The organism is Microcoleus sp. Pol12B5, assembly GCF_036701335.1.
Taxonomy (GTDB): Bacteria; Cyanobacteriota; Cyanobacteriia; order Cyanobacteriales; family Microcoleaceae; genus Microcoleus.
Genome location: NZ_JAUBQQ010000019.1, coordinates 1 through 57,671 on the forward strand (window position 1 = coordinate 1; position 57,671 = coordinate 57,671).

At 46.0% G+C, this 57,671-nt stretch carries 44 protein-coding genes (1 of these 44 running past the window's edge); 21 read left to right on the forward strand and 23 right to left on the reverse strand.

Going from position 1 to position 57,671, the window contains the following annotated elements; genetic code table 11:
• Positions 1-689: 689 nt before the first annotated feature.
• A complete protein-coding gene (egtD, locus tag QUA24_RS11720; protein WP_333229794.1) occupies positions 690-1,733 on the forward strand; it encodes an L-histidine N(alpha)-methyltransferase in 1,044 nt (347 codons plus the stop codon).
• Positions 1,734-1,909: 176 nt separating this feature from the next.
• On the opposite strand, the gene QUA24_RS11725 is transcribed toward egtD, so the two are convergent.
• Positions 1,910-2,521 carry a hypothetical protein gene (locus QUA24_RS11725; protein WP_333213090.1) on the reverse strand — a complete coding sequence of 204 codons (612 nt, stop codon included), beginning with the start codon at positions 2,519-2,521 and terminating at the stop codon, positions 1,910-1,912.
• Positions 2,522-2,936: 415 nt separating this feature from the next.
• Positions 2,937-3,248 carry an RNA-binding protein gene (locus QUA24_RS11730; RefSeq protein ID WP_333082386.1) on the reverse strand — a complete coding sequence of 104 codons (312 nt, stop codon included), beginning with the start codon at positions 3,246-3,248 and terminating at the stop codon, positions 2,937-2,939.
• Between the two features lie 942 nt (positions 3,249-4,190).
• Here QUA24_RS11730 and QUA24_RS11735 point away from each other — a divergent pair.
• Positions 4,191-5,000: an SDR family NAD(P)-dependent oxidoreductase gene (locus QUA24_RS11735; protein ID WP_333229796.1), complete on the forward strand. Its 810-nt coding sequence runs from the start codon at positions 4,191-4,193 to the stop codon at positions 4,998-5,000.
• A gap of 219 nt (positions 5,001-5,219) precedes the next feature.
• A complete protein-coding gene (locus QUA24_RS11740; RefSeq protein ID WP_333229798.1) occupies positions 5,220-6,056 on the forward strand; it encodes an MBL fold metallo-hydrolase in 837 nt (278 codons plus the stop codon).
• Positions 6,057-6,073: 17 nt separating this feature from the next.
• On the opposite strand, the gene QUA24_RS11745 is transcribed toward QUA24_RS11740, so the two are convergent.
• Positions 6,074-6,382, reverse strand: coding sequence for a DNA methyltransferase (locus QUA24_RS11745; RefSeq protein ID WP_333229800.1), 309 nt, complete (start codon positions 6,380-6,382; stop codon positions 6,074-6,076).
• 170 nt (positions 6,383-6,552) lie between these two features.
• On the opposite strand from QUA24_RS11745, the gene ribBA reads away from it, so the two are divergent.
• The 5 genes from ribBA to QUA24_RS11770 all read left to right on the forward strand — a co-directional run bounded on the left by ribBA (position 6,553) and on the right by QUA24_RS11770 (position 13,804).
• Positions 6,553-8,244: a bifunctional 3,4-dihydroxy-2-butanone-4-phosphate synthase/GTP cyclohydrolase II gene (gene ribBA / locus QUA24_RS11750; RefSeq protein ID WP_333229802.1), complete on the forward strand. Its 1,692-nt coding sequence runs from the start codon at positions 6,553-6,555 to the stop codon at positions 8,242-8,244.
• Between the two features lie 391 nt (positions 8,245-8,635).
• Complete coding sequence (locus QUA24_RS11755) at positions 8,636-9,091, forward strand: HAD domain-containing protein (RefSeq protein ID WP_333229804.1); 456 nt, start codon at positions 8,636-8,638, stop codon at positions 9,089-9,091.
• 129 nt (positions 9,092-9,220) lie between these two features.
• A complete protein-coding gene (locus tag QUA24_RS11760) occupies positions 9,221-10,489 on the forward strand; it encodes a transposase (protein ID WP_333229807.1) in 1,269 nt (422 codons plus the stop codon).
• Positions 10,490-10,532: 43 nt separating this feature from the next.
• Complete coding sequence (locus tag QUA24_RS11765) at positions 10,533-11,972, forward strand: pentapeptide repeat-containing protein (protein ID WP_445242609.1); 1,440 nt, start codon at positions 10,533-10,535, stop codon at positions 11,970-11,972.
• A 98-nt stretch (positions 11,973-12,070) separates the two neighbouring features.
• Positions 12,071-13,804: an ATP-binding protein gene (locus QUA24_RS11770; RefSeq protein WP_333229810.1), complete on the forward strand. Its 1,734-nt coding sequence runs from the start codon at positions 12,071-12,073 to the stop codon at positions 13,802-13,804.
• Positions 13,805-13,881: 77 nt separating this feature from the next.
• Here QUA24_RS11770 and QUA24_RS11775 read toward each other — a convergent pair whose 3' ends face one another.
• Both QUA24_RS11775 and QUA24_RS11780 read right to left on the reverse strand, forming a co-directional pair.
• Positions 13,882-14,562: an OmpA family protein gene (locus QUA24_RS11775; RefSeq protein ID WP_333229813.1), complete on the reverse strand. Its 681-nt coding sequence runs from the start codon at positions 14,560-14,562 to the stop codon at positions 13,882-13,884.
• 7 nt (positions 14,563-14,569) lie between these two features.
• On the reverse strand, positions 14,570-15,259 hold the full coding sequence (locus tag QUA24_RS11780; RefSeq protein WP_333229815.1) for a hypothetical protein: 690 nt from the start codon (positions 15,257-15,259) through the stop codon (positions 14,570-14,572).
• 906 nt (positions 15,260-16,165) lie between these two features.
• Here QUA24_RS11780 and QUA24_RS11785 point away from each other — a divergent pair.
• The 3 genes from QUA24_RS11785 to QUA24_RS11795 all read left to right on the forward strand — a co-directional run bounded on the left by QUA24_RS11785 (position 16,166) and on the right by QUA24_RS11795 (position 20,780).
• Complete coding sequence (locus QUA24_RS11785; RefSeq protein ID WP_333229817.1) at positions 16,166-17,170, forward strand: RNA polymerase sigma factor, RpoD/SigA family; 1,005 nt, start codon at positions 16,166-16,168, stop codon at positions 17,168-17,170.
• Positions 17,171-17,558: 388 nt separating this feature from the next.
• The gene (locus QUA24_RS11790; RefSeq protein ID WP_333229819.1) at positions 17,559-18,056 is read left to right on the forward strand and encodes a hypothetical protein; all 498 of its coding nucleotides are present in this window, start codon (positions 17,559-17,561) and stop codon (positions 18,054-18,056) included.
• A 186-nt stretch (positions 18,057-18,242) separates the two neighbouring features.
• On the forward strand, positions 18,243-20,780 hold the full coding sequence (locus QUA24_RS11795) for a CHASE4 domain-containing protein (RefSeq protein WP_333229821.1): 2,538 nt from the start codon (positions 18,243-18,245) through the stop codon (positions 20,778-20,780).
• 49 nt (positions 20,781-20,829) lie between these two features.
• On the opposite strand, the gene cobO is transcribed toward QUA24_RS11795, so the two are convergent.
• The 3 genes from cobO to QUA24_RS11810 all read right to left on the reverse strand — a co-directional run bounded on the left by cobO (position 20,830) and on the right by QUA24_RS11810 (position 22,886).
• Positions 20,830-21,465 (reverse strand): cob(I)yrinic acid a,c-diamide adenosyltransferase, encoded by a 636-nt coding sequence (gene cobO / locus QUA24_RS11800; RefSeq protein WP_333229823.1) that lies wholly within the window; start codon positions 21,463-21,465, stop codon positions 20,830-20,832.
• A gap of 59 nt (positions 21,466-21,524) precedes the next feature.
• Positions 21,525-22,103, reverse strand: coding sequence for a Uma2 family endonuclease (locus QUA24_RS11805; protein WP_333229825.1), 579 nt, complete (start codon positions 22,101-22,103; stop codon positions 21,525-21,527).
• A 165-nt stretch (positions 22,104-22,268) separates the two neighbouring features.
• The gene (locus QUA24_RS11810; RefSeq protein WP_333229827.1) at positions 22,269-22,886 is read right to left on the reverse strand and encodes a hypothetical protein; all 618 of its coding nucleotides are present in this window, start codon (positions 22,884-22,886) and stop codon (positions 22,269-22,271) included.
• A gap of 117 nt (positions 22,887-23,003) precedes the next feature.
• On the opposite strand from QUA24_RS11810, the gene QUA24_RS11815 reads away from it, so the two are divergent.
• The 3 genes from QUA24_RS11815 to rimM all read left to right on the forward strand — a co-directional run bounded on the left by QUA24_RS11815 (position 23,004) and on the right by rimM (position 25,818).
• Entirely contained in the window at positions 23,004-24,278 is a 1,275-nt protein-coding gene (locus QUA24_RS11815) for a molybdopterin-binding protein (RefSeq protein WP_333229829.1), read from the forward strand.
• 110 nt (positions 24,279-24,388) lie between these two features.
• On the forward strand, positions 24,389-25,021 hold the full coding sequence (locus QUA24_RS11820) for a response regulator transcription factor (RefSeq protein ID WP_333215726.1): 633 nt from the start codon (positions 24,389-24,391) through the stop codon (positions 25,019-25,021).
• Between the two features lie 155 nt (positions 25,022-25,176).
• Entirely contained in the window at positions 25,177-25,818 is a 642-nt protein-coding gene (rimM, locus tag QUA24_RS11825; protein ID WP_333229896.1) for a ribosome maturation factor RimM, read from the forward strand.
• 69 nt (positions 25,819-25,887) lie between these two features.
• Here the strand turns inward: rimM and QUA24_RS11830 are convergent, their stop codons facing one another.
• From QUA24_RS11830 to QUA24_RS11870, 8 genes are all read right to left on the reverse strand, one after another.
• Positions 25,888-26,346, reverse strand: a complete 459-nt coding sequence (locus tag QUA24_RS11830) for a phosphate-starvation-inducible PsiE family protein (RefSeq protein WP_333215728.1) — start codon at positions 26,344-26,346, stop codon at positions 25,888-25,890.
• A 361-nt stretch (positions 26,347-26,707) separates the two neighbouring features.
• The gene (locus QUA24_RS11835; RefSeq protein ID WP_333143949.1) at positions 26,708-27,022 is read right to left on the reverse strand and encodes an RNA-binding protein; all 315 of its coding nucleotides are present in this window, start codon (positions 27,020-27,022) and stop codon (positions 26,708-26,710) included.
• 618 nt (positions 27,023-27,640) lie between these two features.
• Positions 27,641-29,812: a nitrate reductase gene (locus QUA24_RS11840; protein WP_333229832.1), complete on the reverse strand. Its 2,172-nt coding sequence runs from the start codon at positions 29,810-29,812 to the stop codon at positions 27,641-27,643.
• 372 nt (positions 29,813-30,184) lie between these two features.
• Positions 30,185-31,777, reverse strand: coding sequence for a nitrate ABC transporter ATP-binding protein (locus tag QUA24_RS11845; RefSeq protein ID WP_333229834.1), 1,593 nt, complete (start codon positions 31,775-31,777; stop codon positions 30,185-30,187).
• 104 nt (positions 31,778-31,881) lie between these two features.
• The gene (locus QUA24_RS11850; protein ID WP_333229836.1) at positions 31,882-33,906 is read right to left on the reverse strand and encodes a nitrate ABC transporter ATP-binding protein; all 2,025 of its coding nucleotides are present in this window, start codon (positions 33,904-33,906) and stop codon (positions 31,882-31,884) included.
• Positions 33,907-34,066: 160 nt separating this feature from the next.
• On the reverse strand, positions 34,067-34,936 hold the full coding sequence (gene ntrB, locus QUA24_RS11855; protein ID WP_333229838.1) for a nitrate ABC transporter permease: 870 nt from the start codon (positions 34,934-34,936) through the stop codon (positions 34,067-34,069).
• 149 nt (positions 34,937-35,085) lie between these two features.
• The gene (locus QUA24_RS11860) at positions 35,086-36,408 is read right to left on the reverse strand and encodes a CmpA/NrtA family ABC transporter substrate-binding protein (protein ID WP_333229840.1); all 1,323 of its coding nucleotides are present in this window, start codon (positions 36,406-36,408) and stop codon (positions 35,086-35,088) included.
• Positions 36,409-36,499: 91 nt separating this feature from the next.
• Positions 36,500-38,383, reverse strand: a complete 1,884-nt coding sequence (locus QUA24_RS11870) for a ferredoxin--nitrite reductase (RefSeq protein ID WP_445242608.1) — start codon at positions 38,381-38,383, stop codon at positions 36,500-36,502.
• A 612-nt stretch (positions 38,384-38,995) separates the two neighbouring features.
• Between QUA24_RS11870 and QUA24_RS11875 the strand changes: the two genes are divergently transcribed.
• Both QUA24_RS11875 and QUA24_RS11880 read left to right on the forward strand, forming a co-directional pair.
• Positions 38,996-39,211: a hypothetical protein gene (locus QUA24_RS11875; RefSeq protein WP_333159210.1), complete on the forward strand. Its 216-nt coding sequence runs from the start codon at positions 38,996-38,998 to the stop codon at positions 39,209-39,211.
• Positions 39,212-40,148: 937 nt separating this feature from the next.
• Positions 40,149-41,051: a PEP-CTERM sorting domain-containing protein gene (locus QUA24_RS11880; RefSeq protein ID WP_333229842.1), complete on the forward strand. Its 903-nt coding sequence runs from the start codon at positions 40,149-40,151 to the stop codon at positions 41,049-41,051.
• Positions 41,052-41,149: 98 nt separating this feature from the next.
• Here the strand turns inward: QUA24_RS11880 and QUA24_RS11885 are convergent, their stop codons facing one another.
• The 3 genes from QUA24_RS11885 to QUA24_RS11895 all read right to left on the reverse strand — a co-directional run bounded on the left by QUA24_RS11885 (position 41,150) and on the right by QUA24_RS11895 (position 46,434).
• The gene (locus QUA24_RS11885; protein ID WP_333229844.1) at positions 41,150-43,804 is read right to left on the reverse strand and encodes a C39 family peptidase; all 2,655 of its coding nucleotides are present in this window, start codon (positions 43,802-43,804) and stop codon (positions 41,150-41,152) included.
• A gap of 445 nt (positions 43,805-44,249) precedes the next feature.
• Positions 44,250-44,690: a peroxiredoxin gene (locus QUA24_RS11890; RefSeq protein ID WP_333159204.1), complete on the reverse strand. Its 441-nt coding sequence runs from the start codon at positions 44,688-44,690 to the stop codon at positions 44,250-44,252.
• Between the two features lie 253 nt (positions 44,691-44,943).
• A complete protein-coding gene (locus QUA24_RS11895; RefSeq protein WP_333229846.1) occupies positions 44,944-46,434 on the reverse strand; it encodes a catalase in 1,491 nt (496 codons plus the stop codon).
• Positions 46,435-46,590: 156 nt separating this feature from the next.
• On the opposite strand from QUA24_RS11895, the gene QUA24_RS11900 reads away from it, so the two are divergent.
• Both QUA24_RS11900 and QUA24_RS11905 read left to right on the forward strand, forming a co-directional pair.
• Positions 46,591-46,857 carry a hypothetical protein gene (locus QUA24_RS11900; protein ID WP_333229848.1) on the forward strand — a complete coding sequence of 89 codons (267 nt, stop codon included), beginning with the start codon at positions 46,591-46,593 and terminating at the stop codon, positions 46,855-46,857.
• Entirely contained in the window at positions 46,850-47,089 is a 240-nt protein-coding gene (locus tag QUA24_RS11905) for a hypothetical protein (RefSeq protein WP_333229850.1), read from the forward strand. Before QUA24_RS11900 ends, QUA24_RS11905 begins: the two co-directional genes overlap by 8 nt.
• Before the next feature lie 23 nt (positions 47,090-47,112).
• On the opposite strand, the gene QUA24_RS11910 is transcribed toward QUA24_RS11905, so the two are convergent.
• On the reverse strand, positions 47,113-49,848 hold the full coding sequence (locus QUA24_RS11910) for a DNA methyltransferase (RefSeq protein ID WP_333229852.1): 2,736 nt from the start codon (positions 49,846-49,848) through the stop codon (positions 47,113-47,115).
• Positions 49,849-49,940: 92 nt separating this feature from the next.
• On the opposite strand from QUA24_RS11910, the gene QUA24_RS11915 reads away from it, so the two are divergent.
• The 3 genes from QUA24_RS11915 (at position 49,941) to ileS (ending at position 54,980) form a co-directional block, all read left to right on the forward strand.
• Positions 49,941-50,351, forward strand: a complete 411-nt coding sequence (locus QUA24_RS11915) for an Npun_F0494 family protein (protein ID WP_190732852.1) — start codon at positions 49,941-49,943, stop codon at positions 50,349-50,351.
• A 211-nt stretch (positions 50,352-50,562) separates the two neighbouring features.
• Positions 50,563-51,126, forward strand: a complete 564-nt coding sequence (locus tag QUA24_RS11920; protein ID WP_333229855.1) for a Uma2 family endonuclease — start codon at positions 50,563-50,565, stop codon at positions 51,124-51,126.
• A 263-nt stretch (positions 51,127-51,389) separates the two neighbouring features.
• Complete coding sequence (gene ileS, locus QUA24_RS11925; RefSeq protein WP_333229857.1) at positions 51,390-54,980, forward strand: isoleucine--tRNA ligase; 3,591 nt, start codon at positions 51,390-51,392, stop codon at positions 54,978-54,980.
• 84 nt (positions 54,981-55,064) lie between these two features.
• Here ileS and QUA24_RS11930 read toward each other — a convergent pair whose 3' ends face one another.
• From QUA24_RS11930 to QUA24_RS11940, 3 genes are all read right to left on the reverse strand, one after another.
• Positions 55,065-55,361: a hypothetical protein gene (locus QUA24_RS11930; RefSeq protein WP_333229859.1), complete on the reverse strand. Its 297-nt coding sequence runs from the start codon at positions 55,359-55,361 to the stop codon at positions 55,065-55,067.
• 85 nt (positions 55,362-55,446) lie between these two features.
• Complete coding sequence (locus QUA24_RS11935; protein ID WP_333229860.1) at positions 55,447-55,959, reverse strand: dihydrofolate reductase family protein; 513 nt, start codon at positions 55,957-55,959, stop codon at positions 55,447-55,449.
• A gap of 66 nt (positions 55,960-56,025) precedes the next feature.
• A protein-coding gene (locus QUA24_RS11940) for a leucine-rich repeat domain-containing protein (RefSeq protein WP_333229862.1) crosses the window boundary here: on the reverse strand, positions 56,026-57,671 show its 3' portion. The gene runs 1,591 nt beyond the window's last position; 1,646 of the gene's 3,237 nt are visible here — the last part of the coding sequence; its start codon lies off the right edge, out of view; the stop codon is at positions 56,026-56,028.

Below are 57,671 nucleotides of genomic sequence, written 5' to 3' on the forward strand. Positions count from 1 at the left end.
GGTTTAACTGCTTATCAATCCATTCAAAAAGCTCTCTCTATTGATGGCTCCCTTTTTTCCCCTAGTTGAGCAATTACCAAATAGGTTCGTAGTGAGGACTGTAGTTCTGGGCTTTTTCAGAGGAATTGCATTCCTCTGTGCAAAGTTATAACACTGATTTTACGAAATATAATACCACTTCTCCAAAATCTTGCAACAGTTATGAGTTTTTGGTTTGTTTCCTGAAAGACTGTAAGCTGTTGTGCATCTAATTTGACAGTCAATTTTTATACAATTATTGTGGAACGGGCATCCTGCCAGTCTCTGGATTCAATTTAAATGCGTAGCAGCTTATGCACCGGTGCGTCGCTGTGAGATAGTCGCTTTTTTTGATAATTTTTGATAGCGACGCACCCTACAGCTACTGTTGCAGGATTTTTTAGAATTAGTATAAATTGCGGCAGAGGGAATTTTGGACAAAATTTGTTTGCGAAATGCCCAACTTTTTTCCATGTAACAAGCTCAAAAAAAACAAGTTTCGTTAATTATTCAATAATTTTTGTGGATAAATTTTAAGTTTTAATTGTGGAAGCGAGATCCATCAGGTGAGACAATACAGAACGGAGAGAGGCATAAAAAATCTGACTTGAGCGCGATATTTGGCAACGCGACTGCGTGCTATACCGATATGTGCATCTAAAAAATACTCTATGAAATCCCCAAGACTGTCCGACACAACCAACTCAGCCTTAACGAAGGAAAACCGGCTGCACTTAGAGCGACTGGTGAGCGCTGCGGCACTGACACCCGCAGAAATCAATGCTGGCAGCGATGCAGTTAGCGGGTTGACTCAAACCCCCAAATCCCTGCCTCCAAAGTATTTCTACGACGATCGCGGCTCGAAGCTGTTTGAGTTGATTTGTCAGTTGCCGGAATACTACTTGACGCGCACTGAAACGTCTATTTTGCAGGGGTGCGCGGGGGCGATCGCCAATTTAACGGGCCCCTGCGAAATCGTCGAACTCGGCAGCGGCAGTTCCACAAAAACTCGGATTCTCCTCGATGCTTACAGTCAACTGGAATATCCCCTGCATTATTTGCCGATCGACATCAGTCCTACTATCCTAGAAAGCAGCGCTTGTCAACTGTTGGCCGATTATCCGTCGCTCCATATTCACGGACTTGTCAGCACATACGAATTAGCCTTAGCTAAAATTGCACCGTCGCCGTTGCCAACCCGAATAATTTGCTTTCTCGGCAGTACCCTCGGCAATCTCAACGCTCAAGAATGCGATTTGTTCTTCTCGCAAATTGTCGGTGCATTGCAGCAGGGAGAGTATTTTTTGCTGGGAATTGACTTGGACAAATCTAAGGATATTTTAGAGCCTGCCTACGATGACAGTCAAGGAGTAACGGCAGCATTTAACTTGAATATGCTGCGACATTTAAATCGAAAATATGAGGGAAATTTTGATTTAGCACAGTTCGAGCATTGGGCTTTTTACAATCAAGAGGAATGTCAAATAGAAATGCACTTGAAAAGTAAAAAAGCGCAAACAGTGCAGTTGCGTTCTCTCAATTTAACGGTTGAATTTGCACCGGGAGAAACTATCCGCAGCGAAATATCGCGCAAGTTTAATCTCAATACTGTAAAAAAAGAACTTTCGCAGCGTGGTTTAATTCCAGTGCAGGTTTGGACAGATCCAAATCAGTGGTTTGGCTTGATGCTTTGTCAGATGTCAGTTGACAGTTGACAGTTGACAGTTGGCAGTTGGCAGTTGGCAGTTGGCAGTTGGCAATTGCCAATTGTTATTTGTTATTTGTTTTGAATATCTCCCAATAATCAGTAACTGCTGACTACTGACTAATAACGTTCGCGAGCGGGGACAGCACTATGACTACTGACTACTGACTACTGACTACTGACTAATTAACAAATCGGCCGCTGTCCGGGTTTTACGGCGTGAATGTACTCACTGCCCGATGTCGGCCATCCCCTCTTATAATAAGCTTCCTCCGGCTTGCCCCAGCCCAACTGCAACAAAATTTCTAGAAAATCCAACTTTTCCCACTTCGAGAGACTGGCCCATTCTGTGCGCTGGGCTATAGCCTCTACATCAACCGACTCGATCGCTCGAAAATCCTTTCCGCTGTTAACACTTAAATACAAATCCATCCCGGCAGTTACCTGCTGCCAGAATTCCAACATAGCAATCTTAGCTGCCTTCAACGTAATCAAATCAACCGGTAGAGCTATTAATTCGTCATCCACTGCCGGATAGCGTAGAGTATTGCCTTTAACCGCAATTTCCCGCCAGACAATCCCAGAAACTTGATGTTCCCGCTGGTATTCGTGTACGGCTGCCTTAAAATTTTGATAAGCGGTGAACTTCTGTACGCCCTCAGATTTGAGAAAGCGGTCAATCACGGGGTTGCCTGTAGCAGGAGTTTCAGTCAAGTTGAGGCGCCGCCCATACAAGCAGGCTTGGCGCTCTTCTTCGAGGATTTTAATGAGTTCCGCCGTGCTGTAGACCTTGGACATCTTTATTCAGGCAAAATCAAGATATTGGCTGATATTCGGCTGGTTTTCTCGACTAATCTTCGGTAAAGATAGTTTTGCTGTTCTAGGCAATATTCAGTTTTGCCGTTATTCTAGCTTTTCTTGCTGCTTAATTCTAGTTTGATAGTTTACAGGCGTCGAGTCGCGAAATCCCGACAGCCTCTTAAAAAAAGCAGTTAAGAGGAAGAGGGTACTGAATCACGAACTAGAGTGGGAACTGCACCGCGGAGGTATCTCGCCGGATTTTTCGCCAAAAACAAAGCCCCCTCCAAGGAGGGGGCAAAACTGATTTAGAGGTTTGGGAGTTTTATTGGATGGGTCGATCGAACAACCCGAAAAAAAGGCAGCATTCGCACCTGCCGTTAACTACCAAAACTCAAATTTTCAGTCTCAAAGCTTAGTAGCGTCGAGAAGAGCGATCTTTGTCGCCCCAGCCGCCGCCGCCACCCGATGAGCGTTTGTTGTCTTCGCGAGGTTTGGCTTTGTTGACTTTCAAGTCACGGCCCATCCACTCAGCACCGTCTAAAGCTGCGATGGCTGCTGCTTCTTCTGCCTCGCTTGCCATTTCCACAAAAGCAAAACCCCGCATCCTGCCTGTTTCCCGGTCCATTGGCACTTGGACGCGGCTTACAGTACCGTACTCGGCAAATACTTCGTTGAGGTCATCTGATGTTACCTCATATGAAAGATTACCCACGTAAATCGACATAAAATCTCCAGAATCATTAGGGTGCAGAGACTTAGATTCGGAGAGACGCTTGTAAATAAACACCAACAAACTACGCAACCGAATTTAATTCTTGGAAAACCACTATAACATGAAGCCAGCAGAATCAGCAATTGGCTGTCATAATTTTCAATGTAGGGTGCCGAGCGGGCAATCGGCAACAGAAAGTATTCTTGATAAATGACATCTTACACTCTTGGCATCCTCCGCTTGGTTTCTTGCTGCGCGATCGACCTGATATCTGAGATTTTGCGTCGCTGTTACCAGGTTGATTGGGTCTGATTGAGACCAGTGCCTGAGATTCACTTATAACTAACATCACCCACTGTTATCCCTGGACAAGCCTCCTGCCCGTTCCACCAGAGATAAATGTTTTTAGCCCAGGATTAATCTTCCGAGTCAATCTCCCATCTTCCATCTCCCGTCTCTCATCGCATCCGATTTAGTGCCCGATAATGGCGGCTCCCCAATAATTATCAAAAGAGTTATTAGCCATATCTACGCGCGTTTCATACTTAGATAGAAATCCTCGCATCATTTGTGAATTTCTTACTCGCTCCCCTATCTCGCGGGGAGGGTTGGGGTGGGGTAAAATTTTTACGACTCCTGCAAGGATTGCTATCTAAGTATAATGATTTCTTTAAAATTTCCATTTTATTCATTTTTTAAGGCTTTATGTAGTTTCTCTATTTGCTCTTTCTCTAAGATGATTCTCGGCTGTGATTTTTACACTAATTGCATGAAGTTTGTTTTCGACTCTACCGTATTTAAATGCCTAAAAGCTTATGTCCTGGGAAAGATGCGATCGCACTCCTACCTTCCTAGCATTGTAAAAGTTGAACATCCACAGTCCACAAAGATTGTCTAGTACAGACAGAAGCAAGCCTAGACAAAAGAGCGTGGAGCAGTTACAGAGGATTTTAAATGGTTATAAACAGTTCGTTGACCCGGCCCTTGGCTGTTGTGACGGGTGCCTCTAACGGTATCGGCTACGAACTCGCCAAACAGTTCGCTCAAAACGGCTTCGATCTCCTAGTCACCGCCACCGGAGCGAGCATCAATGAAGCGGCTCAAGCCTTTGAGGGGCTCGGTGCCAAAGTCGAGACAGTGCAGGCAGACCTCGCTACCTACGACGGTGTTGAGACGCTCTACAACCAGATAAAAGCGACTAATCGGCCAGTCGATGCGATCGCAATTAATGCCGGTGTCGGCGTCGGTGGCGACTTTGCCCGCGAGACAGACTTGAAGGACGAACTAAATCTGATTAACCTCAACGTTGTCTCGTCTGTGCATTTGGCTAAACGGGTAGTCAAGGATATGGTCGATCGCGGCCAAGGACGGATTCTATTCACTTCCTCCATTGCCGCCCTAATGCCGGGGCCATTCGAGGCAGTCTATGCAGCATCCAAAGCCTTCATCCACTCGTTTTCCGAAGGACTCCGCAATGAGTTAAAAGATACAGGTGTAACTGTCACCTCGCTGATGCCCGGTCCCACTGATACTAACTTCTTCCACCGGGCGGGAATGGATGACACGAAGGCGGGCGCCGACAAGAAAGATGATCCAGCCGAGGTTGCCAAACAGGGATTTGAAGCCTTGATGGCTGGTAAAGACAACATCATTGCAGGTTCGCTCAAGACAAAGATTCTAGCCAGCGCAAGCAAAGTTTTACCTGATACCGTTAATGCCGAAATGCACCGCCAGCTTACTGAACCGAATTCTGCTAACCAATAATTTCCGCCCGTCTTACTATTCTTATGTGCAGATTTAAAGAAAGTAAACATCGCAGATAGTGGCAAGATTGCAGCCAATAAAAGCGTGTTTACTTCTCCCAGTAGTGACGATTTAGCGAATTTTTCTCAGGCGTTCATCGATGGCATTATGCAGCATCGGCCTTGGATGCGAACTGAGTAATAAATGGTTCCCGCCTAAGTAATTTAGTACACCACATTTATGCAAATTCATCATCTCAATTGTGGCTGTATGTGTCCCATTGGAGGGGCGCTTTTCGATGGCTTTAGTAGCGGTTTGACGGCTAACCTCGCCTGCCACTGTCTGCTTGTTGAAACGAATCAGGGACTGGTTCTGATTGATACCGGCTTCGGATTGCGGGATATGGAATCCCCTTACTCCCGGCTCAGTCCGTTTTTCGTTTATTTTAATAACATCCAGTTCGATCGCAAGTACACGGCAATCCATCAAATTGAACAGCTCGGATTTTCACCAAGCGATGTGCGCCATATTGTACTCACCCACCTCGACTTCGATCATGCCGGTGGTCTAGAGGATTTCCCTGAAGCAACCGTACACGTCATGCAGGCTGAAATCGATGCCGCACACGATCGGCACGGTTTCATCACAAAAAGGCGCTATCGTCCGGGGCAGTGGGATGAAGTCAAACGGTGGAAATACTATTCGGCGGGTGGCGAACCTTGGTTCGGTTTTGAAGCAGTCCGCGACCTCGACGGGTTGCCGCCGGAAATTTTGCTAATCCCGTTGGTGGGGCACACGCGCGGTCATGCTGGCATTGCCATTGATACACCCGATGGCTGGCTTCTGCACGCCGGCGATGCCTATTTCTACCGACACGAGATGGATGCAGCTAACCGACGCTGCACGCCCGGTCTGCGCGCCTACCAATGGATGATGGAGGTCGATCGCAAGGCTCGGTTGCTCAATCAAGGTCGGCTGCACGCATTATCGGTGCAGCATAGTAAAGATGTGCGCCTGTTTTGCAGTCACGATGCTATTGAGTTAAAAGCCTTCGTTGACGACTCAAGGAACTCTTAAAACTAGAAATTTCATCATTAGTTGGGAATTGCTTTTGCCCGATCGCGAATTGACAAATAACCTAAATTCAGCCCAAATGCTCCTCGATCGCTCGTTACCCGGTCAACCTCCGCTATCCACTGCTCGCACCAGTTTAAATACTCATCTAACACCAAGGATTTTTCGTACTCTTTGCCGATGTTATAAGGCGGGCTGGTAACGGTTAAATCTACAATTTGATAGGGTAGCAGCTTCAATGCTTCCAAGCAATCCATGTTATAAATTAAGCAATTAGGAGCTTGAAAGTACGGTTTACCTAAAATCTTCGCGATCTCAGTCAAGCTCATGAAATATTGGGGAGATATTTTGTTGACAAAGTGTAAAATTTATAGTAAGTGAGTTGAGAAATATTGTCAAACTCATCTGGACTGGGGAATCGCCCTGCCGGAAACAAAAGGTTACAATCACAAATACATTCTATTTCCATAACATTACTGTTTATAGCTTGAACTCCTCAGTGCCAAATAACAACTCCTCAACTCAATCCTTTCAATTTGACTCAATTGACAGCGCCCTCGCAGACCTCAAAGCAGGTCGCCCCCTGGTAGTAGTCGATGACGAAAATCGCGAAAACGAAGGCGATGTGATTTGTGCCGCCCAATTCGCCACCCCCGACAACATCAATTTCATGGCCGTGAACGCGCGGGGTTTGATTTGTCTGGCATTGAGTGGCGAAAGGCTCGATCGCCTGGAACTGCCCCTCATGGTCAGCAAGAACACCGACAACAACCAAACTGCCTTCACTGTCAGCATTGATGCAGTCAACGGCGTCAGTACCGGTATCTCGGCCGAAGACCGCGCCCGCACCATCCAAGTAGCCATTCACCCGGACACCAAACCTCAAGACTTGCGCCGTCCCGGTCACATTTTCCCCCTGCGGGCGATCGACGGTGGCGTCCTCAAACGCGCCGGTCACACCGAGGCCTCGGTTGACCTCGCCAGACTCGCGGGTCTGTATCCCAGCGGCGTCATCTGCGAAATTCAAAACCCCGACGGTTCGATGGCGAGGTTGCCGGAATTAATCGAGTACGCCAAACTCCACAACCTCAAAATAATCAGTATTGCCGACTTAATTAGCTACCGACTCAAGCACGATCGATTCGTCCGCCGGGAAACCGTCGCCAAATTGCCCACTCAATTCGGCGAGTTTATGATTTACGCCTACCGCGACACCCAAGACAATTCAGAACACGTTGCTATTGTCAAGGGCGATCCGGCAGAATTTAAAGACAAACCCGTGATGGTGCGGGTGCATTCCGAATGCCTGACCGGCGATGCTTTGGGTTCCCTGCGCTGCGACTGCCGGATGCAACTGCAAGCGGCACTGAAAATGATCGAAAATGTCGGTTCTGGCGTCATCGTTTACTTGCGCCAAGAAGGTCGGGGTATTGGATTGGTAAATAAACTAAAAGCTTACTCGCTGCAAGATTTGGGATTCGATACTGTAGAAGCCAACGAACGGTTGGGATTTCCCGCCGACTTGCGGAACTACGGCGTCGGAGCACAAATGCTCAACGATTTGGGAGTTAAAAAAATTCGGTTGATTACCAACAACCCGCGCAAAATTGCGGGTTTAAAAGGTTACGGGATTGAAGTAGCCGATCGCGTCCCCTTACTAATTGAAGCCACAGATTACAACTCGATCTATCTGGCAACAAAAGCCGAAAAACTCGGTCATATGCTACTGCAAACTTATTTAGTAACAGTGGCGATTCAGTGGAACGAAAAAGGAGAAGGAAAAGAGGAAGATTCTGCCATTCAAAATCGGTACGAACACCTCGAAAAACTGCGGCATTTGGCGGCTAACCAGCACTTGCTGCTGCAAGAAGAAGCGCGGCCGGTGGGCATAGCCCTTTTCGGAGAAGGCTCCCTCATCGTTCACCTGGGCTTCGATCAAGCCGGACTCGCAGCCCCCGACTGGTACTCGGATCTAAACCATCCTTACGTCAGAGCGATCGGCCAAATTTTGGATGAAATCAGCACTGAGCCGAATTTGCAAACATTAGAATTCATGGTTTCCTCCGGTGGGGATCCGCTCAAAACCCTGCAAGTCCAGCTCGATCGCGAGACATTCCTATTGTCGGAATTAACCGGAATTTGCGATCGGCTCGAACCTCAAAAAATCTACAGTTTTGCTCCTCTTGCCTGAAGGCAGAACGTAGAAGCTAACCCCCCCTACCCCAGCAGGGGGGAAGGCAGCAGCCCAGAAAAACAGTGAATTTTAGAACAATACTTGTTGATACCAGCATCTTCCTTTCGTCAGAAAACAGCCACCAATAACAACAGTGAATAACAATGTGGATTGCCGTCTAATATTATGTCCGGTCGATTAGAAATCAGGTAGGGGCGGGTTCACCAACAATATTTGCCAATAATTGACAATCTCAAAAACTCGCCCGGTCGACGAGATATTATGGTCAATCCATCGGACATGATATAACAAGTCGATATAGCGACACTTGATAGAGAACCGTCGATGCACATTTATATTATTAAGCAGTATTAATAGTCATTAAATCATTCAAGAGGCTTTTTAATTAATGTTAATTTTTTTAGACATTGATGGTGTACTTATTCCTGACAGAAGACATGAAACATCGAGCTTGCCAACAGATATAATGAAATTTAATTCGGCTTGCCTTAATCACTTTGAGAATGTCCTTCGTTTCTATCCTAATGCGCGAGTAGTAATTTCATCATCCTGGCGTGAAATATTCCCCTTCGAGGTAATACCGCCATTATTTTCACCAGATATCGCTATCCGTATTATCGGATACACCCCTTTTCTCAACCCCAAAAATATTCATCAACACAAATATTTACGACACCAGGAAGTTCTTGAGTATCTTCGACAAAATCAAGCAGAAAACTCACCTTGGGTAGCCATTGACGATATTCCCGAACACTATCCGCCAGATGCGCCAGTTGTGGCTATTGATGATTACAATGGTTTTGACCAGAACTCAGCAAAGGTACTTTCAGAATATCTAACTTGATTTCAAAGGTTAGGAAAAAAGTATTGTAAAACTTCATGGACTTTATAAGCAATTATAAACAATAATGGTATTATATTGTTTTGAGTGTTGAACAAGGAATACGCATAGCCCAAAGAACGGAAGTCTCAAATGCAACTAACAGAGAGGCACATCATTAAATCAACGGAACACCGTTTCGCCCAAATTGACGAACTAGCTTTCAAGTCCAAAAACCTCTACAATGCAGCCAATTACGTCATTCGTCAGAGCTTTATTTATGGATGGGGTTATGTCACTTATAACGAAATGAACCGATTGATGAAGTCTCATGAAGCCTACAAGGCTTTGCCTGCTAAAGTAAGCCAGCAAATCTTGATGGTGTTAGACAAGAATTGGAAATCGTTTTTTGAAGCAGTTAAAGCTTACAAGGCTAATTCTTCAAAATTCACTGGTCGCCCGAAATTGCCAAAGTACAAAGAGAAAACCAAAGGGCGAAACCTTCTAGTTTACACGATGCAAGCGATTAGTAGTCAACAGTTGAAGAAAGGAATCATTAAACTTTCGGGTACTGAACTTTTAATCAAAACCAAAGTCGCTCCCGATCGGATTTGCCAAGTTAGGCTGGTTCCGAAATGTGATTCCTATGTAATTGAGGTAATTTATGATGAACCGGAGTCCACCCTTGGCAACGCTAATTCTGTAGCTAGTATTGATTTAGGACTGGATAATTTAGTGGCGTTAGCTTCAACTCAACCGGGATTTATCCCTTTGTTGATTAACGGGCGACCATTGAAATCGATTAACCAGTTCTACAACAAACGCTCTTCACGATTACAATCCCAGTTAAAAGGGAACCGCAAAACTTCACCCCGGATTCAGCGCTTAACTCGTTGTCGCAATCAAAAAGTTAATAATTACTTGCATCATGCTAGTCGCCTGATTGTTGCCATTTTAAATACAAAACAAATGGGGATGCTAGTAATTGGCAAGAATGCAGAGTGGAAAACTGAAATTAATCTAGGGAAGCAAACCAACCAAAACTTTGTTAGTATTCCTCACTCTCGATTAATTGAAATGTGGGAGTACAAAGCTCGGTTGGCGGGAATTAATGTAATTGTGCAGGAAGAATCCTACACATCGCGGGCAAACTTCGTGGGTCTAGACCCAACCCCTGTCTACGGGAAAACAGAAAAAGAGCCGATGTTTACTGGTAAGCGTATTAAGCGAGGTTTGTACAAAACATCGACTGGTCAGTTAATTAATTCTGATATCAACGCTTCGTACAACATCCTCAGAAAAGCAATCCCAAATGCGTTCAGCAATGGGATAGAGAGCTGCGTAGTTCAGCCAAGGCGGGTTAATCCGCTTAAAGCAAAAGTGAAGGGGGAGGGGCTTAAAGCCTCCCATGTCTATAAATGACTATACTTTTGCCAGCTATCGGAATAGAGAGGGTGAATTTGACATGGAAATGAACGTTGGTGACTTTCTGCACCGACTCGATCTCAGGGGACAAGCACTTAAAGGCACCAACCTTGGCGGTGCGGAACTCCGGGGAGCCAACCTCCGAGGCACGGATCTCCGAGAAACTAACCTCAGCGGCGCTATGCTCAGGTATGCAGACCTGATTGAAGCCGACCTCACCGGCGCCAATCTCAGCGGGGCGGATTTAGCTGAATCATTTCTTAATTTAGCTAACCTCACTAGAGCTAATTTGACTGGTGCTGTCCTCCGAGAAGCTAATCTCGTAGGAGCCGAATTCACGGGCGCCAACCTCAAACAAGCAAGTTTGATCAAGGCTAATTTAGTAGGAGCAAATCTCCACGAAGCCAACTTAACCAGAGCCAACCTTAGCGGGGCGGATTTACGCGGTTCTCAGTTGAGCGGCGCCATTTTAGACAAGGCCGTATACAACAACCGGACTATCTTTCCCGAAGATATTGATCCGGGTGCAATGGGAGCATTTTTGCTAGCTCCCAATGCTTCTCTCCCTGGCTTAAATCTGGCTATGGTAGATTTGACCGAAGCGGATTTAAAAGGAGCCGATTTGCGGCGGACAAACTTATACCAAGCTATTTTATTTGGCGCAAAACTCGATCGGGCCAACTTAGCAGGAGCCAACCTCAGCGGAGCGGACTTGAGGGAAGCCAGTTTGAACGCCACGATTTTAGAAAAAGCTGTTTACAGCAACAAGACTTTGTTTTCCGAAGGCATTGACCCCGCTCTGGGTGGAGCTTATTTAATTGCTCCCAATGTATCGCTGCAAGGGGTAAATTTAACCGGAGCCGACTTAAACGGGTCAGATTTAAGCGGAGCTAATTTGAGCGCTTCTAACTTAACTTCGGTCAATCTCAAAAATGTAGACCTCAGCAGAGCTAGCTTAAAAAAAGCTTACCTCAAAGGTGCAAACTTGGAGGGAACTGATTTAAGAGGAGCCGATTTAAGCGGCGCAATTTTACACCAAGTAAACTTGAGTTCTGCTGACCTCCGGGGTGTAGACTTAACCAGGGCTGACCTCAGCGGCGCTAATTTAAGGGATGCCGATTTGAGGGAGACAGATTTCACCGGAGCTACTTTGCTGTTCGCTAACTTGAGCGGGGCCGACTTGAGAGGTGTAGACTTGACAAAAGCTGACCTCAGTGGCGCTAAGTTAAACGAAGCTGATCTCCGAAAAGCAGATTTGATGAGAGTAAATTTGGAGGGAGCAGATTTAACTGAGGCCGACTTGAGCGATGCTCATTTATTCCGAGTTAATCTCAGAGGTGCTAACCTGAAAGGTACTAACCTCAAAGGCGCAAGCTTAAAAGGGGTATTTTTGACTGACGCTTATTTGAGCGAAACGGATTTGACAGATATAGATCTGAGTCCAAGTTTTTTTGAATTGCCGCTAGAATCGGAATGGTAATTAGTTGACTGTTAACAATCAAAAATCTACAATCAAAACTCGCGCCGCGAAAATTGCTCGATTATTAACAATCGAAAATCTAAAATCTAAAATCTAAAATGGATCGACCGTTAGGCTCTGTTATTCAAGGTTCCCTGAGCAAGGGATTAGAAGTGCGACTGCACGCCGATGTTTCGGTGGAAGATATGAGGGTGGGGAAATTTCTAGTAGTGCGGGGGGTGCGATCGCACTTTTTCTGTATGCTCACCGATGTGTCTCTGGGAACTTCTAGCGCCCGCATTTTATCGAATCCTCCCAATCCCGACGACGATTTTCTGCTGGCAGTGCTAGCTGGTAGCAGCACCTACGGTACGATCGAACTGTCGCCGATGTTGATGTTGACTGCTGAACGAGAAAAACAGCAGGCAATTTTCGACCCGACGAAAAACGGCGGAGTTCGCGAGAATAAGTTGGCGTTAGGAAATTTGGCTTCTTTTGAGTCACAAACGGGCGCGGATATTGAGTTGCTGCCGGTCAAAACTATTCCCAGCCACTTTTCGCAGGTGTTTGATGCCAAAGAAACTGATTTTCGGGCAGTTTTTGGCTGGGAAGATGACCCATATCGCCGCAATTTTGCGATCGGCAAACCGATTGACATGGACGTTGCTGTGTGCTTGGATTTAGACCGATTTGTGGAACGCAGCAACGGCGTTTTTGGGAAGTCGGGAACGGGAAAATCTTTTCTGACGCGCTTGCTATTGTCAGGAATTATTCGCAAGCAAGCTGCGGTTAATCTAATTTTTGATATGCACTCGGAGTACGGGTGGGAAGCAGTTTCGGAAGGGAAACAGTTCAGCACTGTGAAAGGTTTGCGGCAGTTGTTTCCCGATAAAATGCAGATTTATACCCTTGATCCAGAATCGACAAAACGCCGGGGAGTCCGCGACGCTCAAGAGTTGTTTTTGAGTTTCGATCAAATTGAAGTGGAAGACATCGCGCTGGTGCAGCGCGAGCTAAATTTGTCGGAAGCTAGTATCGAAAATGCGATTATTTTGCGAAATGAGTTGGGCAGTGGTTGGATCAACAAGTTGTTGGAAATGACCAACGAAGATATCCAAATGTTTTGCGAAGAAAAACGGGGGAATAAGTCTTCGATTATGGCTTTGCAGCGCAAATTAGAGCGCTTAAATGATTTGAAGTATATTCGCAAACGCTGCCCTAAAAATTATGTAACAGAAGTTTTGCAGTGTTTGGACGGTGGCAAAAATGTAGTAATTGAGTTTGGTTCCCACTCGGATTTGCTGTCCTATATGTTAGCAGCAAATGTGATTACTCGCCGCATTCACCAAGCTTACGTGCGGAAAGCGGAGAAGTTTTTGCAGAGCAAAAATCCGTGCGATCGCCCGCAGCCATTGGTGATTACCATTGAAGAAGCTCACCGCTTTCTCGATCCGGCGATCGTGCGATCGACTATTTTCGGTACAATTGCCAGAGAAATGCGAAAATACTTTGTCACCCTGCTAATTGTAGACCAGCGTCCTTCTGGCATCGATGCCGAAGTCATGTCGCAAGTCGGAACGCGCATTACTGCTTTGCTAAACGATGATAAAGACATCGATGCTATTTTTACCGGCGTTTCGGGAGGGCAGAGTTTGCGTTCAGTTTTGGCAAAACTCGACTCCAAACAGCAAGCATTAGTTTTGGGGCACGCTGTACCGATGCCCGTAGTAGTGCAAACTCGCCCCTATGACGAGCAATTCTACAGAGAAATCGGGGATATTGACTGGCAAGAAATGCCCGATGAAGAAGTATTTGCCGAGGCAGAATCTGCTAAAATGGATTTAGGATTTTAACAACAGATTCAACCCTTATAAAATTATTTTTTATCAGCGTTAATCTGCGTGCATCTGCGGTTAAAAAAATCTAATTCCTATGTTTTAATAATTAACTCAACGCGACGGTTTTCCTTCCTCCCGACCGGGTTGTCTGAGCCGTCTAAATTATTATTAGGAGAAATCGGTTTAGTTTTGCCGTACCCTTTGGTTTGCATCCGGGTATTCTGAACCTTGAAAACGTTGATAAAATAATATTTTACCGCTGCGGCTCGCTTCTGGGAAAGTTCGAGATTATAGGAATTTTCCCCGTGGTTGTCGGTGTGTCCGTTGATGAATATTTGGGCGTTTTTGTAATATCTCAGCAGCAGATTGATCTTGGTGAGAGTTGGTTTAGCTTGGGCGCGGACGTTATATTTATCAAAATCAAATAAAATAGTTTCTGGCACATTAATTCTGATGCCTTCAGGTACTTTTTCGGCGTTCAACTCTGTTTCAATGTTTTTGACAGTCTCGGTTGTTATTTGTGTTGGTAGCTGCTCCTCTGTCGCAGTTTGATTAGCGGTGATATTGTCAATTTTTACTGTAGTCTGAGCAATAATTTCAACTTTTACTCTAGTAGGAGTAATTGGTATTACTTCTAAGGTTGTAACTGCTGTTGATTCTGATTCAACAGTATCGACTTTAGCGGATTTACTGGCAGCCAACTGAGAGGATGAGGTCGCGAAAAGCAATGATGAGATTATCGTAGTATTAATCAGTCTAATTAGCTTTTTCATTTCTCAATTACCTCTTAATTGGAATATTGAAGCTGATACCTGAACATTGTTGAATTTCTTTTCCATTTTTTCCCTCAGAAGAGCAAGGGAAACTTGACGTTAGCGACAGGTGAGTAGCTCCGGGTGCTAACCAACCTACGAATACAAACTGCCCTTTGAGCGTAGTGCCTGGTTTAATCATAATTTCGGTATTATTAGAGGGAGGTAATAAATTATATCGGACGTTATAGGATTTGTTGTCTTCGAGATACATACCATCTTTAACGTTAAGCCTGACAACTTCCTTACGACCATTTGTAATCGCCATAGTCACTATAATGCTATTTTCACCAAAGGTAATTTTTGTCAGCCGTCCCCATAGTTGGTTAGTTATAACCCGGAGGTCGTAAGTTTGCGTAGGTGGCAGGAAATTTGTAGGTTTTTGGGCAACCTCTAAACTCGTTTGAGTCGGAACAGGCGTAGGATTTGGAGATTGAGTCTGAATTGGCGTAGGAGTTGGATTATTGGGTGCGGGCGATGCGGCGGGTTCTTGTGCTATTGGTGTTTGAACGGGAGGTGAAATTGATGGAGTTTGAATTGGCGTAGGAGTTGAGGTATTGGGTGCGGACGCGGCGGGTTCTTGTGCCAATGGGTTTTGCACACAGGCGACACACACCAGCGATAGTAATGCTAATTGTGGGAAATTTTTAGCTTTCATTCCAGCACCCGATCGAGCTTTTGTGCTAATTTTAATAGACAGTGGTAGCTTTTGTTGCGGGTTTAATCTAGCCTTGAGAATTAGATGAGCTACAAAGTGCGTGAAGCGTAGCTATCCCGTAGGGAATCGCCCTTAAAATCTCTTTAATTAGAAATTACGATCGAACGTCCCAAAAATTAGGCCCCAGCTTTCCGTCAGAAGCTTTTCCCCTTTCACCCCCTCACCCCTCATCCCTAACTACACAAAATTTGCATAAGCTTAAACAGGATGGAGATGATGGAGCCTAGGGTCACAATGAAAGTCAAACAGGGCAACAGCCAGCCTTTATACACCTTGTCGTTACTCGTAGCCAAATTGAATTAGCATATTTAAATCAAAATGTCAATAAATATTTTAAACAGTTACTCCCATCTAATACGGCGATCGAGTTCGGTTATCTCGCATCCCACCATCTAGGCAGCGAGAAAATTTCAAGCGATGATGGAACAGAGAGCAAAACAAAGCCCTCGAATTGCATGAGTCTGTTTGCATGAGTATTGTGAAGTTGAGTGGCAGTTAAAACTAACAGGGAATTCAAAACCTTAAGGAAAAATGTAGAATCTTGACCTTAAGACAGAGGTTTTTACTCTTTACGATCCTCAAAATTGGGAATAATATTGAGAAAACTAAACTCTTGCTTCACTTCGCCTTGAACTAGCCGTTAAAGCTAGCGAGCTACCGAAAATCGAGGGGGATTACTGGAAAATCCAGCACAAAAGTAATCCCAAACAAAAAGCTTCTACCGATCGTCACCGATAAACAAGAGGGGAAACATCCCCTTTGTCGCAGTCTTTATCCCACTTGCAAAAGTGGGACAGGGTATCACCAACTTTTTATCTGTTGTTACAAGGAGTGCAATACTCACCCATGTCCACCACAACCCCCAAAAACAAAACAGTGAAAGCCGATCGCATGGGCAGCCGGCCATACTCCTCAACGGATACGGTTCGTACCTATCTGCACGAGATCGGTCGCGTACCCCTGCTAACCCGAGAAGAAGAAATTGTTTTCGGGAAGCAGGTGCAGCAAATGATGAAATTAATCGAAGCAAAACAAGCACTTGCTAAAGAATGGCAGCGGGATATGACGAATCAAGAGTGGGCTGCCGAAATGGACTTGACCGAACCTGAACTTAGCCGCATCTTACAAATAGGGCGGCGGGCCAAGCAAAAGATGATTGAAGCCAATTTGCGGCTAGTAGTGGCGATCGCCAAAAAATACCAGAAACGCAATATGGAATTCTTGGATTTAATTCAAGAAGGCACCCTTGGTTTAGAACGAGGAGTCGAAAAATTTGACCCGATGCGGGGATACAAATTTTCTACCTATGCCTACTGGTGGATTCGCCAAGCAATTACCCGCGCGATCGCCCAACACGCCCGCACAATTCGATTGCCAATTCACATCACCGAAAAACTCAACAAAATCAAAAAGGTGCAGCGGGAACTCACCCAGCAGTTGGGTCGGTCTCCCTCCCCTGGGGAAATTGCCAACGCCCTCGAACTGCACCCTTCCCAAATTCGGGAATACCTGCTGATGGCAAGACATCCAGTTTCTTTGGACTTGCGCGTAGGAGACAACCAAGATACCGAACTGCAAGAACTCTTAGAAGACGAAACTGCATCTCCCGACAACTACATTACCTCGGAATTACTGCGGCAAGACCTCAATACTTTGATATCAGAACTTACCCCGCAGCAGCGAGATGTAATAATTTTGCGCTTCGGTTTGGAAGACGGCACAGAAATGTCTCTGGCGAAAGTCGGAGAACGGTTAAATCTCAGCCGGGAACGGGTGCGGCAGCTAGAACATCAAGCCCTTGCCCACCTGCGGCGCCGCCAATCTCAAGTCCGAGAATACTTGGCTAGTTAGTCACTAAAAAAGTTGAGATTTCCCAAAATCTCAACTTTTTTTTCGTGTTGGCGTTGCGGGGAAGGATACTTTTATAGCAGTTAAAAAAAAGAATCCAACTGTAGGCCAGTGTTCCAAACCCTTATGGAATAGGTCAGGCCAAATTATTCAATTATTTAATATAAAATTTAAAATCTAAAATGGTATTATTTGAGGGGTCGATCGCCCGATCCGGGCGGAGGCAAAATTTGTCAAAACTAATCTTAGATTTAACTTCAGGAACCGGGCGGGCGATCGTTCCTTTAAGTTTATAGCCAATATTAAGCCAAATACCCGGTTTCTCTACAATCTTGGTGAAACTGGTACAAGAGGCGCTTGGAACCAGCTATTTTAAATTTTGGGGTCTGGAGTGGTTTTGACTTATTTCATATTGACAGGAAGTTTAGAAGCGATCGCGATCGTGCTGGCTCTCTCGCCCGGTAACTTCAGCATCGCATTCCCCGCACGCCGGGCACAGGACTGGGACATCAAATCCGGCGTTTTAAGCTCGCAATCTCTGCCAAATCCTGGGGCAGATACAGCTAGCACAGGTTTAGCAGATGGCATTTACCTCTACGGCCAGTCGAGCCAGCCAGAGGAAATTAAACAAGAATATTTTGTATTTGAAATGCGGCAGAGTAAGGTAGTCGGCGCTTTTTACCTGCCTCGGTCTGCTTTTTACTGTTTTTACGGCACGGGCGATCAAACTCAGTTAAATTTAACAGTAGTGGATAGTTACGACGGCAGTCGCTCTCCCTACTCGGTAAACCTGCAACAGTATTACCCAATTTCTACCATCAGCGAGAACGATCGGCGCATCTTGGGAATTTGCAAAGAATCTCACAAACAGCAGGTGTGGGAAAAGTAGGAAACACGCACTGCGCCACCAGTCAATCGATTTTAGATTTTAGATTTTAGATTTTAGAATTGAAGAAAGCAACCCGACTGATACATCGGACACCCCGGAGCAAATTGCTTTCGGTCAGGGTTCAGGAAACAGTAGTAAAATTGCTCCTGAGTTGAGATTTCGGACGGACACCACACACATGGCAAGATGAAACTGCGTCGGAAAACACTATCGATTGTTGGCATTACCATTGCTGGATTGACTGGCATTCTGTATGTCGCCTCCTCAAGCATCCTCTTGGGCAGTCTGATCAAAGCAGAGGAACAAGAAGCCACACAGGTTGTCAAGGGAGTGCTCAGCGTGTTCGGGCAAACCGCAGATGACTTCAACTCGCGCTTTGCCGACTGGTCGTCCTGGGACGACACCTACACTTTCATCCAAAACCGCAACTCAAAATTCATTGCCTCCAATTTAATTCCAGAAGGGCTGGCTAATATAAGAGTTAATATAGCCATTTTTGTCAATACTTCTGGCAAAATAGTTTATGCTACGGGTTTAGACAGCGAAAAGCTGAAATTAACGCCTGTTCCAGAAGCATTAAAACGGCGCATTTCTCTCAGCGACCCGCTGTTGCAGCACCCCAACGCCAAAAGCAGCCTCGCTGGTATCCTGCTGCTACCGTCAGGGCCAATACTGATTACTTCCCGGCCAATTCTCACGACTAAAAGCACCGGCCCGATCCGGGGTACGCTGGTATTCGGGCGCAATTTGGATCCTGCGAGCATTGCGAAGGTTTCTAAAATTACTCGCTTGCCACTCATTGTACACAGCGTTAATGAGGCTCAGTTGCCTGCAGACTTCGAGAAAGCGCGGGAGAAACTGTCGGAAAAAAAACCGATTTTTGTGCGTCCTTTAAGCGAAGAGTCGATCGCGGGTTACGCCCTAATCCGCGATATTTACAACCAACCTGCGCTGCTATTGCGGGTGGATATCCCCAGAGAAATATATCGGCAAGGTCAAATTAGTTTGCTGTACCTGCTGGGGTCTGTAGCGTTAGCGGGAGTTGGGTTGGTCGGCTGTACTCTGCTACTGCTAGAGCGTCTGGTGCTGTCTCGGTTGAGCGGTTTGGCGAAAACAGTGAAGCGCGTCAGTAGCAGCCAAGACCTTTCGGTGCGACTACCGGTGACGGGCGAAGATGAGTTGTCCGACCTTGCCCATGCTATCAACGGAATGTTGAGTGCGATCGCCCAAGCCGAAAGCGAACAACTTGAGGAAAAAGCCCGCTACCGAGCTGTCGTGGAGCAAGCTACAGATTGCATTTTCCTGTGGGACGCTCAAACCAAACGCCTTTTGGAAGCCAATACAGCGTTTAGAGACCTGCTCGATTACAATCTTGATGCGATTTCGCAACTAACTATTTACGATATCATCGCTTACTCTAAAGACCTAATTGACAACAATATCGAGTTACTGCTGACGGACAAACAATTCAGAATTGGCGAAGTTCTCTACCGCCGCCGAGACGGTTCCTGCGTGGATGTAGAAGTGAGCGGGAGCGTGATTTCCTACGGTGGCCGCGAGATTATTTGCACTGTTGTCCGCGACATTACCGAGCGCAAGCAAGCAGAAGCCGAACTGCGAGCCTCGGAAGAACGCTACAGACTTTTGTTTAAAAATAACCCCCATCCGATGTGGGTTTACGATTTAGAAACTCTAGAATTTATAGCCGTCAATCAGGCTGCTGTCCAACACTACGGCTACACTCGCGACGAATTTCTCAACATGACCGTTACAGACATTCGTCCCCCCCAAGAGCTGCCGAAATTGCTAGAAAATATATCCCAAGTAGATGCCGGTATTGAGTTTGCAGGTGTGTGGCAGCACCAGAAAAAAGACGGAACAATTATTGATGTAGAAATTACTTCTTATGGTCTGGTATTTGATAGCAGGAATGCTGAATTAGTTCTGGCTCACGACGTGACCGACCGCTTGCAAGCGGAGGCCGAACTCTACAAGGCAAAGGAAGCTGCAGAAGCAGCTAGTTTGGCTAAAAGTCAGTTTTTGGCTAACATGAGCCACGAACTACGAACTCCTTTGAATGCGATTATCGGTTACAGCGAGATTCTACAAGAAGAGGCTTTAGATTTGGGCGAAGAAAATTTTGTGTCTGATTTAGAGAGAATTCACAATTCAGGCCAGCTTTTACTAACCTTAATTAATGATATTCTGGACTTGTCGAAAATTGAAGCCGGTCACGCGGAAGTGGAATTAGAAACTTTTGACGTGTCGGAGGTCGTTCAAGATGTAGCTAGAACTGTTGAACCGCTATTTTTGCGAAACACAAATCGCCTGAATGTGGACTGTCCTAATAATATTGGCGAATTGTATTCCGATCAAATTAAGCTTACTCAAATTTTGTTTAATTTGCTCAGCAATGCAGCTAAGTTCACTCATAAAGGAACAATTCTACTCAGCGTTGAAAGAATTAAAAATGACGAGAATAGTTGGGATTCTGAACAGTTAATTTTTAATTGTAGTGATACTGGGATTGGGATGACTCCTGAACAGCTACAAAAGTTATTTCAACCTTTTACGCAAGCTGATGCTTCGACTACCCGCAAGTACGGAGGTACGGGTTTGGGTTTGGCAATAGCGCAGAAATACTCTCAGATGCTGGGGGGAGAAATTACTGTGGCTAGCGAGTTTGGCAAGGGTTCAACTTTTACCTTAACGTTACCAGCATAGCTCTATTTTGAATTTTATATCGGGTAAAAAGTCTTGACGACAAACAACATTAATACTCAATACCTGGTTGAGCTTTAATGCCTTGTTCTCGGAATGGGTGCTTAACTAAAGTCATTTCTGTCACCAAGTCTGCCCGTTCAATTAGTGCTGGCGGGGCGCCTCGACCTGTTAAAATAATGTGGGTTTTTTCTGGCTTTTGGTCTAACCCGGAAAGCACTTGCTCGACTTGCAAATAACCTAGTTTTAATGCTATATTGACTTCATCGAGAAGAACTAATTGAAATTCGCTATTGCGGATAAAAGTTAGGGATTTTTCCCAGGCTTTTTGAGCTGTTTCGATATCTCGATCACGGTCTTGCGTGTCCCAGGTAAAGCCTTCTCCCATTGCGTGGAATTCTAGCTGTTTTTCCCAGAGTTGAAAAACGGCTTTCTCAGCAGGTTCCCAGGCGCCTTTGATAAATTGTACTATGGCGACGCGGTATCCGTGACCGAGCGATCGCACAACCATTCCCAAAGCGGCAGTGGTTTTGCCTTTCCCGTTACCCGTATTGACTATAATTAAACCTTTTTCTTGGGAAGAGTTAGCGATTCGCTGTGATTGCACTTCTTGGCGCCGCTGCATTTTCTGTTTGTGTTGTTGGGCTGTTAAGCCAGTGGTTGTAGTAGTTTCTGTATTGGTTTCCATGAGATTTTTTTTAACCGCAGATGAACGCAAATAAACGCTGATAGATGCAGAATGTCTAGTTATTGCCACAGTGTTTTCAAGTTTAGCACGAAACCGGGCAAAACATCTTCTCCTGAAAGTTCCGTTGGACATTCCAAAACTTCTATTTCTTGTTCTTGGCGATAGATTTCGACTCGGCGGGTTTTGCGGTTTATTAACCAGCCTAGTTTTACTTGGTTACTCATGTATTCTTCCATTTTGTCTTGAGTGTCTTTGAGGCTGTCTGTTGGCGACATTAACTCTAAGACGAAATCCGGGGCAATGGGAGGAAATTTTTGTTTTTGTTCGGTAGTGAGTGCATCCCATCTTGATTTTTCAATCCAAGAGACATCGGGAGAACGGTTGGCACCGCTTGGCAGTTTGAAGCAAGTTGAAGAATCGAAACAAATTCCCAGTTTAGTTTGTCGGTTCCAAATTCCAAAATCAGTAGCTATTTCAAAATTGTAATTTCCGGTTTCTCCTCCTGTGGGTGGCATGACGATTATTTCTCCTTTGGCGTTGCGTTCAAATTTGACATCGGGATTTTCGCGGCACAGTTGATAAAATTGGTCGTCGGTTAGTTTAACTATAGAGTTGAAGTTGATGGTAACTGCTATCATGGTATTTTATCAGGATGGGTTGGGATTTTTAAGCCAGATTATGTATATGAATGCGGATAAATGCCGAGCGATGCAGATGCTGTAAATATTATTGATGGAGGACTGAGGATTGGAGTTGTAGGTTTGGAGAGGCACTTGTGATATGATTATATCATCTACTTATAACTAGCTCTCAATATTTTTATAAAAAACTTTCTTCAGGAAACACTTACACACATACCAATAATAAAATGCAATGTTAATTTCGCTAAACAGTTTAGGTACTCCCTCTAGTAAACTGGATAATATTTTGTTTCTTAAATGCAGGGCATCTACGCCGATCGCAAAAAACAACAGGCCCAAACCCGCTAACAATATTTGGTAGGGAGTTAACTGTAGTTCTCGCCTAAAAAAACATCCGTAGGATGACAAAATAACGGCGTATAAAAGACTTACTCCTAGCTTAGGAATTCCTATGGCTATCATATATATATGAATTCGGTAAGTTTGATTCAGTAGAAATCCACCTGTTAAAAAAGCGGAAAATAAAATAAATCTATTTTCATTAGGACACGGTTGAATAGTTTTAGCTAGTCCATAGGTAAAAGTACAAACAACGACTGGTACACAGCATAAAATTTGGAAAGTACGAGTTAACAAGGCGACATTAGGATGGGGAGAAAAATAAGGCTGGAAGAATAAGTCGCTGACTTTTAAGCCTGAAAGTTGAGTAAAAAATATCAGTAGCGCCACCAATAATAAAGATAAACAATTTAGTCGGACAACAAAGCGCGAAAGAGTCATAAGCAATTAATACCAAAAATTAGGTCTACTGCCCCAATCAAAAAAAATTATATCACCAATATCTATGGATATTTTGCTAAACTTAATCATGAGTGTTATCAAAACAAGGAGACAGTCATGCTGTCAGTGAAAGAAGCGGAATCGATCGTTCTAAATTTGGCGCAACCTCTCGACAGTCAGGGGGATGTAGAAACTGTAGACTTACTGGCAGCATCGGGGCGCATTTTGGCTGCACCCGTCACTGGTTCCCTAGATTTTCCTTATTGGGATAATTCAGCAATGGATGGGTACGCAGTGCGGTTTGCTGATGTGGAAAATTGTAGCGCCGAAAAACCAGTGGTACTAGAAGTAGTTGAAGAGATTCCAGCCGGATATCAGCCTCAAAATACTGTTCAATCGGGGCAAGCGGCACGAATTTTTACGGGTGGGGTGATGCCTGCGGGTGCTGATACGGTGGTAATGCAGGAAGAAACAAGGCGTGAGGGCGATCGTATTTTTATCTTAGTTTCTCCTGAAAAACCGCAAGCATTTGTCAGGCACAAAGGCGCTTTTTATCAAGCAGGAACAACTTTGCTAACTCCCGGTACAGTTATCAATGCCCCAGAAATGGCGGTGTTAGCAACTGCCCAGTGCATTCAAGTTCCCGTTTATCGGCGGCTGCGGGTGGCAATTTTTTCTACTGGTGACGAATTGGTATCGCCAGACGAACCTTTGGCACCGGGGAAACTGGTAGACTCGAATCAGTATGCTTTGACAGTTTTGTTGGCGCAAATGGGATTTGAACCGATTCGATTGGGCATTGTTCCTGATAATGAAGATGCGTTAAATAAGGCGATATATCGGGCTGTTGCTACGGCGGATGTGGTACTTTCTACGGGGGGCGTCTCGGTAGGAGACTACGATTATATTGAGAAAATATTGGGGGATTTGGGAGGAAAAATTCACATTAGTTCTGTGGCGATTAAGCCGGGAAAACCTTTAACGGTTGCTGCGTTTAAACGAGGTGAAAAGAATGATGATTCGCCGAGTTTGAGTTCGGATTGTCTCTATTTTGGTTTGCCAGGAAATCCGGTTTCGGCTTTAGTCTGCTGTTGGCGCTTTGTTGTGCCTGCTTTGAAAAAGATGTCTGGGCTTGCCCTGGATGCTTGGGGGCCGGAGTTTCTCAAAGCTAGGTGTAATACTGAATTGCGATCGCCTGGGCAGCGCGAAACTTATGTTTGGGGTAAACTACATTTAGTTGCCGGAGTCTGGGAATTTGAACCTGCTAGCGGCAGCCAAAATTCAGCGAATTTAATTAACCTCGCCAATACGAGTGGTTTAGCAGTTTTGCCACCAGGGGATACCTGGATTGTACCGGGTGAATTCGTGGAGGTTTTAAAAGTTAGTCAGTAGTTAGTTGTTATTGGTTCGGTGTAAGTTTATGTAAAATATTAATAACTAAGTAATCTTCCTTCTTCCTTCTTCCTTCTTTCTTCTTCCTTCTTCCTTCTTCCTTCGTAATTATGAGAATTTTAATTGTTGAAGATGACCCGATGATGCAACTGGGATTAGAGCAAGTTTTAGCCGATTCCCCAGAAATAGAAATAGTAGGACAAGCAGAAGATGGCTATTTAGGCGTAGCAGCCGCACTGAAACTCAAACCTGATATTATTGTAATGGATATCGGTTTGCCGCGGCTCGACGGCATAGCAGCGACGCAGCAAATTAAAGCACAACTGCCCGAAGTTCGAGTTGTAATGTTAACTTCTCACACGGCAGAAACTGAAATTATTGCTGCCCTTTCTAGTGGTGCTGATGCTTATTGTATTAAAGGTGCTTCTATAGACAGGCTGTTAGCAGCGATCGCAGCCGCAGCAGAGGGCGCTACCTATCTTGATCCTCAAATTGCCCGGACTGTCATCGAACACCTCAAACCCCCGACACCTGCCTCTACAACTACTTTTGGTCAGTTGTCGCAGCGGGAATTGGAGGTGTTAAGATTAATGGTGGAAGGTAACAGCAATCCCGAAATTGCAGCGGCGCTTTACTTGAGTCCAAATACTATTAAAACTCATGTTCGCGGTATTATGAATAAGTTGGCAGTGGATGACCGCGTGCAAGCAGCAGTTGTAGCGCTGAGAACTGGATTGGTGTAAAGAAGTCAGTAGTCCTTAGTCAGTAGTCAGTAGTCATTAGTTATTTGTTGTTTGCTACCCAGGCTTTTCTGCTACCCATGCCCCATGCCCCATGCCCCATGCCCCATGCCCAATTCCCAATTCCCAATTCCCAATTCCCAATTCCCAAAAAGTTTATGTCTGAATGGATAGAAATCGGTAAAATTGTAGCAGCTCAAGGTTTGGACGGGGAAGTGCGAGTCTATCCCGATTCGGATTTCCCGGAAAGGTTTATCGAACCGGGGAAGCGGTGGATTTTGCGCCCTAACAAAAGTGAACCGGAACCGATCGAGTTTTTGGGCGGTCGCTACATTCCGGGCAAAGGGCTGTATGCTGTAGAGGTAGATGGTGTGGAAGACCGCGATAGTGCTGAGGCGCTGCGGGGCTGTAAGTTGTTTGTTGAAAAGACCGATCGACCTTACCTCGAATCTGATGAGTTTTACGTCCAAGATTTGATCGGTATGGAAGTTTTTAACCAGTTAACCGGGGAAATCCTAGGCAAGGTAAGTGATATTATTCCCGCAGGTAACGACCTTTTAGAAGTAGAAACGAATCTAACTGCGCCGGAAACTGTCGCTGCAGAATTGGAAAAGCCAAAACAGCCTGAAACTCCCCAAGCAAATGCTGACCCCAGAAATACCCGCAAACCACGGAAAATTCGCGTTAAAGAGCCTAAATCCACAAAAATATTGATTCCTTTTGTGGAAGAGATTGTGCCAGTTGTTGACTTAGAACAAGGCAGAATTGAAATTGTGCCTCCTCCTGGTTTATTGGAATAATATCATGTCCGGTCGAGCGATCGGATATGATATTAGTTATTAACAATTCGCAATCCCCAATTCCCAATATTAATCCTTTCCTCTATTTGTGAACCGCACTATCAAGTAGCTGATGGAAAGCGCGAAAATTGCAGTCGCCAAACCAATCAAGTCGGCTGCGGTTTTCTTTTCCAGGTCAAGAATGATTATTTTTCGAGATACTGCTATCAAAGAAGTTACAATAACTAGCTCTACTTGAATTACGTGCTTTTTCAGATAAGCTGTAATATTTTCCAAGATTTCCAGAGCAATTAAAACATTTAAAAATAACCCAAATATGACAAACAACGTGTCTTTTAACAAATTATCAGTGTGGTTTACCAATTCTTTTGCTAAAAAAATCAGCAAATCGCAAACGCTGAGGAGAATTACCCAAATCATCGCCAGTGATAAAATTTTCGATATTACTACTTCTACACTTTCTGTAAAATGCAGAAAATTTTCATCACTACTTGACTTGGAAATTTGCCTAAATATTTTTTTCAGCATACCAGTGATTTAGTCTTCATTCTTAATGATTTTGTCATTGTTCGGTACACTTTGCAAGCGCAAAACTCTGTGATTGCCTGGTTTTACGGCATCACCCGGGTACTTGGGAAAAGGCGGCTCTCTTTGCCTGTTATATCTTATAGTTTTTCGTCTCAGCTAGGAATCGATCGCACGCGATGAACTCCTCATTAATAATTTTTGCCATAAAAAAGCCTCAAACTATTGTCTAGCAATAGTTTGAGGCTTTTAATGCGCGGTACGACCACTGAACTAACTATCTATTCTCAACAGAGAATGATTGTTGACTTCCAGCTTGCTCCGACGCAATATACAAGATAGCTAAAAATTTAGCTCGGGTGGTTTAGTAGCGACGAGAATTGCCACCGCGATCGTTGTTGCCCCAGTTACCACCACCAGAATTGGAACCACGTTCTTCACGGGGTTTTGCTTTGTTGACTTTGAGGTCGCGACCCATCCACTCAGCACCGTCAAGAGCCTCAATGGCTGCGGCTTCTTCGGCTTCTGTAGACATTTCTACAAAAGCGAAACCCCGCATCCGACCTGTTTCCCGGTCAGCAGGCAACTGAACGCGCTTTACTGTTCCGTACTCTCCAAAAGTTTGGTTGAGGTGCTCCTGCGTTACTTCGTAGGATAAATTGCCGACATAGATTGACATTGAACATTCTCCAGAATCAGAGTGTGTAGAGATTTAAATCCGGAGGAACGCCGATCGAACGAACTGCACTGCCGAAAATAAAGCCTTGTAAAACAATTATAGCACCTTGAGGTGCAAACTGCAATTGTCTGACTCTATCAATTAAAAAGAAGGCAGAAGGCATTCGCCATAAGGCATTCAGCCGAAGCAAAAACTCCCAATCAAGAAGGAAAAACTCAGAATAAATAAATTTAATTTTCCTTATTCCCGGGCTCTGCCGGGGAAACGCAGTTTTTAGGCTGCGTAATGGCATAAGGATTTTAGGTTTTAGATCGGGGATTTGAGATTTAAGATTTATGTGTAGGGTATGTCCGAGTTCAAAATTGCTCGATCGAGAGAGGTTGTTAGCCCAAAAAACGGATACAAGCCCCGGACTCCTGTCGGGAAGAGTGCAAAATTTTCGACTCTTGTTCAAGATCCCAGATTCATCTGTGGAGTAAATCTTCAATCGTTCGACTGAGCGTGATTGACTGAGCGCTCGCCGAACGTCAATCAAGTTCCTCTCGTTTCCCTGTCTATCCCCCGCGGCTTCCCGCTCTTTCTTCGTTGATTTGTAACATCCCGTAGTTGGACGGCAGATCAAGAAGTGACGGCGAGGGTGGATTTTGCCCAATTAAATTCCTCAACTTCTGCGGCAGTATCTGCCCCAACCAGCACCAACTGCACCGCACAAGCTTTTAACTCAGGCTGTTTGGAATCTGGACAGCTTGCAGCATGAGTCATGGCATTGGCTTCAGCACCTTCGGCCCACAGAGAACCCCAGTGCATGGGTACAAATAGCGTACCTGGGGCGATCGCCTTTGTGACTTTTGCCGGAAACTGCGCCTTGCCGCGGCGCGATCGAACTTCCAGCAAATCTCCCTCCTTAATCTGCAATTGGGCAGCATCGCGGGGGTGAATTTCCAAAAACGGATCGGGGTGCAATTGATTAATTTTCTCTGTTCTACCCGTCCGCGTCATCGTGTGCCAGTGTCCGTAAAGTCTCCCTGTCGTCAACACAAACGGATAATTGGGATCGGGAGGTTCTGCCAGTCCCCGCGAGTGATAGGCCGAAAATCTTGCCCGCGCGTCAGGAGTGTGAAAACGCCTGTTAGTATACAGCCGTTTCGCTTCGTTCGCTGGATGCACAGGCTCGTTTTCCCGGCAAGGCCACTGCTGTGGCCCTTCTTGGCGGATGTATTCGTGGCTGAGACCGGTCATGTCGCAAGGCTGACCCCGCGTCAACTGCGCGTACTCTTTAAAAACCTCCGCACTGTTCTCGAAAGCAAAGTGTTGGGCAAAACCCAACCGCCGTCCCACTTCAGCGAAAATGCTCCAGTCGTCGCGGGCTTCCCCGGAGGGAGTGTCGAAACCGGGACAAAAGGTAACGCGGCGTTCGGAATTCGTCATTACTCCGGTTTTTTCGCTCCACTGCGTTGCCGGCAGCAGGATGTGAGCGTAGGCAGAGGTTTCAGTGGGATAGTAAGCTTCTTGATAAATAGTAAAGGGCGATCGCAGCAAAGCGGCTTTAGTGCGTTCCAAATCCGGCATACTCACCACCGGATTAGTAGCTGCAATCCACAGCAACTCGACTTCGCCAGTTTCCAAACCGATAATCATCTCCCAAGCTGTGCGGCCTGGATTCGGGGAAATGCTTCCCGGTGCGATTCCCCAAAACTCCTCGACTTGGGTTCTGTGTTCAGCATTTTTCACAAATCGGTAGCCTGGGAGCAAGTGAGATAGTCCTCCGGCTTCCCGCCCTCCCATCGCGTTTGGCTGGCCTGTGAGGGAAAACGGGCCGCATCCCGGTTTGCCGATTTGACCTGTCATTAAGTGCAAATTAATCAGCGAGCGCACCTTTGCCGTGCCTTCCGACGACTGATTCATTCCCATCGACCACAGCGACAAAACCCGCTGCGACTGTTCCCAGTAGTTTGCCGCCGTTTCTAACTCGCTGACAGTAATGCCGCAGCGCGAGGCTACAAACTCCGGCGTGTAGCTGCTAATAACCTCAGCAAAAGCTGAAAAATTCGCCGTGCATTCTTCAATAAACTCAGCATCTATTGCTTGCCTGCGTAACAACAAATATGCAATTCCATTAAGCAAATCTATATCCGTACCCGGTTTAATTGCTAAGTGCAAATCCGCCGCTTCCGCAGTCGGAGTCCGCCTTGGATCTACCACAATCATTTTGACATGGGGATGCTTTTTGTGGTATTTTGCTAATCGATTAAATACGATTGGATGGCATTCCGCTGTATTGCTACCAATAATAAAAGCGCAATCGGTTAATTCTAAATCGTCGTAACAGCAAGGCGGCCCGTCCGAGCCAAAGCTTTGAACGTATCCAGAGACTGCTGAAGACATACACAAGCGAGAATTAGCATCAAAATTATTAGTACCCAGACAACCTTTCATTAGTTTCTGGGCAATATAATAATCTTCTGTTGCGAATTGACCCGAACCGTAAACGCACAAAGCATCGGGGCCGCTGGTGCTGCGAATTGTTTGGATGCGATTAACAATTGCATCGAGAGCTTCGTCCCAGCTAGCGCGACGGAACGGTTGGTCGAGAGTATCTCGCATCATCGGATACAGTAGCCGATCGCTCCGAATGGACTCTGCTACGGTTGCTCCCTTAATACAAACCATGCCCTGACTCGATGGGTGATTGCGATCGCCCCGCACTTTCCAACTTTGTTTTTTGTCGGGAACAACTTCTAGACCACAACCTACACCGCAGTATGGGCAAAGAGTTTTTATAGTTTCCATCTGGTGATTTTAGATGCTAATTTTTGAAAGCTAATGGGTAATTCGTAATTCATCATTATAGTCGGAACTGAGGGCTCCTGCAAATAACGTGTCAATCATTACTAACTTACCGCATATATGCTTCACAGAAACGGACAATACCCTGATTTAAAATTACCCGCTATCTTAGTAAAAATCTGTCTCGCTCTCGCTTTTAGTCAGCTTCTGGCTGCTACTCAATCTTCCTCACACATAGGAAATTTATACCTAACTCTTGTCACCCCCAGGATGGGGCTAGGAGGAATCGTTGCCGAGTTAAAACAGCGCGCAGGAACTACTTTTGACCTGGTTGTTAATACCAATTCGAGATTTAGTGCGGAAGTATTATGCCGCCTACTTCTCTGTTTTAACTTCTAATACGCCACCGTTGGTGGGGCTAAAAGTTACTTGGAACTCAGCAGTTTTTTCAGAGCCTACTGCGGCATCTGCAGGAGTTTGCAAAATCGCCAGAGGAGTTTCTTTGACGAAATCTTTAGCTGCTTTATTTGTGGGATCGAACTGTAGGATCTCCCCGTTTTGTTTTACTTTGACCCGATAAGTCAAGCTTTCGGTAAATGTCGGAGTTGTTCTCCATTTTTGGTCGATTTGTGCATACAACTGCTTTCCGATCGCATCGAGTTCGGCTTGGTCAGAAATCACTGATGCGGCAGTGGTGGCAGCAATGGGTGCAGGACTTGCAGCAGCAATGGGTGCAGGGCTTGCAGCAGCGATGGGCGCAGGGCTAGCATTCGGTGCGATCGAACTTGCTGCAATTTGCGGGCTGGGGGGAGAACTCACAACCGCCGCAGTCGGCGCCGGAGGTGCAGTTTCTGCTAGTTTCGCTTGCTTTAGCTGGCTGGAAACAACAGACATATTGACCGCAGCTAAAGTAAACATTGCTACGAACCACGAGGCTGCCAGGATGCCGCGTTTAATCGACGAGGCTTCTGAGGGTTCGGCAGCGTGAGACACAAAAGGTGCAGGTGCAAGAGGCCTGTCAGCAACCGCAGGCTTTTTGCTAGCAGGTAATGGCATCGGTAGCGCGACGGCTTCTGTCTCCGAGTCCGTTTCTTCACCTTCTTCGTGGTGGGCGTAGCGAGAAAACAGGAACTCCAAAGCAAAGTTGCGAAGTTCGTAGTATTTCGGGTCTTCCATAATCCGCGCCCGGTTGCGGGGACGGCTGAACGGAACGTGCATATCTTCGCCGATGGAAGCAGCAGGCCCGTTGGTCATCATCACGATGCGATCAGCCAAAAACAAAGCCTCATCAATATCGTGAGTAATCATAATGACGGTAATTTTTTCCTTCCGCCAAATTTTCAGCAATTCTTCCTGCAACTCTTCGCGGGTAATCGGGTCTAGAGCTCCGAAAGGTTCGTCCAAAATCAACAGTTTGGGACGAGTTGCCAGAGCTCTGGCGATCGCCACCCGCTGTTTCATCCCCCCGGACAATTGGCCCGGTCTTTTGTTACAAGCTTCGGTCAGCCCCACTAATTCCAAGTGTTCCTGGACGATCGTATTGTGTTCATCTGCGGACTTTTCCGGGTAAACATTTTCAACGCCGAGGTGAATATTTTCAGTAGCAGTCAGCCACGGTAGCAGGGAGTAGTTTTGAAACACCACCATGCGATCAGGGCCTGGTTCAGTAATCTGCGAACCTTCCAGGGCTACTTCTCCGTTTGTCGGCCCGTTGAATCCCGCAATCATATTCAACAAAGTTGATTTGCCGCAGCCAGAGTGACCGATCAAACAAATAAATTCGCCTTCATTAATAGTCAGGTTTACACCGTCGAGAACCACGTAAGGGCCTTTAGGAGTTTCGTAGACTTTCGATACGTCTTTAATCGTAAGAAAGTCTTGCTTGGGCGTTTGAAGTTTGGTTTTTTGGGGAGTTTTTAGAGTTTGCATATTTTCAGGATTGGGATTTTGGGTTGAGGAATTAGACATGACAACTTTGGATTGAGAATTTGAAATTAGGGACTTAGGAAGCGGGAAATGTGGAGTCTTGTTTCCTGATTTCTTGCTCCTCATTTCCTCTTCCTATTTACTGGTTATGCTGGCAGTTTGATGGAACACTGACTGCCTATTTGTTCAATTAAGATTTCTTCAATGCGGACGGCACGTTTGATTTTGACATTGTGAAGATAGTCGATCGGGTCGTCGAGATTAAACACAGTGCCGTCAAATAGCTCGATCGTCCGGCGATCTCTGGCAATATCCGGCAAGCCCAATTCACGCACGGCTTGACCGAAAACATCGGGCCGCAAAACTCGATCGACCACTTCCACCCAGTTTTTTGGGAACGGGATCAGTCCCCACCGAGCCATCTGCGCCATCACCCACACCATTTCTAGGCGGTCTGGAAAATTGGTTTTGTCAACAGAGAACTGGTTGAAATTGTAGAGCATTTCTGGTTCTGCCTCCGTACCGGAGTTGTACGGATCGATGAACCCTGGACGGATGTCTTTGGGATCGGCGCCGATGTATTGTTCTTGGCTAATCAATCCTAGGACTTCTTCGCGGTTGCGCCGGTCATCGCAGTATTCGCAGGCTTCCAAAAGCGCTTTGACGAGGGCGAGGTGGGTTTGAGGATATTTCTGAGCCCAATCTTCGCTAACACCGAGAACTTTTTCGATGTGTCCGGGTAGAATATCGAGGGAACGGGCCATAACAAAACCCGTACCACTGTTGACTGCGTGGGAGTTCCAGGGGTCGCCTGAGCAGTAGCCGTCAATGTTTCCTGCTTTTAAATTCGATACCATCTGCGGGGGCGGAATCACGGTCAAGCCCACGTCGAGGTCGGGGTCGATGCCGCCGGCGGCCAGCCAGTAGCGGAACAGCAGATTGTGCATGGAGGCAGAGTGTACCGTGCCCAAGGTGTGAACTTTATCGGGACTCTTGGCGATCGCAGCTTTGAAATCCTCTAATGTCCGAATGCCTTGTTTGTAGAGGTCTTTGTTGAAAACAATCGAATTGCCGTTGCGAGAAAGCGTCATGGCGCTACAGACGGGTACAGGGGCTTCACCGTCGAGCCCCAACAACATCCCGATCGGCATTCCGGCGACCATTTGCGCTGCGTCCAGCCGTCCTTCGGCGACTCCTTTGGCGATAGCTTTCCAGCTTGGTTCACGGCTGAGAGTAACTTCTTCCAAGCCGTGGGCTTTGAAAAATCCTTTTTCTTTAGCTACTACTAAGGGGGCGCAGTCGGTGAGGGGAATAAAGCCGATGTCCAGGTTGATTTTTTCCAGGCCGTTGCGGGCGATCACAGGCGGTTGTTGTTTGGCCCGGCGCTGTTTGACCCGCTTTTGCTGGTTAAGGAAGTAAACCATTTCGTTACGCAGCGCGTAGTAACTCGGGTGGTTGACAACTTCCATGCGCTTGCGTGGGCGGGGAATGTTCACTTCGAGGATTTGCCCGATTTGCGCTTCCGGGCCGTTGGTGAGCATCACAATGCGATCGCTCAGTAATAAAGCTTCGTCCACGTCGTGAGTTACCATCACGCTGGTGACTTTGCTTTCCTCGCAAATTTTCATCAACTGGTCTTGCAAACCGCCGCGAGTTAAAGCATCGAGGGCGCCGAAGGGTTCGTCTAGCAACAGCAATTTCGGGCGAATCGCCAGGGCGCGGGCGATCGCAACTCTTTGTTTCATCCCCCCAGAAATTTCGCCCGGACGTTTGTCGGCGGCGTGTCCGAGTCCGACCAATTTAATGTGGTGTTCGATCACCAACTCGCGATCTTCTTGAGAGTTACCGCTGTAAATTTCATTTACTGCTAGGGCGATATTTTCGCGCACCGTCAGCCAAGGTAGCAGCGAGTAATTTTGAAACACCACCATTCTGTCCGGGCCTGGATCGCGGACTTCGCGTCCTTCTAAAGTAATCCCGCCCTGACTTGCTTTGTCGAGGCCGGCGATGATATTGAGAAGCGTAGATTTGCCGCAGCCAGAGTGCCCAATTAAGGTGATGAATTCTCCTTTTTTAATTTTCAGTTCGATATTTTTAAGAGCAATGTATTGCTCTCCATTGGGCAAGTTAAATACGCGGTCAACGTGGTCTACTTCAACAAATACTGACATGGTAATTTTAGGTTAGTTTGTAATTTGTATGATGCTGATTATTAATTGGGCATTGGGCATTGGGCATTAATTTACAACTCATTTCTACCAGTTTGTAGTTGGCAACCATTCCCCATTCGCCATGCCCGATGCCCGATGCCCGATGCCCGATGCCCAACTCCTATTTCTGTTCTTCTGGAACAACTTTGGACGCGATGAAACCAACGATTCTGTCTAAAATTAAACCGACAATTCCTACATAAAGCACTGCTAGAATCACTGCGCTGAGTCTAGAACTGTTGTAAGCGTCCCAGATGAAGAACCCGATGCCGACGCCGCCGACTAACATTTCCGCAGCTACGATCGCCAGCCAAGACAAACCGATGCCAATTCTCAAGCCCGTGAAGATGTAAGGAACAGAAGAGGGAAGCAGGATTTTCCAGAAATATTTTTGGTTAGGGAGGCGCAAGACGCGGGCGACGTTTCTGTAGTCTTGGGGTATTTGTTGAACGCCTACTGTGGTGTTAATTAGAATCGGCCAAATTGCTGTAATTAAGATTACGAAAAGTGCTGATACTTCGTTAGCTTTTACCCCCATGCCCTCAAAGGGATTGAACTGTTGAAATACTGCCAGGGCGATCGGCAGCCAGGCCAGGGGCGGGATAGTTCTGAATACTTGAAACAGCGGGTCTAAAGCATCGAACATTAGGGAGTTTGTACCGATCAGGATGCCTAAACTGATGCCGAGAACTGCTGCCAAAGTAAAGCCGATCGCCACCCGCTGCAAGCTAGCCAAAATTTGCCAGAACAAGCCTTTGTCTGTACCGCCATTGTCGAAGAAAGGATTAATAATTAGATTCCAGCTTTCTTGGACAGCTTTGATGGGGCCCGGCAAGCTGGAGTCGGGACTATTGCAGAGGATTTGCCAGATTATCAGCAGAACTGTAATTGCTACCAGCGGGCGGATGATTTTTCGGCGGTTTTTTTGAACCTGATCCAGAACGAAATTTACTGGATTTTTGCTTTTAGTAACAGCGATGTTTGTTGCCATTTTTCTTTTTGCAGTATTGTGAATAATCGATTATTTGTAGATACTTTGAAGGGAACACCATGTCTGGGGTGGGTTGAGTTACGAAACCCAACTCCACTCAATTTTAAAATTGGTCAACTGTCAACTGTCAACTGTCAACTGCTCACTAATTATGCTTTTTTGATTGCCAGACTCTTCAGATATTCTTCTGGTTTTTCTGGGTCAAACTTCACGCCGTCAAAGAAGGTTTCGACACCGCGAGAAGTGGTAGTAGGAATTTGGGCGGCGGGGACGCCAAGTGCTGTCGCTGCTGCTTTCCAAATATCTTCGCGGTTAACTTTATCAACGGTTGCTTTGATGTCGGTAGTTGCCGGGATATAACCCCAGCGAATATTTTCAGCTAAGAACCAAGCATCGTGACTCTTGTAGGGATAAGAAGCATTATCAGCCCAGAATTTCATCGCCACTGGACTGGCAGCTTCAATGCGGCCGGTACCGTAGTCAATTTGACCTTTAGAGCGACTGATAATATCTGCTACTGGAACTTTTAACCACTTATCTTGAGAGATTATTTGGCACATCTCATCGTGATTTTCTGCCTTGTCGCACCACTGCTGGGCTTCCAGTACGGCCATTGTAATTGCTTTTGCAGCTTTGGGGTTTTTGTCAACCCAATCTCCTCTTAAAGCGAAAGCTTTTTCAGGATGATCTTTCCACATTTCTCCAGTTATTAAGGCGGTGTATCCTACCTTTTGAGTAACTAGCTGAGCATTCCAAGGTTCTCCTACACAAAAGGCTTCCATACTGCCAGATTTCATGTTCGCTACCATTTGGGGCGGTGGTATGGGAATCACGGAAACATCTGTATCTGGATTAATACCGCCGGCTGCTAGCCAGTAGCGTATCCACAAGTCGTGGGTGCCGCCGGGAAAGGTCATAGCAATAGGAACGTTTTGATTTGCAAAAGCTGCTTTCAGCGGTGCGCTGTCTGTACCTACTTTTAAATTTAGGTATTTTTTGCTGAGCGAAATTGCCTGACCGTTAGTATTTAACCGGGCGACAATGTACATGGGCACTGGCTGATTGCCTTTGGTAACAGTGCCTAATGTCATTTGGTAAGGCAACGGGGATAAGATGTGGGCGCCGTCAATGCCGCCTTTGTCGGAACCGAGTTCTAAGTTGTCGCGAGTAACTGGCCAAGATGCTTGTTTGGTAACTTGTACATCTTTCATGCCGTACTTGGCAAATAACCCTTTTTCTTGGGCGATGATTAAGGGCGCTGCGTCGGTGAGGGCGATGAATCCGAGTTTGGCTGCGGTAACTTCTGGCGCGTCGGCGGGGTTGATGTTGACTGCTGGGGCGGCGGTGGGCGAAGCGCCGCCGGGTGTGGCGTTAGATGTGGTGGGACTGGAACTGCAACCGTGGGCTAGGAGGGTGCCGGCTGCTGTTGCTCCAGCGGTGATGATGAATTTTCTTCTAGAAAGGTTGCTCATTTGTCTTGAATTGTTGTTGTACTTGGAGATGGTGGAAATGTGAGATGTGAGATTGATTCGCGACCTTTGCATCGCGTCTCACATTATGAGATTAGGCGTCGATCGTCACTTTGCCGATCGCCCGCGCGCTGCAAGTTAAAATGAACCCTGGTTCTAAGTCTGCCGCCGCGTCTGGTTTGCTATCGTAGACTGTTTGGCCTTCTAGGAGTTTCTGCTGGCAAGTGCCACAGCTTCCCGACCGGCAATTGCTGTCAAGTTCGACTCCGGCCCGTTCGGCAACATCGAGAATGAACTCATCTTCGCTGCAAGCAACTTCTTTGCCCGATCGAGCGAAAATGACAGTAGATGTCTGAGGTTTGGCTGCCGAGACTGCCGTTTCGCCATCCTCAACCGTCAATTGCAGTTGCCGGTTCAGCAAAGCTACATCCCCTGTAATCTCTTTGGGAACTGCCCCAAACTGCTCGACTAACAATTGATGCAGCAGCGGTTTGAGGTCTTCGCAAGGGATGCCTTTTTGGACGCAAGCACCCAAATGAGCGTCTTTGCCAACAGTGCCTCCCATGTAGATGTCTACACCTTCGAGGGTTTTGCCGTTCTTGCGAACTTTTGTTCCCATCAAACCAATGTCTGCTACCTGGGGTTGACCGCAGGAATTGGGGCAGCCCGTCCAGTGAATTCTCACAGGTTTGGGAACTGAAAGTTCGGCTTCGAGTTCCTCAATCATTGCCACGGATCGGCTTTTGGTTTCGATGAGGGCGAAGTTGCAAAACTTGGCGCCGGTGCAGGAAACCAAGGCTCGTGTCAGCGGTGCGGGGTTGATGGAAAAACGCTGCAACAGCGGTTCTTTAACCAGCGATTCTATCCGCGAGTCGGGAACGTTGGGAATAATCACGTTTTCTTCGACAGTGAGCCTGAGCTCGCCGCTACCGTAAACCTCGGCGATTCTGGCCAAATCGAACAAATCCGATGCCTGCAGCCGTCCTACGGGAACGTGCAGCCCTACATAGTTGAGCCCTGATTGTTTTTGGGGGTAGATGCCGATGTGGTCGCGTTTTTCCCAGATGATTTCATCTTTCGGCGCGGCGGCGGGCAAAGTGCGACCTAATTCTTGTTCGACTTCGGCTCGGAATTGTTCGATTCCGAGTTCGTCAATCAGCCACATCAGCCGCGATTTTTGGCGGTTTGCTCTCGGGCCTTGATCTCGAAACACAGTTAAAATTGCTTTGCACAAATCTACAACGTCGCTGGGACTTGCCCATGCGTTGAGAGGAATTGCAGCTTCGCAGCGTTTGGCGGAGAAGAAACCGCCGACTAAAACGTTAAAGCCGATGTTGCCGTCTTTGTAAGCGGGTACGAAGGCGATGTCGTTGATTTCGGCGTGGACTGAGTTGTCGCGGCAGCCTGCGATCGCAATATTAAACTTTCTCGGCAAATTTGAAAACGCGGGGTTGCCTTCGCCGCTGTTAGTAATCAGGTCTTGGACTTGGTTCGCCAGTTCCCGCGTATCTATCAGTTCGTCGGCGTCCAGGCCCGCGACTGGGGAACCCGTGATGTTGCGTACGTTGTCCATGCCAGACTGGATGCTGGTCATGCCCGCTTCTTTGAGGCGGCGGAAGATGTCGGGTACGTCTTCGATGCGAATTCCGCGCAATTGCAGGTTTTGTCTGGTGGTGATGTCGGCGCTGCCGTCGTCGCCGTAGCGTTGGACGATTTCTGCTAGGGTTCTGGTTTGATTGCTAGTAATGATGCCGTTGGGCAAGCGCAGCCGCATCATGAATTTGCCGGGAGTTACTGGCCGAAAGAAGATGCCGAGCCATTTGAGGCGGTGCTCGCGATCGATTTCGTCCATTGCTTCCCAGCCGATTGCGGCGAAGTGGTCGAGCTCGGCTGTTAATGTTAAGCCATCTTTTTCGGCTTTGAGTTTTTCAAACTTGTTCAGGCTCGCTTGGGCTTTGGGTTCTACTGTTTGGGTCATCGGTTTACCCTCGCTGCTGACTTGTGTGGGGAGGTATTGACTTGGAGCATAAAGTGTGTGTTTCCTGCTAACCTTAGTGACTGTATGGATTTAAAACTGTATATTTAGTTACTAGATGGAATTTCTTTTAAGCATGGTTGGTCTTCTGTAAACTTGAGCTTGACTGGGCGCTGGCTCGAAGGTCGCCAAACTATTTATGGTTATAGTTGCTACCGATGATTCGGTCGATCGCTGCGTTTCGATGCACCTTTGTTATGAGCTAATGTAAGGCCCACGATTGTAAATATTCGTAGCTATTTTTACAAAATATTGAGTTTTATGAATATTTCGCATAGGACCGATGCGTTTTATACATGGGAAATGGGTCAAGACACCCCCAAAACGGAAAAACCTCTCTAAATCTTTAGATTTAGGAGGGGAGAGGGGGAAATTAGAATATCTAAGATTAATGTTGTGAGTGCGATCGCATACTTAAAACGAGATCGTCACACAATTACAATGGTCGCTGTCACACAGTTTGCCTCAAAACATCACCTTGTGTGCTATGCCAGCGTCACTATTAATTTTCGGAGAACCAGAGATGATATAAGCATCGAATTCAGGGAACGTCTCATGCTTTTAGTTCAACTTATCCCCGGCGCTATTTCCGAAATGCTTGCTTCTGTTACGGATACGGGTTGTTTGACTTTAGCCGATCGCTACGGCTTGATGGCCGCTGTTTTGGACGACTCTCTCGACGATGAATACAGACATTCGATCAACCGCCTGCTGCGTTCTGTGATCAAGGGCAGAGTCAAGATAGTCAACGAACTGTCGGCGATATATTAACAGCATTTAAAAATTTGATTGATTTATGCAGCGCATAAGAGTGCAGAAACCACCGACGGAGTTAGAAGGAACCCACCATGCCTGCGGATGTAGGGCAGAAAGTTAATTGGGTGTTCTAAAAACGTGCGATCGTTCTTGCCGTATGATTTTTGTTGATTATCCAATTCTCGCTTTGGGCGGCACTTACAGAAAAAGTGCTGATTCATGAGAGCCTGTTGGGTTGAACGCTGATGGTAAAATTAGTAAAACTGCTGTGCGCGATCGGGATTTTAGAAGTTTGAGGAATGAAGTCCTCCCAACCAACGTAATTATAATTATTGAACAGCGCTGGGGATGAAAGACTATTTATGAAAATTATTAATCAAACAATCGAATTATTAAGAGAATCCGGCATCTGCATCTACAACATCACGCCCCTATTGTCAAAATTAATTGGTAATTGATAAAAAACCAATTAAGTCGATCGGCCAGAAAAACAATAATATTTTGGAGAGGCGAGTACCGCCTATATGTGGACTAGCCAGCAGTTTATTGCTGTTCTCAACCGCCCAAACCGGGTAGTCGGTTTATTTGCACCTACAGCACTTATGCAGCCCCACTATAATAGTGTGCCTGCGTCAGTCCTATATAGCAATCCTAAATGATTTGTGTAATTCTTGTAGGAGCTCTCCCCACGCCCGGTTGCCCCGATGCAGGCTGAGGTAGGCACTTTTAGCACTACCCCTACATATTTTTACAACTGATGCGAGGATTGCTGTATTTAGCTACTCGCATGAGTTCGTTGTTTTAACCAATCTAGTTGATAGGATTTAGCCTGACCCAATATGTAGCAAAACTTTAAGGAATTCGGCCCGAATGTATGATTTACTAAATAAAAATTAAAAACTGTCGATCGATCAGACTGGACAATTTAACAATGATTCCCAGGGAGCATTTTATGAAATCCATTGCTAAAAACAGCATCCACTGGACTTACTCAGTGGCTATTTTCTGTGCCCTTTTCGCACTACAGCAACAAAAAGCTACAGCAGCAACGCTATCTAACGGATGGAATTATGCGATCGATTCCTTCAACGACGGCGTGACAGGGCCCCAAATCGGTGGCGGGGAATTTGAATTTTACGGCATCGCCATCAAAGAAACATCAGATACAGCTTTTATCGCCATCAATTCTAATCTAAGTTTAGCAGGATATGCCGACCCACTAGCTCAAAGAGGCAACATCAACTACGGCGATTTCTTCTTCAATTTTTCCGGTCAAAACTTCAATACAGCTAACGCAAACGGCAGCTTGTTTGGTATCCGCTTTGCCGAAGGAAATGACTCCGGCGTGGCGACAACAGGCGTTTACAGTAACGTTACAGCGAAAAACGTCACCCAAACTAACTCTGGCTTTAGCAATTTAAACCAATTCAATACGGTAGTGGCATCTCAAGGCGGAACCCCATCAATGGGCGATTTAGCGGCCACAGACCCATATTTTCTCCAAACAGGAAACTCGACGATTCTTAACTCCATAGCTACGGGTACAAAAGTAGGAAAAATTAATTTTTTAACTCCAGCAACTTTGAGTGTCCTCGGTTTTAATTTCGCTCAGTTTAATGCCGTGGGTTCTCAAACAATTGGATTCAGTTTTAATAAATCCTCAATGCCTTCGGGGAACTATATTGCTAACTTTTTTGCCGAGTGCGCTAACGATGCGATCGCCATTAAAGGATCTTTTGAAAAAGGCTCTGCTGAACCAGTACCAGAACCTGCTACTATCTTCGGTACTTTAGTCGGATTGAGCTTTTTAGGTATTGGCGCAGCAAAACGCAAAATTAAGCGCAAGATTTCCTAAGTTAAGTAGGGTGTGCATTAAGTACCTTACGAATAGCTGTTATGCACACCTTACTAATAGTCGTAGTGCCTCAAACTACTTGCAAACAGTAGAGTAGACTATGGATAGATAAAATGCGCCCAAACATTCCCATCTGGTCCAGCCACTTGATTGACGTAACTGTAGGGATACATCAACTTTCTCCCCTCAGTATCGCTGTAACCAGTGAGTGCATCTCCCCAAGGATCTTGCACTATATAACCTTGAGAATTGTAGCCAATTACAGTAAGAATGTGACCGGCAGCAGTAAAATCTCCTGCTAAAACTACTGGCCGCCGATTTAGCAATTCCGATCGCACCTCGGCCCATTTGCGAGTCGTACTAAAACTCGTCTTAAACCCGTAGGCCTGAATCAGCGCCGAAAGCACACTGTGATCCGTTTGAGAACCCTGGCCGGCATAGTCGAAACACCACTGCAACAACTCATCCTCCAACTGTCCGCCCCACTGAGAACGAAGGCCATAATAATAAAGCACCATGGCGATCGAAGTTACGTTGCAAGTAGACCAGTCAAAACGCGGATTGTCCCGCTGCGAAAAATACGGCACGTTCAATTCCACATTGTTCGGAACCGGATCGAAAATTTTATCTCCCCGCTTGAACTGAACAAAACTAGGAAAAACATAACCTGTATTGCCAAAATTCGGCAGTTCTTCAGTCAGGGAAACTTTCAGGTGAGATCCTTCCGCACCGTAGCTGTTAACGCCGTAAACTCGACCTAAAGGCAGCGTAGTTTTCTCGGTACTGCTCAGGCTAGAAGAATCTACCGGTCGTTTTTTAAAGACAGTTGCTTGCAGGATTGTCATCGTCAAAGCATCGGGGTCAAAGGGAACTTCTTTGCCGTCTTTTTTAATTTTAACGTCCTGCCAATAAATAAATCCGATATTGCCAAAACCGGGAATAGATTCGGCTAGAGTTACTCGGAAATGCCCCAAAATGCAGGCATAACCAGTAATGGCATAGGTAGTGCCTAAAAGTAGGTCAGCAACTTGATCAGCAGGCAGTTTCGATGAATCTTCCGGCTTAGCTTTAATCTGAGTTGTTTGAGTTACCAAAAGTTGAGCGCTGACGTTGCTATTCGGTACGTCAGCCAGGTTAAATTTTAGGATTTGAGTACCTTTGGCCAACTGAACGTCGGGTTCATAAAAATAGCCAAAGGTGCCGACAGGCCAAATTGCTGAATCCAGAACCACCTTGAGATGCCCGTCAATAAATCCGTATTTGCTAACGGCCAAAGTCTGGCCTGCTTTGACAAAAACTTTTTGCTGATTGTTGAGCCGGGAAGAATCAAGGGGAGCTACCTTAAACAAAGTGTCAGAAACTATTTTTAAGGTCAAACCTTTTCCGACAGTTAGCGGATCGGAAGTTACGGTAATGTAAATTATTTGGCTGCCAGTAACGTTACCTTTGCTATCAGTTGCCCGCAACCTGAGCCACCGAGCTCCCGCTACGCTAAATCCTTTAGACAAATTAACTTCCCAAGTGCTGGCAGTTTGGTTTAGCGTGACGCTTAGGGGCAATGTATCCTCAGCTATCACCTCAATTTTTGCTGCTTGTTGCCGGTCAAAAGTACCCCGAAGGACGATCGGCTGATTGACTAAAACTTCTGACGGCCCTTGATAAGTTAAATTCACAGCGGGATTAAAAGATTTGCCACCGCGGCTGAATTGCACAAAATCGGGATAAATGAAACCTGTATTGCCAAATTGTGGCAAATTCTCGGTCAGCGAGACTTTAATGTGGCTTTGTTCGATCAAGAATCCGGCAATTCCGTAAATCATTCCCGCCGGCAAGGTAATTTTTTCTTGGGGTGGCAGGCTAGCGGCATTTATTGGCTGCTTTTTAAACACAGTCGTTTTGATTACAGTCATCGTAACCGCATTTCTATCATACTCAATTCCCCTGCCGTCTCGCAAAATTTGGACGTGCAGCCAGTACAGAAATCCCGAAGTTCCTAAGTTAGGAACTGCTGCTGCAAAAGCGACTCGGAAATGGTTTTCCACGCAAGCGTAGCCAAGAAGATTGAAAGTTTCTCCCGCGTTAAATTGTAATTTCTGAGTTGGTCCTAAAGTTCCAGAATCTGCAGGGGTGAACTTTAACCAGGTCTTTTTGATCACCCACAGTAACTGCATTCCAGGCGGCGGAACCGGCAACTCGGCGCGATCGAATATGAGAATTTTTGCGCCTTTGGTGATGAGTACGTGTTTTTCGTAGAAAAAGCCGGACTTTCCCACCGGATAAATTGGATTATTTAGTTGAACATTCAGATGTCCGTCTTCTAACTCGTAGTCGCTAACTTGATAAATTTTCCCTGCTGGTATGTCCGCTTTTTGCAGCTCGTTGAGATTGCTCGCGGGTAGTGTTCCGGCTTTGAATTTGGTATCTGTGAGAGTAATTAAAGTGAAAAATTGAGCAGGTGACCCAGAAGCAGGATTAACTTTGATGTTAATTGTTTGTTGGCCGATAACTTTGCCGGTCTTATCAGTTGCCCTCACCTGCACTGTGCGAGTTCCTGTGCTATCGAATCCTTTTTCTAAACTGATGTTCCAAATGCCTCTAGAGAGATTTATCCCTACATTCAGGGCATTTGAGCCTTCTGTTGCTGAAATCGCTGCCACTAGATTTTTGTCAAAAGTGCCAACTAAGACAGCCGCTCTATTGACCTCAATTTCTCGCGGGCCTAAGTAACTTAAAATAATGTTGCTGTTTGTCATTATCTATCCCCCTACCTACTTAATTATTCAGCTAAAGCAAGGATAACTTCTGATTTTATTAAACACAATGACTTGAACCAGGACAAAATCCCCCCTAGATTTAGCCTACGGGCGGTTAATGCCTTTTCCAGCATAAGTTTTTAATTATTGGCGGGAGTTGCCCCACAAATCTCACTTTAGGCGTAGAATAAGCACCTTAACCGAATATATGCCTGGTTAAGCGGATTTGTGGTGTAAGTTTTGAGGGAAAGAATTTAGTTCGAGTAAGTTGCTTCCCCCTGTACCTTTGACCCATCACTGGCTGAGTCAGGACTTACGAAAAAAACCCGGTTCCTAGGAGAATATTGCGTATAGCAACGAGGCATCTAGGAAGAAACCGGGTTTTTAGCCGTTTGGTGCGTGCAGGAGTGTTAGTGCGATCGGCTAAATTTCGACTAAACTGCGACTAAACTATAGTGACCAGAATATCTTGAGCGTGAGAGTCAACTTTCAGATTTTCTCCTTCATAAACCTGAATAATTTTGCCGTTACCGTCGATGACAAAAGTAACGCGCTTGGCATAATCGCCTTTCTCGACATCGTAAGCTTTGGTAATCGTGCCATCAACATCTGCTAAAAGCTGGAAAGGCAAACCGTATTTCTCTGTGAACTTTTGGTGCGATTCCTCATTGTCTCGGCTGACACCGAGAATTACAAGATCTTTGCCCTTGTATTCTTCATAAGCTGCTTTGAAGCTTTGGGCTTGTCTGGTGCAGCCTGGGGTGTCATCTTTGGGGTAGAAATACAAGATTACGGTTTTACCGGCGAATTCGGAGAGGGAGACGGTGTTGCCGTTGGTGTCTTTGGCGGTAAATTGAGGAGCGGCACAGCCAATTGGTAATGTCATAGTTGGATTTCTCTTGTTTGGTTTTTATTGCAGTTCCTCAATTTATTTTACTTGGTTCTGTGCCTTTTCAAGAAACAATTGCTAAAAATCGCGTGAAGCGAAGCTATCCCGCTCTTAATCGCCCCCAACTCCATGACGTTAAGCTTTACTGCATTTAATTTACACCTAAGACGGGGCTAAGAGTCCCTGTTACACGCATAGTTTCAATAGACATCTGCTAAAAAGTAGATGTCTAATTGAATGTTCGCGGGTTCTACATACCAACCTGTTGACCAGCAGCGGGCATCATAGACGGATCGATCGTAATTCCTAAACCTTCTGCGACTTGGCGGCCATAATTCGGATCGGCGCGGAAAAAATGGCACAGTTGGCGCATCTGAATCTCCGGTTTTGCTGCACTCAAACTTTCCACAATGTTAGCTATAAGCCGCTGCTGTGCGTCGGGTTTCATCAAGCGATAAAGGTCTCCTGCTTGGGTGTAATCGTCATTGCCCTTACGGTGATCGTAGCGATCGACTTTGACATTTCCTAAGTCCCAAGTTGGGTCAGCATAAGCACAGTTTTGCTTCGGCGCATCCTCGTGGCTGTTGGGTTCGTAGTTCGGCCCGCTACCACCGTTGTTACCCGGTGCCATTGCGCCATCCCGTTGATAGTGCATCACGGGACACTTTGGTTGATTGACAGGCAATTGTTGATAGTTTGCACCGAGACGGTAGCGTTGAGCATCTGGATAAGACATGATGCGAGATTGCAGCACTTTGTCTGGAGAGAAGCTAATACCTGGAACGACATTAGAAGGAGAAAATGCCGCCTGTTCTACCTCAGCAAAAAAGTTTTGTGGATTGCGATTTAGTTCAAGAATTCCCACGTCAATTAACGGAAACTCTGAGTGCTTCCACACTTTAGTCAAGTCAAAAGGGCTTTCGCGATACTCTGCAGCTTGTGCCTCGGTCATTACTTGAATGCAAAACCGCCATTTGGGATAATTACCTTGGTCGATCGCCTCAAACAAGTCGCGAGTAGCATGATCGGGGTCTTCGCCTTTGATCTGCGTCGCTTCTTCGGCGGTGAAATTATCAATACCTTGCATGGTTTTGAAGTGGAATTTGCACCAAACTCGTTCTCCTTGAGCATTGATTAGGCTGAAGGTATGGCTGCCAAAACCGTCCATGTGGCGGTGGTTTTTCGGCGTACCGCGATCGGAAAACAGAATTGTCACCTGATGCAAAGCTTCTGGACTCAGGGACCAGAAATCCCATTTCGCGTCAGCATCTTTGAGATGCGTTTGGGGATGGCGCTTTTGGGTGTGGATCAAATCAGGGAATTTGAGCGGATCGCGGATGAAGAAAACAGGCGTGTTGTTGCCTACTAAATCCCAGTTTCCTCCTTCGGTGTAGAACTTGATCGAAAAACCTCTAGGGTCACGTTCGGCATCCGCTGAACCTTGTTCGCCGCCTACGGTAGAGAAACGGAGGAGAACTTGAGTTTGTTTGCCAACTTCTGAGAATAGCTGAGCTTTGGTGTAGCGAGTAATGTCATGGGTGACGGTAAACGTGCCAAATGCAGCGGCTCCTTTTGCATGGACAACGCGCTCAGGAATGCGTTCCCGGTTGAAGTGAGCCAGTTTTTCCATCAGGTAAAAATCCTGCATGAGGATAGGCCCGCGTTCACCCGCAGTCAAGGAATTCTGGTTATCTGCAACCGGAATTCCGCTAGCGGTTGTCAATGTTTTGTCTTCTGTCATAGTGGGTAAATTGATTGCTGCATCCTAAGTATTCTATACCTTTCTGTGGCCCAGGTGTTTCTGCGGAGGTAATTCTCAGATGGGCGATCGGGTGTTATATTATTAGTGTGTTTTCAAAATTTGCTGATTCAATTAAAACTAATTTTTCAACAAAATATGATTGATTTCTACAATGTGGTTCTCAGAAAAAGTGCTGATCATTTGGTTTCTTTGTGTTTAAAAAATGGCTTGGTGGGACAAGGAAATACCCCCGAACAATCTATTGATAAACTAAAACAAGCTATTGAGTCATTTTCCGAAGTTTATGAATCAGAGTCTGATGTTTATCTCAGTCCTCTTTCTCTTAATGAATTACACGAGTTTCTGACTTTAGAAGATGCCGAAACCTCAGATAGTTATGAGTTAAGGAAAGTTTATGGCTAAAAACATTCCATCTTTAAAACCTAAAGCATTAATTAAAATTTTAAAACAAAACGGATGTCAATTTTACAGAGAGGGGAAAGGAGATTATCGTTTGTATATGGGTGAAATTGAATGCCTAAAAAGGATTGTTCCGATGGATATGGGTGTAGGGGAAATGTCACCGGCTTATGTGTTGCGAATTTTCAGGCAATTTGGGTTTACAGATCCAGAAATTGAGGGGATGATTAGTTAAGTAAGTTGATTTAACTAGCATTCTTATACAACAGGTGGCAAACAGGGAGCGACAACCGGTAATCCCTCAGTTTCTCGCTGTGCAACTTCAAAGTTTAATTCTAATAGAAACTTTAAGGGGTCTTGGTTGGCTTTGATACCGTAGGCTTTGCAAACGAGTTGGTCTAATTGGGCATGGAGTTTGGCAAGTTGGCTGGCGGGTTCATCAAAAAATTGGTTGTATAATTGGGTAATGCCACACTGTTTGCGCTCCATATACTCTGTACGATAGTCATGGAGAACCTGCATGGCTGCTCGAATTTCAGTTTTGGTTTTTTCTGGGCAAGTTTGAGGAAAAGGGAAGGTTGCAAAACAGGTGGTGGGAGTGTAACGTGTGCGATCTTCAAGGGTTGAGCTTTGCGCTTTGACCCACTGGCGATGCAGATTTGAAGTTAGAATGCCAAGAACGTAGAAGTCATCAGAGCTAAGAACATTAGTCGCATCACCCGGAAGCCAATCTGGAATGGCAGGAATAAAAATTGACCATTTAGATACTCTGGGAACAGCCAAATAAAAGGGTAAAGTTGCTAGAGCTTTTCGCATTCCTTCATTTGTGCGTTTAAATCGCCACCACTTTTCTCGCATGACTGCTTCTCGATTGGATTCTCGTTCAGGCTTAACATATTTTTTTACGTGATCAAATGGCAGTAGATAATCACTTACTTCTTCTAAACTGCGATTATCAAAATCAATAATCCAACGCTCTGGTTTACCATGTGGACTCTGTGCCAGATTTGAACCCATTGAGAAGAGTTTGAGAACCTCTTGATTTTTACGATCGGCTTTGATCCATTGCTTTACCTCTTTTTCAGTTACAATAAAACCTTTTCCAGTAGGTTTAACACCTTCAAAACATTGGCTTAAGTTTGCTTTTATCTTTACAGCTTGAGAAACATCAACTTCAGCTTTCAGGGAAGAATTGATGTGAGAAATAACTTGATAATCGATACGGCAGGTTAATTCTTGATTATCACAGGTTTTTAGCCAATTGATAATACTGATGTGTACTTTCGCTTCACCAGACCAAGGCTGAGTAGAAATTGCATCATAAATATAACCGCTATTTTGAATGATGTAGTCTAAAGTAGCTTGACGACTTTGACCTTGAGAGATGGTGTTTGTTGCCACTAAACCAGCCCGACAATCTTCCCTTAAGTGATTATGGGCAAGGCGAAACCAGTAGGAACAAAGATCTACTTGACCTTTGACATCAGGAAATTTAGTAAAAATACGATCGACATAATCATCACCAAGGGTTAGTCGCAGACGATTACCACCCAAAAAGGGAGGATTTCCAATAATTACATTAACTTGTTCCCACTCGCAAAATAGAGCATCATCAAAGCGGATATTGCGATCGAGATTATCGAGAGGTAAAGCGCGATCGAGTTCCAGTGGCAGGTTCATTTGTACGACATTGAGCAACTGGTTTTCTTCATCTAAGGCTAACTTTTTGGCAAGCATCAGCGTCACTTTTGCCAATTCCACGGCAAAGGGTTTGATGTCAATGCCGTAAAACTGGCTTGTCTTCACCAGCGACATCGTACCAATGGCATTAGCAGCACGAGAGAAATTTTCATGAATTTTAGTTAGCAATTGTGCCTCTAGTCGCTTCAGTTCTCGATAAGCAACATACAGAAAATTGCCGCTACCGCAAGCTGGATCGAGAACTTTGAAATCAAGTAATTCTTGGCGCAGCCCCAACAAATCTTTCAGCGTCTTCGCAGCTTCAATCCGTTCTCGCCACGGGCGTATAATGGTAGGCAAAACCACTTTTTGAATGTCTGCCTCGCTGGTATAGTGCGCTCCCAAGGCATGACGTTCTTCTTTGCCCATACTGGACTCAAACAACGCGCCAAAAATCGCAGGTTCTACCTTTGACCACCGTTCCTTTGCTGCCTCTAATAGCAGATCGATTTCGCTGCGAGTCAGGGCGATGGATTCCACAACTGAAAAGATACCGCCATTAAAATATGATACATCCCGATAACGGCTGTCTTTAGGTGCGGGGCGAGCGCTCCCCATTTGCCGAAACAATCCCCCAATCAAGTCGTAGGAACTGACTCGATTCATCTGGCAATCACCTAAAAACTCGGTGAATAAACCGCGTGGCAACAAATCGATATCTTCAGCAAACAATGCTACTACACACTGAAGCATAAACCTTTGAGCTGTTTCTACTTTTTCGCCGCGCTCTACTAACCGATTGAAAACTAGAGCAACTTTGTCAGCGGCAGTTCGCGTTACATCAATTTGGTTGTTATTGAATAAAGGCTGGCGATTTTCAGGAAAAAGAAAGTTAAAGGCAGTGAAGCGAGCGGGTAACTCTTCGAGATTTACGCGGTCTACAGGTTCCCGCAGTTGTAAATCGAAGTCATAAATCCAAAATTCATCAAAGTTGCAAAGAACCACATATTTTGGACGCTGCGGCACTAGCTCAAGCCAGTATTCAAAGGCTTGCTGATAGTGTTTTTCCAGTTTTTCGCCCCGTTTTTTCATCTCCAGCAACAACCTTGACCGCCACAGCAAATCGGCAAATTTCGTAGTTTTGCCTTTCGCCTTTACTCGAAATTCTAGTTCGGCTCCCGCTTCCTTGTAGCCTAGATGACCGAAGGCTTGAAACAGGCGATCGCAGAATACCTGTGCCTCGCCTTTTTCGTCTCCTTTCAAAGTACGGACGTATTCAACAAACCTGTTGATATTATTTAGTGTATCGGTCATAATAAGTGTAAAATTAGGATCGATAGGGTGAATCAGCCCGCTCGGATATCTGTAACAATTAAAAATATAGTACCTGTTCAGAGGTTTTTTGAATGACTTTTATCCCATCTGAAGCGTTTAAATCTATTAGTTATCCCGATCGCACCGTAAAAAGAGCCGATCGCGCCGTCCGCTGTTCCCCTTTTCAATTACACTTCTTCCAGACCATCCGCGATAACAGTGTTTTCCTAACTGCGATCGCCTCAAATTCCGGTGTCGAAAGCGGCTACACCCGATCGCCCGTATCCGAACTCGTAGCCGAAAACTCGCTACTGTGGCTGATTCAAGTCGGCGTACTGCGGCGGGAAGTAGACGGACAAGGGATTACCGACAGTTTTCGCCTCACGCCCCTAGGCCGCCAACTCGTGGAAAAATGGGAACAGGAAGGACAGGGAGTGCCGGCCGCGTCATTGTGCGATCGCATGGGAAATGCCGTTAGCCGCGGGTTGGGAGTATTTCTATAACCGGAATGGCGGCTAATAAGTGGTTGAACCTTAAAATTTAAGCTTTTGGGCGGGCAAGATGCCCACCCCACAAGAGTTTGAAGAAATCCACCCCACAAGCAAATTTACTCTTTGTGGAACAGGCATCTTGCCTGTTCTTGAGAGATGTGAGTATAAATTAAATGCACGATCGCTTAACTAATACAAATTAAACTTAAATCCAATAAAAATAATGGTTCAAACCGCTTCTAAACCTTTGACTCTCGATGAATTTCTCCAACTGTCGGAAACCAAACCCGCCAGCGAATTCATCGACGGTCAAATTATCCAGAAACCTATGCCCCAAGGAAAACACAGCACAATTCAAAGCGATTTGGGTGCTGACATCAACCGGGTACTCAAACCGCAACGCATCGCCCGCGCCTATCCAGAATTGCGTTGTACCTTTGGTGGTCGATCGACAGTACCGGATCTTGCAGTCTTTACCTGGGAACGCATTCCCCGCGACGAAAACGGCGAAGTAGCAAACACTTTCGCCATCGCCCCCGACTGGACAATCGAAATTCTTTCCCCCGACCAAAGTCAAACTAAAGTCGTCCGCAACATTCTCCACAGTCTCGGCCACGGAACCCAGATGGGCTGGTTGATTGACCCGGAAGAAGAACTGGTATTTGTCTATTTTGCCGATCGCACCATAGCAGTTTTTGAAGAACCGGGCGATCGCATCCCCGTTCCAACCTTTGCCGAATCCTTTAATCTCACCGTCGGTGAAATGTTCAGTTGGCTGACTGAGTAGCGCCACCTTGGTTTATGAATGATTTAACCGCAGAGGGCGCAGAGGGCGCAGAGGAAGAGAAGAGAGATATCTCTATGGATTTGGTTCGATCTAATGTGCGGTCGATCGCTTATACTAAAATATCTGGTTGTCAGCTCTTCAATGACGAGAGATGACTAAAGTTGTCACTACAAACTTAATTATGATTATTTAACCGGACTTGATATCATCTCTCAAATAACCGCTAACTACTAACAACTAACTACATAAAACATTTCTCAAAAATGGAAGCTAAATCTTACAAAGACACGGTAAACCTGCCCAAAACCAAGTTTGATATGCGCGCCAACGCCGTCAAACGGGAACCTGAATTGCAACAATTTTGGGCAGATCAAGAAATCTACGATCGCCTTTCGGAAAATAACCCAGGCGACTTGTTCATCCTGCATGACGGGCCCCCCTACGCCAACGGACAACTCCACATCGGCCACGCCCTCAACAAAATCCTCAAAGACTTTATCAACCGTTACCAAATGCTGCGCGGCAAAAAAGTCCGCTACGTTCCCGGTTGGGATTGTCATGGATTGCCGATCGAACTTAAAGTATTGCAAAACATGAAATCGGACGATCGGCTAAATCTTACGCCGATCGAACTCCGCCGCAAAGCCTCCGCCTTCGCGCAGCAAACAATGGAACAGCAGCGCGAATCCTTCCAGCGCTACGGCGTTTGGGGCGACTGGGAACACCCGTATTTAACCCTAAAACCCGAATACGAAGCCGCTCAAATCGGCGTTTTCGGTCAAATGGTGCTCAAGGGCTACATCTACCGCGGCTTTAAACCTGTTCACTGGAGCCCGAGCTCGAAAACAGCCCTCGCCGAAGCGGAATTGGAATATCCCGAAGGCCACACGTCGCGCAGCATCTACGTCGGCTTCCATGTGAGAAAATTGTCAAAATCTTTGCAAACGAAGCTCAAGCGCTATATGCCAAGCCTCTGGGCGGCGATTTGGACGACTACCCCCTGGACAATTCCGGCCAACTTGGCGATCGCAGTCAATCCCGAACTGACTTATGCGGTGGTGGAACCGCCGGCAAATTCCCACATCGCCCAACAATTTATGTTAGTAGCTGTCGATGCGGTCGATCGGCTGTCGGCAACTTTTAACACTGAATTAAAAATACTCGCTACCTTCAAAGGCAAAGAATTAGAAGGTTGCATTTACAAACATCCGCTGTTCAATCGCGAAAGTCCAATTGTTGCCGGCGGTGACTACATTACCGCTGATTCCGGGACGGGATTGGTGCACACTGCACCGGGCCACGGACAAGAAGACTTTATCGTCGGAAAACGCTGCGGTTTGCCAGTTTTAACGCCCGTAGACGAGAACGGAAATTTCACCGCAGAAGCCGGACAGTTTGCAGGTTTAAATGTCCTCGGAAACGGCAATGCGGCAGTCATTGATGCCCTTGCCGAAGCAAATTGTTTGATTAAAGAGGAAAGTTACGCTCACTCTTATCCTTACGATTGGCGCACGAAAAAGCCGACAATTTTTCGGGCGACAGAACAGTGGTTTGCCTCGGTTGAAGGGTTCCGAGATGAAGCCCTAAAAGCGATCGCCGATGTGAATTGGATTCCCGCCCAAGGGGAAAATCGGATTACTGCAATGGTAAGCGATCGATCGGATTGGTGCATCTCTCGCCAGCGGACTTGGGGCGTTCCGATTCCCGTATTCTACGACGAAGAAACCAACGAACCGCTGTTAAATGAAGAAACGATCGCCCATGTGCAAGCCATTTTTGCCGAACGCGGTTCGGATGCTTGGTGGGAATTGTCGATCGCCGAATTACTGCCGGAATCTTACCGCAATAACGGCCGCACTTACCGCAAGGGTACAGACACGATGGATGTGTGGTTTGACTCCGGTTCTTCCTGGGCCGCAGTTGCCAAAGGTCGATCGGAATTAAACTATCCTGCTGATATCTATTTGGAAGGTTCAGACCAACACCGCGGCTGGTTTCAATCGAGCTTGCTGACCAGTGTAGCAACTAACGGCGTTGCTCCTTACAAAACAGTTTTGACTCACGGTTTTGTACTCGATGAAAAAGGTCGCAAGATGAGCAAATCCGAAGGAAATGTCGTCGATCCTGCCGTCGTAATTAAGGAATATGGAGCCGATGTTTTGCGGTTGTGGGTGTCTTCGGTAGACTACTCGGCAGACGTGCCTTTGGGCAAAAATATTCTCAAACAGCAGTCGGATGTTTACCGCAAAATCCGCAATACAGCTAAGTTTTTGCTGGGAAATTTGCACGACTTCGACCCCGCAAAAGATGGTGTAGCTTACGAGGAATTGCCGGAACTAGATCGCTATATGCTGCACAGAATGGGCGAAGTTTTTGCGGAAGTCCAAGATGCTTTTGAAAGCTTCCAATTTTCCCGATTTTTCCAAACTGTGCAGAATTTCTGCACGGTGGATTTATCTAATTTTTACTTGGATATTGCCAAAGACAGACTTTACATCAGCGCGACAGATACCCTTCGCCGCCGCAGTTGTCAGACGGTGATTGCAATTGCTGTGGAGAATTTAGCAAGGGCGATCGCACCTGTTTTGTGTCACATGGCTGAGGATATTTGGCAGTACCTTCCCTATCCGACTCCTTACAAGTCAGTATTTGAAGCCGGCTGGGTGCAAATTGATGCTTCATGGCACAATCCCGAATTGGCTACTCGCTGGCAGTATTTGCGGCAAGTGCGCGGCGAAGTTAACAAGGTTTTGGAAAAAGCCCGGATTGAAAAGGCGATCGGTTCTTCTTTGGAAGCTAAGGTTTTATTGTACGTTCCCGATGTTGAGAAAAGAGAGCAATTGCAAGCTTTGAATCCCAGCAGCGAAGAATTGGTGGATTATGTGCGATCGCAAAATTCCGTCATTGAGTTAGCGGCAGAGGAGAAAGCAAAAGCAGCACAAGATCGACAGGAAGAAGAGGCGGCCAAAGTTGCCAAAGTCTTGACAGAAAACACAGTTTATGTTGAGGCGGAAACGATCGCACAAAAGAGCGATCAACCTTCTCAGATAGTAGAGTATTCTGTCTCTGAACTGTCGGCTTCAGATTCGCAGCCAATCTTAGATCAAGCCGCCGAGTTTTTAGCTAATTTGCCTGAATACGCGGGCAACTTTTTTACAGAATACCAACAAGCGCTGGTAACACTTGGGCTGTTAGCCTCTGTGTTAGTAACGGGCAGAGTAACGCTGGCGATTTTGGATACGATGAATCAGATTCCGATGTTGGGAGGCCTCTTTGAAGTCATCGGCATCTTATTTACAATCTGGTTTGCTTTCCGTCACTTGCTGTTTGCCGCCAACCGTCAAAAAATTGCAGAACAAATTGATTTCCTGACAGCAGATGTGGTGGGCAGAAGTACAGCCCTTGTACTTGCAGAAACAAAGGCGATCGTCCTCGCACCGCCAGTAGATGCAGCGCTTGTGCTTGTAGAAACACAGGCGATCGCACAAACAGCCCCAGCCGAAAAAGTGTTTGTAGAAACACCCCAAATCCCGGAAGCAGAATTAGTTGCGATCGAGCCCAAACCTGAAATTCCTGCTTCCATAGCTGCAGGGCACGATTCTACAATGACCGGCAACGGTGTAGACGAACTGCGGTATTTGTTCATTACTTCGGAAGTTGAACTGGTAGAATCGAATGCAGCGATTCAGGAATTGCCGTACAGTTATCAGTCTCCAGAGTTGGCGATTGGTGTAGTGAAAGCAGACGGGGAAAAGTGCGATCGTTGCTGGAACTACTCTACTCACGTCGGAGAGTCGATCGAACATCCGCTAATTTGCGAACGCTGCGTGTCAGCAGTAGACGGCAAATTCTAACCGTAGGCTGCGCTTCGGGAAAAATTCTTGAGTTTGTGGTTGCCACATTCAGCCCGAAGCGCACCCTACAATAACTTCATTTGCTTATTTGTGATTAAACAAACGGCAGACGATTTCACCAGGGTTGTTTTGCCCAAACGCCAAAACTGTTCCATCTTTCTTAACTGTAGCGCGATCGCGGCAATTGTAGACTTCCAGAGGCTGTTTAACTCCATCAACACTCAGAATTACCCTGTATTCCCAATAATTTTTTGCACTGCGTTTGATATCGACAATGCAAATCTCGCTTTTTTGATAATTGCGGCAAACAGAGGCGTCAGCAGGAAGGGCGGCCCCGAAAAAAGATATTAATAACAAAAAGTAGCAAACACATTTCATCATCAGCCAAATTACTAAGTCCTATCTTACGTTTTTTGATAACCAACTGACAGTATTTTTGCAAGCGACTTAGCAATTGGGCGCGCCCTCAAGTCGCGACATCATAAGATAGCTGAACCATACCAGAACTGTATGTCTGACATCCAGTTAACTGCAAAGCTGTAGTATTTATGGGATTAACAAATAAAGGAATTCCCTCGCCTAAAATAAGCGGATGAACTGAGAGAATCACTTCGTTGACAAAGTTTTGATTCAGGAAATCGCGAATCAGCAGAGAACCTCCCACCAACCAAATATTCTTGCCCTCAAGCAAGCGCAAATCATTGACAAAACTCTCTAATTCTGTTACCACTTCGACATCAGAAGTGGCTTGAAAATCTAGATTTTTCGTAAAAACATAACTCTTTTTTTCCTGGTACGGATACTCGCCAAAAGTTAGAACTTGTTCGTAAGTTTTCCGACCCATGAGAACCGTATCGATGCTATCTAAGAATTTACTATAACCGTAATTTTGGTCTGTAAACAGCCAGTCAATATCGCCATTCGTTCGGGCGATATAACCGTCCAGACTAGATGCAATGAATAGTACAATTTTCCGCATGGCAACACCGAGGTTTGGGGAATGATTGGGGCGATAATCGCCAGAATCACCTTAATTTTAAATGATTTAGCGTCCTGACGGTAGCTTGAGTTCGATACCCAGTTTGTTGCTGACATCGATCGCCGCATTAGCAAAATCAGTCAGGCCTGCGATCGGAATAGCGATCGCAGTTACCGCCCCTACAAGAGCTGTTAACCTTTTATTTAATTTGGTTTTATTCCATTGGCTTTCCGGTTTCTTAATTTCCGCTTCGACATCTTCAATATCAATAATTATCCCCTCGCGGATGTCTTCGGGAAACTGATCGGCGGTTTCACGCATCGATGAAATCAGTTTCAAAAGTTCGGCGGTATTGGCGTTATTGTTTTGAATGGATTGATTGCCACCAACTTGGGCACTGTTCGACGAACCGCCGATATTGCCGACAAAGTTAGAATTGTGAAAAGCATCTTGAACGTGGTTGGTTTGGGAAGAATCGTGAGTCATATTTGCTGAGGCTTTATTAATAATTGGTCTACTAACAGCTAGTTTAGCGATATCTACAAGGTCGTCATATTCTCTTCCGTATTTTTCCATTTCTCGATCGCCCATTTGGTTTCTGCGCCGAAGTTCGATCGACTCATAGCCATCCAGCAACTTCCGCAAATCGAGTTTGAGTTTAAGTTTGCCGACACGCACTGTATTCTCGCCCATATCCTCCAGCCCTAGCAATTCATCATAATCCAGCGGGTTAGCATCGGGATAACCCGGAACCGGCACCCATTGACTGATTTCCAGATTGGCAAAAGAATTGTGGATTTTGGTAAACGTATCGCGGATCATGCTGAGAAAAGAACGCCGCGTCGATTCCCGCCCGCTAACGGCAATAAAGATTTTCTTATCTTCCGGGTCAGATTTGATCCGGGCGATGTTGTACACCTCAGCGCCTTCCCTGTACTCCAGCATAACCCCCGTGCGCCAGTGGGTGCATTTGTGGATTTTCTCGTGCATGAGGACGATGAAGCGCGAGAGGATGCTGTCGGGGAGGATGCGGTAGTGATATTGAAATTCCAGCGTTTCGCCTTGGAGTTTGGTGTTTTTCGGTTCCTCTTTGGGCAAGATGCCGGGGATGAGGAAAGTCGGCGGGCAATTGCTGACGAGGAAGCAGAGTTCAAATTTGCCCATCAAGTCGGTGAGGCAGTGGTAACGGCGGCTGGGATATTTATTTGAGTCGAGGATACGGCTGAGGTCGGCGTAGGTGAGAATGCCTTTGGTTTTGACTTTGAGTTCGTCGTCGCTGAGGAGGGGATAGATGCCTTCTGTCACCCAGTGGGGATTGAGGATGTTGGTGTTTTGCAGGATCGGGTGTTCGCGGAAGTTGAGGACAATGCCCAGCTTGTGCAGCAGGTCGATTAGTTGGGTTTGGTCGGTTTCTTCAAAGATGTTTTCTTTGGCGCAGATGGTGGCGTATTCGCTGATGCTGATGATGTCTTTGTCGAGGTTTTCCAGGCGCTGCTTGACTTGGAACCAGCTTAGCGGCAAAAGATCGTAGACTTCTTTGAGTTGGGAGATTTCGGTGTGGATGGCGCTGCGGAGTTCGTCGATGCCGATTCCGCTTTCGCAAGAGGTTTCGAGAATCGCTTTGATGTTGGGATATTTGTCGCGCAATGCTTTGCGGTTGAGATCCAGGGGTTGTTCGTCGCATTTGTTGCCGACGATGATCACGGGGGATG

Bases quoted from the DNA above. Each gene is read 5' to 3' on its own strand.
- egtD (WP_333229794.1), top strand. From the start codon at position 690: ATGAAATCCCCAAGACTGTCCGACACAACCAACTCAGCCTTAACGAAG.
- QUA24_RS11725 (WP_333213090.1), bottom strand. From the start codon at position 2,521: ATGTCCAAGGTCTACAGCACGGCGGAACTCATTAAAATCCTCGAAGAA.
- QUA24_RS11730 (WP_333082386.1), bottom strand. From the start codon at position 3,248: ATGTCGATTTACGTGGGTAATCTTTCATATGAGGTAACATCAGATGAC.
- QUA24_RS11735 (WP_333229796.1), top strand. From the start codon at position 4,191: ATGGTTATAAACAGTTCGTTGACCCGGCCCTTGGCTGTTGTGACGGGT.
- QUA24_RS11740 (WP_333229798.1), top strand. From the start codon at position 5,220: ATGCAAATTCATCATCTCAATTGTGGCTGTATGTGTCCCATTGGAGGG.
- QUA24_RS11745 (WP_333229800.1), bottom strand. From the start codon at position 6,382: ATGAGCTTGACTGAGATCGCGAAGATTTTAGGTAAACCGTACTTTCAA.
- QUA24_RS11755 (WP_333229804.1), top strand. From the start codon at position 8,636: ATGTTAATTTTTTTAGACATTGATGGTGTACTTATTCCTGACAGAAGA.
- QUA24_RS11760 (WP_333229807.1), top strand. From the start codon at position 9,221: ATGCAACTAACAGAGAGGCACATCATTAAATCAACGGAACACCGTTTC.
- QUA24_RS11765 (WP_445242609.1), top strand. From the start codon at position 10,533: ATGGAAATGAACGTTGGTGACTTTCTGCACCGACTCGATCTCAGGGGA.
- QUA24_RS11770 (WP_333229810.1), top strand. From the start codon at position 12,071: ATGGATCGACCGTTAGGCTCTGTTATTCAAGGTTCCCTGAGCAAGGGA.
- QUA24_RS11775 (WP_333229813.1), bottom strand. From the start codon at position 14,562: ATGAAAAAGCTAATTAGACTGATTAATACTACGATAATCTCATCATTG.
- QUA24_RS11780 (WP_333229815.1), bottom strand. From the start codon at position 15,259: ATGAAAGCTAAAAATTTCCCACAATTAGCATTACTATCGCTGGTGTGT.
- QUA24_RS11785 (WP_333229817.1), top strand. From the start codon at position 16,166: ATGTCCACCACAACCCCCAAAAACAAAACAGTGAAAGCCGATCGCATG.
- QUA24_RS11795 (WP_333229821.1), top strand. From the start codon at position 18,243: ATGAAACTGCGTCGGAAAACACTATCGATTGTTGGCATTACCATTGCT.
- cobO (WP_333229823.1), bottom strand. From the start codon at position 21,465: ATGGAAACCAATACAGAAACTACTACAACCACTGGCTTAACAGCCCAA.
- QUA24_RS11805 (WP_333229825.1), bottom strand. From the start codon at position 22,103: ATGATAGCAGTTACCATCAACTTCAACTCTATAGTTAAACTAACCGAC.
- QUA24_RS11810 (WP_333229827.1), bottom strand. From the start codon at position 22,886: ATGACTCTTTCGCGCTTTGTTGTCCGACTAAATTGTTTATCTTTATTA.
- QUA24_RS11815 (WP_333229829.1), top strand. From the start codon at position 23,004: ATGCTGTCAGTGAAAGAAGCGGAATCGATCGTTCTAAATTTGGCGCAA.
- QUA24_RS11820 (WP_333215726.1), top strand. From the start codon at position 24,389: ATGAGAATTTTAATTGTTGAAGATGACCCGATGATGCAACTGGGATTA.
- rimM (WP_333229896.1), top strand. From the start codon at position 25,177: ATGTCTGAATGGATAGAAATCGGTAAAATTGTAGCAGCTCAAGGTTTG.
- QUA24_RS11830 (WP_333215728.1), bottom strand. From the start codon at position 26,346: ATGCTGAAAAAAATATTTAGGCAAATTTCCAAGTCAAGTAGTGATGAA.
- QUA24_RS11835 (WP_333143949.1), bottom strand. From the start codon at position 27,022: ATGTCAATCTATGTCGGCAATTTATCCTACGAAGTAACGCAGGAGCAC.
- QUA24_RS11840 (WP_333229832.1), bottom strand. From the start codon at position 29,812: ATGGAAACTATAAAAACTCTTTGCCCATACTGCGGTGTAGGTTGTGGT.
- QUA24_RS11845 (WP_333229834.1), bottom strand. From the start codon at position 31,777: ATGTCTAATTCCTCAACCCAAAATCCCAATCCTGAAAATATGCAAACT.
- QUA24_RS11850 (WP_333229836.1), bottom strand. From the start codon at position 33,906: ATGTCAGTATTTGTTGAAGTAGACCACGTTGACCGCGTATTTAACTTG.
- ntrB (WP_333229838.1), bottom strand. From the start codon at position 34,936: ATGGCAACAAACATCGCTGTTACTAAAAGCAAAAATCCAGTAAATTTC.
- QUA24_RS11860 (WP_333229840.1), bottom strand. From the start codon at position 36,408: ATGAGCAACCTTTCTAGAAGAAAATTCATCATCACCGCTGGAGCAACA.
- QUA24_RS11870 (WP_445242608.1), bottom strand. From the start codon at position 38,383: ATGACCCAAACAGTAGAACCCAAAGCCCAAGCGAGCCTGAACAAGTTT.
- QUA24_RS11875 (WP_333159210.1), top strand. From the start codon at position 38,996: ATGCTTTTAGTTCAACTTATCCCCGGCGCTATTTCCGAAATGCTTGCT.
- QUA24_RS11880 (WP_333229842.1), top strand. From the start codon at position 40,149: ATGAAATCCATTGCTAAAAACAGCATCCACTGGACTTACTCAGTGGCT.
- QUA24_RS11885 (WP_333229844.1), bottom strand. From the start codon at position 43,804: ATGACAAACAGCAACATTATTTTAAGTTACTTAGGCCCGCGAGAAATT.
- QUA24_RS11890 (WP_333159204.1), bottom strand. From the start codon at position 44,690: ATGACATTACCAATTGGCTGTGCCGCTCCTCAATTTACCGCCAAAGAC.
- QUA24_RS11895 (WP_333229846.1), bottom strand. From the start codon at position 46,434: ATGACAGAAGACAAAACATTGACAACCGCTAGCGGAATTCCGGTTGCA.
- QUA24_RS11900 (WP_333229848.1), top strand. From the start codon at position 46,591: ATGATTGATTTCTACAATGTGGTTCTCAGAAAAAGTGCTGATCATTTG.
- QUA24_RS11905 (WP_333229850.1), top strand. From the start codon at position 46,850: ATGGCTAAAAACATTCCATCTTTAAAACCTAAAGCATTAATTAAAATT.
- QUA24_RS11910 (WP_333229852.1), bottom strand. From the start codon at position 49,848: ATGACCGATACACTAAATAATATCAACAGGTTTGTTGAATACGTCCGT.
- QUA24_RS11915 (WP_190732852.1), top strand. From the start codon at position 49,941: ATGACTTTTATCCCATCTGAAGCGTTTAAATCTATTAGTTATCCCGAT.
- QUA24_RS11920 (WP_333229855.1), top strand. From the start codon at position 50,563: ATGGTTCAAACCGCTTCTAAACCTTTGACTCTCGATGAATTTCTCCAA.
- ileS (WP_333229857.1), top strand. From the start codon at position 51,390: ATGGAAGCTAAATCTTACAAAGACACGGTAAACCTGCCCAAAACCAAG.
- QUA24_RS11930 (WP_333229859.1), bottom strand. From the start codon at position 55,361: ATGATGAAATGTGTTTGCTACTTTTTGTTATTAATATCTTTTTTCGGG.
- QUA24_RS11935 (WP_333229860.1), bottom strand. From the start codon at position 55,959: ATGCGGAAAATTGTACTATTCATTGCATCTAGTCTGGACGGTTATATC.